The following is a 41,275-nucleotide window of genomic DNA, read 5'->3' as shown; positions in this document are numbered from 1 at the left end:
GGGCCCGCTCGAGCGTGGTGCCTGTTCACCCATCGGCAGGGACCCGTCAGGTGCGGCCCACTCCCCTGCCCGTCGAAGGGACGGTCGCATCCGGGCCGTGTGACATGGGTTCCCGCCACGGGACCATCCAAGGGCCGACGGTGCCGGATGAGGCGACGGTTACCGCAGGCCGGTGGCGCCCTTGGACCAGGTAGCGCCAGCCCGCCTGGCCTAAGGCGGAAACGCTGCACGGCGGGCGGGGCTGTCGCCAGGCGGCTGCGTGTCGCTGTCGTCGCAAAGAATCGGGAGGTGAAGCCTGATGTCGTTGCCGCCACCGCCGGTCGGCGTCATGCAGGCCATGCCGCTGCAAGGCGAGATGACCGCCTCGCGGCGCAGCTACGGTCAGGCCTGCACTGACCTACTCCGCGCCGTGATGGGGCAGCGCTTTCCCGAACTGGGCAGCGTGCGCTGGGGCAACCACGCCCGGGAAGCGAAGTGCTCGTCAACGGCCCAGCTATGGCCAGGCTGGCCGTCTTCCCGGGCTGCCGCAGGTGCCGCACGACCGGCTTCCCGCCCTGCGGTCGCCCGACGGCTACCTGCCGCGCATCACACGCATCTACCTGGCATGGGGCGCGCCCAGACGTCCGTGGATCACCCCAGGCGCGCTCGGCCCCGCAACGCTGTGCGTCGTGAGGAGAGCTCGATCCAAGGCCACGCCTGCACCCGCTGGTGCGGCAGCCAGCCAGCGTCTTCCCCACAGCTCCTCGGAGACGGAATCCTGTGAACAATTACCCGCCCCGCCACGCAGCAGGCGCTCCGGCCTGTGTCCGACTGGTGTCCCAGCCCGGGGCGCACGGTCGCACCCTGCGAGCCAGTGCCGCCGCCTTGGCACCGGTCCGCTGGGAGTCCACACTGTCCTACCTGACACGCCTGGCGGCAGCGCATCACTGGGAGTTGCCGGAGTTGCTCGCTCAACTGGGCATCCGGGTGGGGTACAGGGCACGGCTCCAGGCCGAAGGCGAGATCTACCTGTCGCCCGGCGCACAGGCGACGGTCGCTTCGTTGACAGGGATCCCCAGCAGCGTCTGCGGCGACTGCTGCCCGCTTGGACGCACACACCACCTAATACGCGGTGGTCGGAGGAGTCCGCAGCCACGGCTATGCGCGTGCCGTTCCGGCTGACCGCCCAGGGCTGCCCACGATGTCTCGCGGCCCGCGTGCACGGCCTTCGGCCTGCCCTGTACCTGCCGTTTCACCACCTCCTGTGCCGCGCACACGGGGTGTGGTCGCTGGGAAAACACACTCTGGCAGGGCAGCCGGTGCCCTACGCCCACGCTGATGTGCGGGCGTTGCGGAGGTAGCCGCCGCCAGCCGGGCGTACCGTCGGCTGCTGCGTCGGCACCCGGGCGACGCGGTGGCACGGCATTCAGCCGGGCCTACTCGGCAGTCGGGTACTGGTGGCTCGATCACGGCAGCTCGGATGCTGTGTGGCGGGCGCGCGCCCAATCTTTGGCTCACGGCCCCGTGAACGCGGAGATGTGGAGAATCCTGGCGCAGGCGGTGCTCATGTACCCCGAGACGGTGAACCTAACGCGTCTGCTGATCCGGCACCACTACGGCGAACCCACACTGCCCGGGGAAGATCCCAGAGCGCGACAGAGGTTGTTCGAGGACAGCGTGCTGGCGCGATGTGCCCGACCGTGGCTGACCCGCCGCTATCTGATACGGAGCAGCAACATCATCTTCCTCAGCCCCGGTATGAGCGTGGCCGCCGACCGTGCCGTCATCCGATCCACCAGCGGGTGCCACGCGATCTGGACGTGCCGGAACTGCAAGTCCTGGCTATGAGGGCCGCCCCGCCAAGGGGCTCATTCGGTGTTGTGGTCCGCCTATTCGCACCGCCTTGAGCAATGCCAGAACGAGCGTTCTCCATGGATGCGCCGATGACCCCGCACCGTGCGGGCCAGCCTCTCTTCCCGTGCGGACCCCGAGGGCACGGGACATGTCAGCTCCCCTCCTAGGCAGCAGCAGGACTGTTTCCGCACCTGTGGCGGATCACTATGCCGCTGCTGCGGCCGGTGCTCGCGCCGCCGAAGGGCGCGCAGGTCCGCTCCGCCGCTCTCCTGGTTATTGCTCGTATTGAGGCTTCGATCACCAGTCCTCTGCCAGGCCAGACCGGCAGTGGCCTTGTGAGCGTTGGCTGTCCGACGTTGCTGGACAACTCGGGAGCCGCGTCGTCAGGTGGTTCCGCGTCCGCTCGGGTAGTGAGCCTCGCGGACCTGCGGGGCGTTTGCCGGCTGGTTAGACGCGGCCTTGAGGAAGTCGTCCAGGGCGGTGGTGCCGAGGTTGAGGACGAAGACTCCGTTGCGGTAGTGCCTAAACCCGATCCGTTCCCACGCCTTGAGACGTGCAGTGATAGCCACGGGCTGGCCTTCCTCGTCGTCCGGATCGTCGGGGCTGGCGGTGAAGGAGGCGGGGTGGTAGGCGATGCCCGGCAGCCCGGCCTGAGGGTGCGGATCGCCCGCGCTGCCAGGACAGGGCCCAGGCCGTGCTTCTGCCAGAAGGGCTGCACTTGGGCACGGGTGAGGAACAGCAGCGCTGGCTCGATCGGCTCGGTGAACTTGTCGAGGTCGTCGCGCAGGTCGTCGGTTGCCGGGTCGATCACGGCTCGGGCCATCGCGCTGAGGAGGCACTGTGCCCGTCAAGAACGCCGAGCAGGTCGTCTGTCTCGAACGGCTCGACACGAGCGAACTCGAAGCTGGCGACATGCTCGACAGTCGCCCCGCTTTCCCGGTTCCAAATGTCAGCGGACACGTACCAGAGGTCCGGTGCGCCGTGCCCATCTTCGAACGCGTCCGCGTGGTGGGTGTGGGTGAGCCTGAGCCTGCTCAGCGCAGCCGGCAACGGTTGGCGGACGGCTCGGCAGTGGATGCCATCGGATTCACAAGGCTCCTGGTGTGCTGGATCAGTGGGCGCTCGTCACCCGGCCCGCAGCACGGGCGGCTGCCTGGCAGACAAGACTGCCAGGGCAGTATCGCCACCGGCAGACCGGCGTGGGCCGATACGGTCACACGCACCCGCTACCTAAGCGGCGCGTCCGCCGCTCAGCGAGCGAGAGGGTGCCCCAGCCCTAGGCCACAGTCCGCAGCGCCCTCAACGGTACGCACATCCCTTCGAAGGAGCTCACGTGATCCTCTCCGAGGACATATCGCCTTCCCCGAGCGTGGTGCGCATCTGTCCCTTCCGGGGCGAGACGACCTGGTCCTTTCTCACTCGGCTGGCCGAGGCCCATCGGCTCAAACCGGCTCTCTTGCTGAAGTCCTTGGGTGTTGAGCACTCAGCTGTCCCACGCACCGGACAGACCCGGGAAGTCTCGCTGTCGGCCGGAGCTAGGCAGTTTCGTTTGGATCAGTCGGTCGTTGGTTCGGGTGTGCCGTTGACTGATGCGCAGTGGGCGCGGATTGAGCCGTTGCTCCCGGACCGGACGCCGAGGCGAGGTGGTCGCTGGCGAGACCATCGAGAGGTGATCGACGCGATCGCCTACAAGTTCCAGACCGGCACGCAGTGGGTTCACCTGCCGGAGAAGTACGGCAACTGGCGAGGGGTCTACAACCGGCTGCGGATGTGGGCCGTCGACGGCACCTGGGAGCGAGTCTTCACCGCCCTGGTCGCCCAGGCAGACGCGGACGAGGACCTCAACTGGCCGTCTCGGTCGACTCCACCATCGTGCGGGCCCACCAGCACGCGGCCGGAGCCCGCAAAAGGGGGCCCCGGCCGGCGAGCCGACCGACCATGCCATCGGCCGGTCCCGCGGCGGACTGACCACGAAGATCCACCTCGCTGCGACGCCCGCTGCCGGCCCCTGGCGTTCGTTCTCACCGCAGGCCAGGCCGGTGACGCACCCGCGTTCACCGACGTCATGGCCCGCCTGCGCGTTCCCCGCCGACGAGGACGACCCCGCACCAGGCCGGACCTGGTCCTGGCCGACAAGGCGTACTCCTCCCGCGCGATCCGCGAGCACCTGCGCAAGCGCGGCATCCGGGCAGTGATCCCCGTCCCCGCAGACCAGCGCGCACACCGGCTACGTCGGGGCAGCCGGGCGGCAGGCCACCGGCCTTCGACCGCGAGACCTACAAGCAGCGCAACACCGTCGAGCGGTGCATCAACCGCCTGAAGCAGTGGCGTGGTATCGCCACCCGCTACGAAAAGACCGCCACCATCTACCTGGCCGGACTCCACATCGCGGGCATCTTCCTCTGGTCCGCCCGGTGATCCAAACGAAACTGCCTAAGTGGGCGATCGTCACCATGTGCGGCATACCTCATGAAAAGCTCACCGAGGCACTGCCCACGTGGCGGGAGGGAGAGCGGCCGCAGCGCAAAGGGCCCCGGCACGCCACGTTCCGGATTCCCTCCCACCTTCCATCGGCGCGCTGCTCCAGGTGTGTCGCCGGCCGTCAGGCCGGCAGCAAAGTCACCGCCTACGGCACATACTTCAGCCTGCTGTGCCCCAAACACCGCCGGTGGATGCTCGGCCCGCAGAGCGCCGACGGTACCGTCCTCGACTTCCAGCACGCCGACGTCAGCAACGCCCCTGAAGTCTTCGCCGCGTTCCGGCATTATCGGCCCAGCCGCGGATCCTATTCCGCCTACTGGCGCTACGCATCGGATTCACCGGTCAACTGTGCCTACACAGCGGTGAAGTACTGGTGGCTGGAACACCGGACCAGCGACGCTGTGTGGCGGGAGCGGGCCCGCCGGCTCACGCCTGCCGGAATCGACAGTGAGCTATGGGCTGTGGCGGCCAGGGAACCGATCACGTTCCCCGAGACTATCCGCGTCGCCAACATCATCCAGCGCTACCGGCAACGACTGCACCCCTACGGCACCATCCGAACTGGGAACGCAGGCTCGCAGCAGCGGAAACTGCACTCCGTCGCGACGTGGTGGACGCGCTTAGCCGGCCCTGGCTCACCCCGGCCGCCATGTCCCGGCTGGATCTGCTGAAGCGCTCCTACCAGCCGCTATTCCAGCGCGAGTGCACGAATTCACGTCACAAACGGGCCTCGGAGATCAGACCGACGGAGCTCACTGCGGTCGGTCTTGAGCCGATTGCCAGCGACGCCGCGGTAGCGCGGATGTGGAGCGGCTACTCTCACCTGCACTACCCCTGCGGCACCGACGACGTGCCCCTGCGCCCGAGAATTTTGTGACGGTGCAGATCCTGCCCACTGCCCGATGCCTGCCCATGTGTGAGAGTTGGTGCGCGCGGAGCGCAGTGGTGCCCTGCCTCCCACCGCCCGAAGCTGGAAACCATCGCCCCTGGTGAACCCACCCTGGCCCTACCACTGGCACTGCATGTACCACCAAGCCCAGTCCTGCCACTGCACCGGCCGCCCTACCCGCCACGGATCACCTCATGGATCCAGGTCAACGCCGCGACTGGCCAAGCCAGGCCCGCATCCCCAGCATGCATCTCCTCCCCACTATGGGCATCCACCCGGGATAGAGCCGACAACATCGCCGCCGTCATACTTGTGTTCGATTATTGTGATGTCCTGGACGGGCAACATCAGAATCGGGAGACTGTGGGCATGGCGTCCTCCGCGCATGAGGCATCTGCGTCAGCCCTGGGCTATATCTTCCAGGCGCAGCTCGCCCTCCTTGAGCTGCTACGGGGACAAGAGGATCGCCCGGACGGGGCGATCAGCCTGGAGCTCCACGACGATGTCGCGTGGGAAGAAGACGGTCGGCCCTTGGAACTCCTGCAGGTCAAGCACCACATCCGCAGTGTGCGGTCGCTCGGAGACAAGGACGATGACGTGTGGCGGACTATCCAGTCCTGGATGGACACCCACGCCCCTGGCGACGAGTACGGCCCCATGCTGACCCTGGTCACCACGCAGGAGGCCAGGCCGGGCACGGCTATGGCCGCGCTCAAGGCGCCCAATCCCGCACCCGCACAGGCCCTTGACCTACTCATCGCCGCCGCGCAGGAGTCGGAGGCCAGGGGAACGAAGGACGCACGAGCAGCTTTTCTGGCACTTCAGCCGGCGCAGCGTGCCGTCTTCGTACAGCGGATGAGGGTCATCGACGGTTCGCCGTCCATTGACGACCTCGACGCGCAGGTACGGGTGAAGCTCAGGGCCGCGCTCCCCGACGGGCACGCCGACTCCTTCATGCGGCAGCTGTGGGCGTGGTGGTACGAGCAGACCGTGGACATGCTGCAGAAGCGGCACACCAGCGTCTCCGTGACCCGGCTGATGCAGCGCATCAGCCGCATCCGCGACGACTACACCTCCGACAGACTGCCCACCCTGGTGGACCGTGAGGACTTTCCGCAGGAGGCCGAGACCGAGCTGGCCGATGCCTGCTTCGTCCACCAGTTGCGCTGGGTGGGCGCCGGCCGCCAGTTGAACAAGGCGATGGTGGACTACTACCGCGCCTACACCCAGACCGTGGCCTGGCTCGAAGACGACCTGGTGGACCTCGACGAGCTGGCACGGTTCGAGGACAACCTCGCCGACGAGTGGCAGCGGGAGTTCGACTGGATGCTTGACGACCTGGGTGAAGATGCCACCGACCGGGAGCAGGAACAGGCCGGCAAGGCGCTGCTACGCAAAACCCTGGACCAGACCCGGTACCGAATCCGTGAAGCGTACGACGAGGCGTTCTTCTCTCGGGGCAAGCACCACGAGCTGGCCGACCGCGGACGGGTCGGATGGCACCCCGACTTCGAGGCACGGGTGAAGAATCTGATCAGGGCCGCCCGTGCCTAGCTGGACACAGCGGCCGCAAGCCAGCGCCGCCTTCCTCAACCCTGCTCTCGTCGCGGCCGTCGCCGCCACTGCGGCACGCGATTATGAGCGGGAGGCCTCCGGCAGGCTGATGCCGTGGCCGATGGCCTTCGTCGTGGCCCCGCTGGTCCTGCACCGGCCCACGCGGCAAGCGCTGCCCACCTCGACGCGCACCCATCTCACGAACTGGGTGACGGACCACCCGGCACTCGTCGCAGGCCTTGCCGCGCGCAGCACCTCACTCGCGCCCTCCGTACGGGAAGGCCTGCGCTTCGGGCTGCGCCATCAGATGCTCACCATCGAGCAGGGGTCCCTCAGGGGCAGGATTCCGTCGACGTCCCGCATCGAGGGCGAACTTGCCGATCTGATCAAGGCCGCATCGTTGATAGGCCGCTGGACTGCCAAGTCCGACAACCCTTCCACCATCTTTGCGCTGCTGGGCGTGAGACCCTGAGCCGGTGCAGATCCGGTCGATCATCCTCTACAGCAAGAGCGGCGAAAAGCGCGTCCTGGACTTCCGGCTCGGTGAGCTCAACATCGTCACCGGCACCTCCCAGACAGGCAAGAGCGCGCTGCTCGACATCGTCGACTTCTGCCTCGGCAGGGACGAGGCCACGCTCCCGATCAGCCCGATCTTCAACACCGTCGCGTGGTATGCAGTCATCCTGCAACTGCCCGACACACGCATCCTCGCCGCACGGCCGGCGCCTCGCCCCGGCGCCAAATCCGTCACCAACGCCATGCTCGAAGTCGGCAACGACCTCGGTATCCCGGAACTGCCCGACCTCCGCGTCAACACCGACTCCACACAGCTGCGCCAGCAGCTCGGACGCCGGATCGGCATCGGAGATACCCGCAGCGAACCAGCGCCGGGAAGCCTGCTCTCCCCGCTCAGCGCCAACCTCGGCCACGCCGTCCTGCTCTGTCTCCAGAACCAGGACGAAGTCGCTTCCAAACGCGCCCTGTTCCACCGGCAGAACGAGCGCGGCATCCCCGAGAGCCTCAAGGCCACGATCCCCTACTTCCTCGGTGCGGTCCCCGAAGACCAGGCCACGCTCCAGCAGCAGCTCACCCAAGCCAAACGAGCCCTCCGCCGTGCCGAGAACGACCTCAAAGCCGCCCAGGAAGCAAACCAAGGCATCGAGGCCCGCCTTGAGTCCCTTCTCAGCGAAGCCCGCGTCCACGGCCTGCTCCCCGACAACAGCGTCGACACCTCCGACAGAGCAGCCGTCATCGAGGCCCTGCAACAGGCTGCCTCCTTCCGGCCCACCCCGACAACGCAGACGAGGAACAGCGGCGGCAGGAACTCCTCCTCACCGAACAGTCATCCGCTCTCCGACGGCAGCTGCGCTCCCTCGCAGAAGAACGCCAACTCCTAAACGACCTGGAGACACAGGCCGCCGGCTACACCGGCGCCGTCGCCCGCGGCATGTCACGTCTGTCGGCGCTCAGCCTCGTACCCGACCACTTTTCCGGCGAACACAGCTGCCCTCTGTGCGGAAACGAGCTCACCGAGCCCGACCCCACCGTCGCCGATATGCACACCACCCTCGCAGACCTCCGAGGGCAGCTCGACAGCGTCCAAACCGTCCAGCCCCGCCGTGAGCAGGCCCTCCGCGAGATCGAGCAGACGGCGACGCGTCTACGCGAACATCTCCGCGGCATCGAAGGCGCCCTGAGCATCATCGCCGAGCAGCGCAACCAGCAGGCCGGTCTCCTTGGACAGGCCGAAGCCCAGGCCTACACCCGCGGCAGGATCAGCGCCTACCTGGGCCAGATCAGCGCCGCCTCCGACAGCGGACACCTCCAGCGCCTGGAGTCAGACGTCGCCGTCGCCCAGCGGCTCGTCCAAGGCCTCGAAGAGCAGCTCGACACCGAGACCCTCGACGACAGACTCACCCACGGCCTCAGCTACCTCAGCGGCAAGATGACCAGCCACGCCCGAACCCTGAGACTCGAACACGGCGACCGCCTGGTCCGTCTGGACCTCAAAAATCTCACCGTCGTCGCCGACACCGACGAAGGCATCACCGAACTGCTCCGCATCGGCAGCGGCAAGAACCACGTCGGCTACCACGTGGCCACGCATCTCGCCCTCCACCAGTACTTCGTCACCAACAGCCGGCCCGTACCCCGCTTCCTCATGCTCGACCAACCCACCCAGCCCTACTACCCCTCCGACATGGCCAAACAGCGCGGACGCCTGGAGGACATCACCCTGGACGAAGACCGCGTGACCGTCACCCGCCTCTTCGAACTCATGCACCAGGTCGTCAGGGACCTGTCCCCGAACTTCCAGATGATCGTCAGCGACCACGCGGACCTGCCCCACGACTGGTACCAGGACTCCATCCGCTACAACTGGCGCAACGGCGACAAACTCATCCCCACCACCTGGCTCGACGACAACCCCACTCCGTAGCCAGGCACCCTCGGCACTCTCCACCGTCGATCCGCCCGGGCAGAACCGACAACAGCGGCACTGTCAGACCCGTGCGGAACAATGCCTTCATGGGCGAATCCCTCGCGACGCAGTTCCTCAGCGCGGACCTCGAGACGGCCTGCCCCAGCTGCCGCTACCTGATGTGGATCCGCTACTCGGAGGTCGTAGCTCAGACAGCCGTGATCTGTCCCTGCTGCTACGCCCAGATCTGGCTGGTCGACGAGACCGGCAGCGCGCAGAACGCGGGCGACGTCGTCCAGCAACAGATCTCCCAAGCTCTGAAAGGCCTCTTCCGGTGAAGTACCAGCAGCGCCTCCAGGTCGCCGTGCGCGAACGCCTGCGCAAACTCATGACCACGCCCTTCTCCAGCGCCGGCCACGAAGTCCACCTCGCCGTCACCTGGATCAAGAATCAGCCAGCCCTCAGAGGACTCCTCGAAGAGGCAGCCCGGAAGGAGCCGGACCTGGACCGGGAGAAGTTCCAGACCGGCTTGTCCCGTAGCGGGCGGTTCTTCTGGCCAAGCCGGACCGAGGAAGGGCGGGCCTCGCTCGTCTGGGAGCTGATGCAGGACATCGCCAAGGCGGAAGCAGAGGACCCAGAAGCCGGCTGGCGCGTCGCGAGCGACTACAGCCCCAAGAGCAGCCTCCAGGACAGCTGGCGGGAGTTCGCCGAGGACGTCCTGCAGCCCCTGTTCGACTTCCTCAGCGAACGCGTCGGCGCCGAAAGCAGCATCCTTCACACCCTCGAGCGCTACCGCACCCGCATCGAATGGTTCGACCGCGAAGAGCTGTACACCCGCTTCGAAGCCGACCGCGCCAACGGCGAGGAGGTCTACAACCTCGACCTGCAGCGCTTCCTCTTCCTCGAAGGCGACCACATCACCCACGCCAAGCCCCGCTCAGCCTCCGGCGAAGCCGACCTCATCGGCGACCTCGACGGCCGCGACCCCCTCGTCTGCGACGGCAAGATCTTCGACGGCAAAAGCCGCGGCAAGAGCTACCTCGTCAAAGGCATGCACCAGGTCGTCAAGTACGCCCACGATTACGGGCAACACACGGCCTACCTCGTCATCTACAACATCAGCGACAAGCTCCTCGAGTTGCCGACCGACGGCACCCCCGGAGCCTGGCCCCCATACACCGAACTCTCCGGCGTCCGCGTCTACTTCATCCACGTCCGCGTTCTGCCACCCACCACCACCGCCAGCAAAGCCGGCAAAGCCACCCGCGTCACCCTCACCCGAGACGACCTCACCAACCCCGACGCCTCCTGACGCCCGAGTGAGCAGGTACTTTCGGCAGGATCCATACCTCAAGGCGCCTGCCACCCAATAGGGAGCACTGTGAACAGCCGGGACCGCATCCCGTACTTCCGCTGGCAGCGCCACTTCCCGCGCCTCATACAGGACCGGAGCGCGGGCCTGATGATGGCCGGGGCGGCGGTCATCGCCCTGTCGTTCAGCGTCATCGGCGGTCTCTCTGAGCTGTCCGGACCCTCATCAGATCCGTGCCAGCGGGCACGCGACATCGCCGACGAAGCCCGCCCCGCTGACGGAAAAGTGGACTCCGGCATTGAACGCGAGCAGGCCATCGAACCAGCACGTGAATGGCTCGACGCTGCCACGGAATGCCAAAAGGCCAGCGGCGACCCAGGACCGGGGTTCTAGCCACCACACCGCAGAGCATCCCGCGCCACCCCAATGGCACCTCAAATAGCGACCCAGGAAAACTGCACTACGCTCGATCAACCTGCACACAGCGCATAAGCGCAGGTCAGACAGCTACTTCCGCGCTCATCCCCGCACGCCGAGGACCCCGCCCACCAGGAAGACCACCCACAAAACTGAGAAACCCCAGCTCGTAGCCACAGAAGCCACGCAGAACGACTGGGCGACGACACCTGCCCGCGAGCCCCAGCCGCTGTACGGAGCAGTGGACCGGGTCAGGGAGAGCTGGGTGACTCGATCCGGGACACGAGCTCTTCCAGCAATTCATGGAGCCGTGCCCGCTCCGCGGCACCGAGCGGCGCGAGGATCGACTCCTCGACGCCGTCCATGGCCTCTTCGAATCCTTGGATCAGCCCGGAGCCCGCCGGAGTGACACGCACCCGGCGGCTGCGTGTGTCACTCTCCTGCGCCTGACGCTCCACGAGTCCGCGCCGCTCGAGTCCGGCGAGGAGTCGCGAGACGCTCGGCGCACTGGTGCGCATGGCCCGCGCGACGTCACGCTGAATGGCGTCCGGGTTCTTCGAGAGGTATGCCAACACGGCACTCTGCTCGTGCGTGAGACCGCGTTCCCGTATCCACTCTTCAGCGACGCGCCGCTGCCCCCACACGACCCACCGCATCAGCTCCAGCGTGCTCTCTCTGCTCGATCCATTCATAGTTAGCACGCTAACTGTTGCCAGGTTAACTATCAAGCCTTTGGGCTTTGTCTCACTACGTGGACAAACGCTGCCGCGCCGGACCTCCGCGCGCTGAACCCGTCCGCCACCGCTACGGCCGCAGCGGCGGTTCCACGCCGGTGACGCGGAGCGCACCTACTGCTGCCCGGGCCGGAACTTGTTGCTGGCCCAAGCCCAGAACCGGGAGGCCGCAGTCCGACTTCCGTGGATGTCACCGACCGCGAGCACACGGACAGGCAATGACCGACGTATGTGTCGTCCACGGCCCGGTCACCTGGTCGATGGGCGGGCAAGGGCGGCCCCGCCCGGTTCGCGACGCAGCCCTTCCAGCACGACTCCCGTGTGGCGTTGGCCAGCCACTGGCCGTCCGCCCAGCGCGTCGAGTTGCCGAGGCGCGAAGCGCTCACTCCGAGTGGGCGTATCCGGTGAAGGCCTCTCCCTCGGCGGCGCGGGGGGTGGCGGCTTCAGTGGCCGAACGCTTCGATCCACGGGTCACCTCATTCCAAAGGGAAGTTCATGCCGACGCAAAGACGAACACTGCGGACACTGGTCACGCTTTGCGTGGCATCAGGACTGCTGGCGTTACCCGCCGGCCTGGCCCATCGGCGCACGCGGCAACTTCGTCCGATGTCGTGCGCAATGAGGACGGTCAGTTCCTGGCGAAGGCGGAGTTCAACTCGGGGCTGCACTACTACCACCACAACGGCAAGCCCGGTCCCGGAGTGAACTCCTTTCGGGTTCTGGACCGTTGTGGGGACGGGCTGACCCCCAAAGTCACCTGGACGGAGAACACGAGGACCCGCGTCGCGACACTGACGGACGAGTGCCTGCTGCCCGGTTTCCCCTATCGCACCCACACGGTGAAGACCGGCTACGCCCCCGAGATCATGGAGGAGACGACCTGGTACGTGTCCCTGTTGGACGCGATGGGACGAGCTCCTGGAAACGCACACCGCTGCCCCGGGCATCACCGCAGACCAGAACGAGTCGATGCTCAAGCAACTGGCCTGCCATCTGCTGTACGCCATACCGGGGCAGACAGGCGGCCCCACGTGGGATCTGGAGGCCGAGCACCCGAACATCCCGTGGGAGGAGGTGCTCGACCCGAGCAAGGTCCTGGACCACGAATGCAACTGGGGCTTCACCGGGGACCGATTGCCCACCATCCCTCCCGTGAACGGCGACCCTGACGACGCATCCCCGATGATCCACGCCGGACCTGACACCGCCGGGGACGAGGGCTCACAGGTACGGCCCGACGGGCCTCCGACGACGGCGGCCGTCCGGAAACCGAGTGGTCCTACACCGCGGGCGACGATGCGGACGCGGGAACCACCTGCGCCTTCACGGACACGTCGAGCGCGGACACCGGGTTCCTGCACCGACGACGGCACGTTCACCGTCACACTGACCGCTGACGACGGCGTGAACCCTCCCGTCAGCGACAGTGCGCAGGTCACCGTGAAGAACGTCGCCCCCGTGATCAAAGTGACTGGCCCGGAGGACTGGTCGGTGCACCGGGTGAAGAACGAGGCGTCGGTCCGGGCGACGTTCACCGATCCCGGCTCCAACGACACCCACACGTGCAAGGTCACCTGGGACAACGGGCAGATGTCCACCTCCAGCGCGACAGACGGTGCCTGCGAAGCCGGGCACCGCTTCAACCATGCCGGAACGAGAACGATCAAGGTGGAGGCAGCGGACGACGACAACGGCTCTGACAACGGACAGACCATGGCCGTTGCCCACGACCCCAGGGCCGGGCTGCTGACCGGACTCGGCACTGTCGACGGCAGCGCCTTCACTGTGGCCGGCAAGTACCCGTCCGCAGGTTCCACCGTGCCGGCGAGGACCGCCGTACCGAGCGTTCCCACGCAGGACGGACGCCTGAAAGTCGTGCCCACGAAGCTGGAGTGGCTGATGATCACGCCGGACGGCAAGGCCGCAGTGAAGGGCGAGTCCGCCCGCCACAGCTTCCTCGGCTACGCGGAGGCAGGCAAGTTCCAGGGGGTGGTCTGGCCCCTCTCCGCGGGAAACGTCCCGCCTGAGCAGCCGTTGTACGACACCAGCCCGGGAGCGAGCTGGGACATCGACCGGGCCGAACCAAAAGGGTGACGGCGGGAGCAATGATCATCGACTCGCGTTGGATTCCAGGGCTTCCGCAACTGCCGTGCACCGGCGGCCTGCTGGACGACACGCTGCGAACCCCGCCGCGAACCTGACTCGACGTGAACCGCTGACAACCACTGAGTCCGCGGACGAGGATGGCTCATACTCGCCGTCCACTGGACCGCCCTCGTCCCCCGGAGCAAGGCCGCCGGCCAGGCAGCACACGGCTTCCTCCGCCTCCGGGTGCATCTCCCAGTAATCGGTGTGAACGTCGGCGTCGGTCTCCACGTGGAACGTGGCGATCTGCCAGGCGCCGGAGTCGCTGCTCGTCATCTGCCGTTCGACGGCTCGGACGTCGCCGGCGGGGCGGAAGTGCAGCGCCGAGGCGAACAGGTCGACGGTGGTGGTCTTCATGACGGTGTTCCTTCCAGCTCGTTCTCTTCAGAAGCGGTGGATTGCGGGACGGGTGCGACGGGCCGGCGGCGGCGCGGCAGCACACCGATCGCCACGACCGCCGCGAGCACGAAGACGGCGGCGGCGACGGCCAGCCCCAGGCCGTAGCCGTCGTTGAGCGCGGCGGGGTCGGTTGCTGTGCCGGTGTGGTGCGCGGCAAGGGTGGCCAGGACGGCCAGCCCGATGGAGCCGCCGAGTTGGCGTGAGCTGTTCATGAGGCCGGAGGCCATTCCGGCCTCCCGCGCGGCGACTCCGGTGGTCGCGGCGGCGGCGACGATCGGCCTGAGCGTCCGCTCCCCCGAAGTGCTCGGCAACGTGCTGCTGATGGCACTGCTGCCGCTGACCTTCGTGTCCAACGCCTTCGTGCCCAGCGACGAACTGCCCGGCCCGATGCGCGTGATCGCGGAGTGGAACCCGGTCTCCACGGTCGTCGCGGCATGCCGCGAACTCTTCGGCAACATCCCGCCCGGCTGGCCCGAGCCGGACGCGTGGCCGCTGCAGCACCCGGTTGCGGCGTCCTTCCTGTGGGTGGCGGTCATCCTGCTGGTCTTCGTGCCGCTGGCCATCCGCCGCTACCAACGGGCCGTCAGTCAGTAGACGGGCCGCGGGCGCGGGTCCTGCCGCGGCCGCCGGTCCGGACTTCCCCTGGAGGAGGAGCCATGCGATTCCTGTTCGTCACCGGTGGCGGATCCGCGCCCGTCCACGCCGGCATTCCCCTGGCCTGGGCGGCCCGCAGCGCCGGACACGAGGTGCTGGTGGCCTGTCCGCGCGAGAACGCGGACCTGGTCGCCGGGCTTGATCTCGGCCTGCACCTCGTCGAGCCGGCTGTTGTGCCCCGGGGTCTGCACAACGTAGTACCGCTCGGCCATGCCGTAGTACCGCAGCCGGCGCAGCCGGGCGTCGGTCTCCGCCGAGTCGGTGAGGACCGCGCCGGCGTCGCCGTAGGCGCCGAGCACCTTGGTCGGGTAGAAGGAGAACGCGGCGGCGTCCCCCATGGTGCCGGCGAGCCGGCCGTGGTGCCGGGCGCCGTGGGCCTGGGCGCAGTCCTCCAGGATCACCAGGTCGTGGCGGCGGGCGAGCTCGCGCAGCGGCGCCATGTCGACGCACTGGCCGTACAGGTGCACGGGCAGCAGGGCACGGGTGCGGGGCGTGACGGCGGCCGCCACCTGGTCGGTGTCCATCAGGAAGTCGTCCTCGCGGACGTCGACGAAGACAGGGGTCGCGCCGGCGCCGTCGATGGCGACCACGGTGGGGGCCGCCGTGTTGGACACCGTGATCACCTCGTCGCCGGGTCCGACGCCCAGGGCTTCGAGACCGAGCTTGACGGCGTTGGTGCCGTTGTCGACGCCGGTGCAGTGGGCCAGTCCGTGGTAGGCGGCGAACTCCGTCTCGAAGCCGCTGACGGCGTCCCCCAGGATCAGCCGGCCGGATCGGAAGACGGTGTCGACGGCGTCGAGCAGGTCTTCCCGTTCGGCCTCGTACTCGGGCAGGTAGTCCCAGACGTGGACGGTCATGTCAGTGTGCGCTCCGTTTCTGGTCGGTCGTGTGGTGTCGCCGTAGGAAGTCGTGCCAGAAGTCCTCCACCGCCTCCGCGAGGGAGCGCCGCGGCCGCCAGCCGAGCAGCCGCGCGGCCGGAGCGATGTCCACCCGGGACCACTCCTCGGTGGAGTGCCGGATGCCGGCGCCCGGCCGTTCGACGACGCGGGCGGGCACCCCGCTGCGGGCGATGAGCAGGTCCACGAGCGTGCGCACGGGCACGCTCTCTCCTCTGCCGATGTCGACCAGCTCGCCGGAGAGCGAGGTGGTGGCGGCGGCCACCACCGCGTCGGCGACGTCCCGCACGTCGACGTAGTCCCGGCGGGCCAGCAGCGGGTCCAGCTCCACCCGGGCCACGCCGTCCGGGCCGGCCTGCGCCAGCCGGGTGGCCACCCGGCCGAGCAGGCTCACGTCCGGGCTGCCCGGACCGGCCAGGTTCGCTGCCCGCAGCACCATGCCGTCGAACCGGCCGGCGCGCACCCGGTCCAGGACGGCTCGGGTCGCCGCCAGCTTGGCGCGCCCGTACGCACTGGTCGGACGGGCGGCAGTGGCGGCGCCCACGGTGGTGCCGGCCTCGACCCGCCCGTACTCCAGGACCGATCCGAGGTGGATCACACGGGGCCGTGCGCCGGACAGCGCGAGTGCGTCGAGGAGCCGCAGGGTCGGCGCCGCGGCCGCGTCCCACATCTCCGGGTCGCTGTGTCCCCAGATGCTGCCGACCGCGTTGACGACCACCGCGGGGGAGGTCTCGGCCAGCACGGCGGCCACCTCCCCGACCGGCTGCCGGCCGAGGTCGAGGGGACGGAACCGGCCGCCCACGGAATCGGCGGGCGGTCTGCGGGCCACGGCGACGACGTCGAAACCGCTCCTGTCGAGTCCCTCGCACACGTGCCGTCCCACGAAGCCTGTGCCGCCGAGTACCAGAGCGCTGGGCTGAGCAGGCATTGCGTCCTTCTTCCGCGCGATGGGGCACTCCTGCCGCCCACCGTGCCGGACTTCGGTCGGGCCTCGCTAGAGCCGCCCGGCCGCTCCAGCGGTCCTCGACGCGCGGGCGGGAAGCTGACCGCGGTGTCCGCGGCCCGGCCGCGGCCGGCACCCGCCGGATCCCGCTCGGCCCGTGGCCGGCCGGAGCCGGCCCCGACCATGGGCAGAAGGGCGGTATCGCATGTACGGCGCCGACTCGGCACGGTTCTACGAGGCGTAGCACACCGCGCGGGGCAAGGACTACCGGGCCGAGGCCGAGGTGGTCGCGGAGCATGTCCTGCGCCTGCGTCCCGGTGCTTCCTCGGTCCTCGACGTGGCCTGCGGAACGGGCGGGCACCTGGATCCGTTCGGCGAGCTGATCGGGCACGTGGAGGGCGTCGATCTGTCCGAGCCGATGCTGGCGATCGCCCGGCACAAGCATCCCGGCGTGGCGCTGCACCTCGGCGACATGCGCGACTTCCGGCTGGGTCGGGTCTTCGACGTGGTCACCTGCCTGTTCGCCTCCATCGGCTACGTGCGGTCCGCCGCCGAACTGGACCGGACGCTGGCCTGCCTCGCCCGGCACACGGCGGAGGGCGGAGTGGTGGCGGTCGAGCCGTGGTGGTTCCCGCAGACGTATCTGGACCGGTGGGTCAGCGCGGACACGGTGAAGTGGGAGGACACCACCGTGGCCCGGGTGGCGCACACCGTGCGCGACGGCGACGCCTCGCGCATGGAGGTGCACTACCTGGAGGCCACTCCCGAGGGCGGGGTGCGGCATCTCACCGAGGTGCACCGGGCGATGCTGTTCACCCGGGAACGCTACGAAGAGGGCTTCCGCCGGGCCGGGCTGGAGCCGCGGTACGTCCCGGAGGTGCTGTCGGGGCGGGGGCTGTTCCTGGGGGTGCGCCCCGGGCGGTGACGGCCCACGAGTGACGCTCTGTCCTGTTTCGAGCGGCCCGCGCGAGCGTGACGACCCACATCCCGGGTGCCGTGCGGCACCCCCGCCCGAAGCTGGAGAGCTCCCCCATGGCCCGACTGCTGCACATCGACTCGTCCTCCGCCCGGGACTCCGTCTCCCGCGCGCTCGCCGTCCGCTTCCGTGAGGTGTGGGACAAGGAACACGGGCCCGACTCCGTGACCTACCGCGACCTGGTCGCCGACCCCGTCCCGCACCTCGACGGGGACGCGGTCGTCACCCTGTGGTCCGAGCCGTACACCGAGGCCCAGCGGGCGACGGCGACGCTGCAGAACCGGCTGGTGGAGGAGATCCTGGCCGCGGACGCGCTGCTGGTCAGCGTGCCGATGTACAACTGGACCGTGCCCTCGGGGCTCAAGGCGTGGCTGGACCAGTCGCTGATCCTGGGCCGCACCCTGCCCTACGACCCGGGCCACAAGCCGCTGGGCGGGCGCCCGGCGACCGTGCTGACGGCCTGCGGCGGCTACTACGGCGCGGACGTGCCGGAGGCGTCCATGGACCACTGCCGTCCCTACCTCGCCACCGTGCTGGGTCAGGTGCTCGGCTACGACCTGGAGACGATCACGGTGTGGCGCACCCTGGCCACCGCAGGCCAGGGCGACGCGCAGGAGCGCCGGGCGGCCGAGGAGTCGCTGCGCGCCGGCCAGGAGGCGGCTCAGGCCCGGGCCCGCGCGGTGGCGGCCTCGTTCGGCGAGGTCTGACCGCGGTCGGCGCGTCCCGCCGGCGCCCGGCCCGGGCCGGCGGCGCTCGCGTCGGCCGCCCGGCTCAGCCGGGCGGTCAGGGTGCGCAGGTGGGCGACGAGTTCCGGTGGCTCGTGGACCTCGAAGTCGAAGCCGAACGCGGCCACCCACACCGCGAGCTGGTCGAGGCTGTCGGACCCGATCCGCAGGGTGCAGGTGTGCTCGTCGACCGGTTCCACCAGGCCCAGCGAGGCGGGGACCTCGTCGGCCACGTCGCGGGCGTTGCCGTGCATGGTGAGGACGGCGTGGTAGCGGTGGCGGGTGGTCGTCATGCTCAGCGTGACGTACTCGGCGACGCCCTCCCCGGGCAGTGGCCGGGGACGGAACCGGGGCCCGTTGGGGATGCGCAGCCGCATCCGGTCCACCCGGAAGGTCCGCCAGCCGGCCCGCGCGGTGTCCCAGGCGAACAGGTACCAGCGGCGCTCGTTGTGCACGAGCCGGTACGGTTCGGCGTCGCGCTCCTCGGACACGCCGCGGCCGTCCCGGTAGTCGAAGCGCAGCCGCTCGTGGGTCCGGATCGCCGTGGCGATCGCGGTCAGCGCGCCCGGGTCGACGGTGGAGCCGAGCATGGGCAGGGTGACCAGGGCGGAGCTGATGGCGTTGACGCGGGCCCGCAGCCGCGAGGGCAGCACCTGGTCGAGCTTGGCCAGCGCCCGCGTCGAGGTCTCGGCTATGCCGGTCACCGTGCCGGCGGCGGCGGTGCGCAGACCCACGGCCACCGCGACGGCCTCCTCGTCGTCGAGGAGGAGCGGTGGCAGCGAGGCGCCCGCCGCCAACTGGTACCCGCCGCCCACGCCGCCGATGGACTGGATCGGATAGCCGAGGGCGCGCAGCTTGTCGACGTCCCGGCGCACCGTGCGGGGGCTCACCGACAGGCGTTCGGCCAGTTCGGCGCCTCCCCACTCGTGGCGCGCCTGGAGCAGGGCCAGTAGTCGCAGCAGCCGTGCCGAGGTCTCCAGCATGCCCACCAGTGTTCCAGGTTTCGCGGACGCGACCTGGCCGCGATTGCTCCTAACTTGGGCGTCACGCCGACAAACGGAAGGAGACCTCTCATGACCATCTTCGTCTCCGGCGCCACCGGCAACGTGGGCCGCCCTCTCGTCAACCAGCTACTGGCCGCCGGACACCCGGTCCGGGCCCTGACCCGCGACCCCGCCAAGGCGAACCTCCCGGAGGGCGCGGAGGTGGTGGCCGGCAACCTGGCCGTCACGTCGACGCTGCCGGACGCCTTCGAAGGAGTGACCGCGGCGCACCTGATCAGTTTCGGGGACGACTACGCGCCCCTGTCCAACGGTCCGGAGATCGCCGGGACCGCGGTGAAGGCCGGGGTGCGCAAGGTGACCGTCCTGAAGGGCGACACGGAGCGGACCGGGCTGGACGAAGCGGTGGAGGCGAGCGGTCTGGAGTACACCTACCTCGCCCCGGTGGAGTTCATGTCGAACACCCTGGAATGGGCGGACAGCGTGCGCTCCGAGGGGGTGGTGCGGGAGGGCTTCCCGGACATCCCCAGCTCGATGGTGCACGACGCGGACATCGCTTCGGTCGCGGCCACGGTGCTGACCGGCGAGGGGCACGCCGGCAAGGAGTACTGGTTGACCGGTCCCCAGGCCCTGACCGCCCCGCAGAAGGTGGCCGTGCTCAGCGAGGTGCTGGGCCGGGAGATCCGGTTCGTGGAGCTGAGCAAGGACGAGATGGTCGCGGCCTGGCGCGAGCAGGGCTACTCGGACGAGGACATCGAGTTCTTCGTGACGATGCGCACCGATCCCCCGGAGGCGGGCCGCACCGTGCTGCCGACGGTGGAGCAGGTCACCGGACAGCCCGCGCGCACCTTCGCCCAGTGGGTCCGGGAGAACGCGGCCGCCTTCGGATCCTGAGCCGGCGAACGCCCGCGGGAGGAGGCCCGCCCGGGTCGCGCCGGTTCGAGTTGGGCTGCACGGACGTTCTAGCCCGCGCGCCCAGCATGACGGACCGGTGCGGCCCGGCCTCCGGTACGGGCCGCCGACGCCCGCGCAGCATCCCGCCACCGCACCAGGCATCCCCAGGGAGGTCCGCCGTGACGACCCATCGCCGGAAAGCCGGAACCCGGACGCCGGCCGAGACGGCCGCGTCGCTCGCCAAGTCGGCGGCCGTGCGGTCCGGACCATCGGTCGGCGGCCGGGAAGCCAGGCGCTGGCTGGCCGAGCAGCGCCGGCGCACGGTGATGGACGTCCGGCAGATACCGCTGGACAGGCTGACGGGCTGGCACACCGATCCGGCAACCGGTGACCTCGTGCACGCGTCGGGGAGGTTCTTCGCGATCGCCGGGCTCGACGTGCAGCGGCCCGGCACTCCCGTGCCGTCCTGGCAGCAGCCGGTCATCGAGCAGCCCGAGGTGGGTGTGCTGGGCATCCTGGTGCGGGAGTTCGACGGTGTCCTGCACTGCCTGATGCAGGCCAAGGCGGAGCCCGGCAACTGCAACCGCGTGCAGCTGTCGCCGACGGTCCAGGCCACCCGCAGCAACTACACGCGGGTGCACGAGGGGGCTTCGGTGCCGTACCTGGAGTTCTTCCGGCGGCCGTCCCGGCACGGGGTGCTCGCCGACGTGCGGCAGTCGGAGCAGGGCTCGTGGTTCCACGGCAAGCGCAACCGCAACATGGTGGTACAGGTGGACGAGGACGTGGCGGTCCTCGACGGTTTCCGCTGGTTCACCCTTCGCGAGATCCACGAGCTGTTCGCCGTCGACGACGCCGTCAACATGGACACCCGCACGGTCCTGTCCTGCCTGCCCTACGTCGGTCCGCGGCTGCCGGAGGTCCTGGGAACGGGCCGGGACCCGTTCACCTCCGCTCTGTTGCGGTCCTGCTCCGGCCTGGAGGGGGGCCGGCACGGCATGACCGAGATCCTGAGCTGGATCACGGACGAGCGGACCCGCACGGTCAACGAGGCGCGGCGCGTCCCGCTGAAGGAGGTGGCGCACTGGCAGCGCCGGGACGGCCGCATCACCCATGCCAGCGGGCTGTTCTTCAACGTGATCGGGGTCAGCGTGACCGCCGACGGCCGGGAGGTCGCCGCCTGGTCGCAACCGCTGCTGGAGCCCTGCGACGAGGGGGTCGCGGCCTTCCTCGCCAAGCCGGTGGACGGGGTGCTGCACGTGCTGGTGCAGGCTCGCGCCGAACCCGGTTTCACGGACGTCGTGGAGCTGGGTCCGACCGTGCAGTGCACTCCGTCGAACTACGCCGTGCTGCCCCCGGCCGCCCGTCCGCCGTTCCTGGACGAGGTGCTGCACGCGGAGGCCGGGCGGGTCAGGTTCGACGCGGTGCACTCCGAGGAGGGCGGCCGCTTGTACCACGCCCGCAACCGCTACGTGGTCGTGGAGACCCCCGAGGACTTCGAACCCGACCGCTGCGGATACCGCTGGCTGACCCTGGCCCAGCTCTCCCGGCTGCTGCGCCACAGCAACTACGTCAACGTGCAGGCCCGCAGCCTGGTGGCCTGCCTGTACAGCATGACCGCTTGAGAACACGCACAGAACACGACGAGAGGACAGACAGACCATGGACCGCAACGGCCCGCCGCCCGGCGCCGTCACCTTCATCAACCGGTTCACCGTGACCGGCGACCCCGAGGAGTTCGAAGCCGCCTTCGCCAAGGTGGCCGCCTTCATGACGGCCCGTCCGGGGATCCTCGGCCACACGCTCTCCCGGCACCTCGACGAGCCCGGCCAGTACGTCAACGTCGCCGTGTGGCGCGACGCCGGCTCCCTGCGGGCGGCCGTGGCCCATCCCGACTTCGGCGCCCACGCCGGCGAACTCCGCCGACTGGCCACCAGTGAGTCCGACGTGTACGTGGAACGGCAGCGCCACCTCGGCGGGGCCGGCGGCCGGCAGGGCGAGGCGGTGTGACGACAATGCCGGACACGGGTTCCGACGACGGCGTCAGGATCGTCGGAGCCCGTGAGAACAACCTTAAGGACGTGTCGCTGACGATCCCGAGGAACCGGATCACCGTGTTCACCGGGGTGTCCGGCTCGGGCAAGTCGTCGCTGGTGTTCGACACCCTGGCGGTGGAGTCCCAACGGCAGTTGTACGCCACCTTCAACTGGTTCATCCGCAACCAGCTTCCCCGCTACGGCCGCCCGCACGTGACCGCGGTGGAGAACCTGACCGCTCCCGTCGTGGTCGACCAGAAGCCGCTCGGCGGCAACGCGCGCTCCACCGTCGGCACTCTGACGGACCTGTCGTCGACGCTGCGCGTGTTGTTCTCCCACTGCGCCGAGCCGGCCCTGCCGCCCGGTGCGTACTCCTTCAACGACCCGCAGGGCATGTGCCCGCAGTGCGAGGGCCTGGGGCAGGAGCGCCAGGTGGACGTGGAGCGGATGCTGGACCGCTCCAAGTCCCTGGACGAGGGTGCCATCCTGCTGCCCACCCACAAGGTGGGCAGCATGGACTGGCAGCAGTACGCCAATTCCGGCCACTTCGACACCTCCAAGCGGCTGTGCGACTACACCGAGCAGGAGTGGCACACCCTGCTGCACGGCAGCGGCGGCACGGTGACCGTGCGCACGGCGAACACCACGACCACCCTCGCCTACGAGGGCGTCGTCGCCCGTTTCGCCCGTACCAACCTCAAGCGCGACCTGAGCACCCTCGGCGAGCGCGCCCGGGCCAACGTGGAGCGGTTCGTCTCCCTCGGCCCGTGCACGTCCTGCGGCGGCGCCCGGCTGGCTCCGCCGACCCTGGCGTCGACGATCGAGGGGCGCACCATCGCCGACCTCTCCCGGATGGAGGTCGGCGAACTCGTCCCGTTCCTGGAGACGATCACGGACCCGGTGGGGGCGCAGATCGCGGCCGACCTGCGCGAAGGGCTGAGCCGGGTGGTGGCGATCGGTCTGGGCTACCTGTCCCTGGACCGCTCCTCCACCTCACTGTCCGGCGGCGAGGCGCAGCGGCTGAAGATGGTGCGGCACCTCAGCAGCAGCCTGACGGGCATGACGTACGTCTTCGACGAACCCAGCACCGGTCTGCACCCGCAGGACGTGGGCAGGCTCGGCGAGTTGATGCGGGCCCTGTGCGACCGGGGCAACACCCTGGTCGTCGTCGAGCACGACCCGGACGTCATCGCCCTGGCCGACCATGTCGTCGACCTCGGTCCGGGGGCCGGCCCGCACGGCGGCGAGGTCGTGTACACGGGACCCTTCGGGGGGCTGCTCGGGGCGGACACCGTCACCGGCCGGGCCCTGCGGCGCCGGGGCACGGTCAAGTCGGAGGCCCGGCGGCCCACCGGGAAGCTGTCCGTGGAGGGAGCGGACCTGAACAACCTCCGGAACGTGTCCGTCGCCTTCCCGACCGGGGTGCTGACGGCGGTGACCGGGGTCGCGGGGTCCGGCAAGAGCTCCCTGGTCACCGGGGCGTTCCGCCAGGCGCACCCGGACGCGGTCTTCGTCGACCAGTCCCCGGTTCGGGCCTCCGCGCGGTCCACGCCGGTGAGCTTCCTCCAGGCGATGGATCCGCTGCGCAAGCTGTTCGCCAGGGCCACCGGCGCTCCGGCCGGTCTGTTCAGCTTCAACTCCGCCGGGGCCTGCGGCACGTGCCAGGGCCGGGGCGAGATCGTCACGGAGCTGGCCTATATGGACCCGGTGCGGCTGCCCTGCGAGGGGTGCGGGGGCCGCCGGTTCCAGGAGCAGGTGCTCCGGCACCGGCTGCGCGGCCGGTCCGTCGCGGACGTGCTGGAGATGACCGCGCAGGACGCCCTGGACTTCTTCACCGAGCCGGAGATCACCGGCCGGATCAGCCGTCTCGTCGACGTCGGGCTGCCGTACCTCACCCTCGGCAGGTCGCTGAGCACCCTGTCCGGGGGCGAGCGGCAACGGCTGAAACTGGCGGGCCAGCTGGAGCGCTCGCACGGCGTGTACGTGCTCGACGAACCGACCACCGGCCTGCACCGGGCGGACGTGGACGGCCTGGTCGCGCTGCTGGACCGCCTGGTCGACCGGGGCAACACCGTGATCGTCGTGGAACACGACCTGGAGGTGGTGCGGCGCGCGGACTGGGTGGTCGATCTCGGTCCCGGCGGCGGCCGGCACGGCGGCGAGGTGGTGTTCACCGGCACACCGGCGGCGCTGCTGGCCGCCGAGGGGTCGGTCACGGGCGAGCATCTGCGGCGGTTCTGCGCGGGCGGCTGACCCCCCTTCGGCCGCGACGCTCAAGTCGCCTTCCAGCCATGGCCGAGAGAGCAGACGAAGACTCGGTGGCAGCTCACGGGGCCGCGACGTCCGACCGGCGTCGCGGCCCCGTCCCGCTGCCACGACGCTTCCGTCTGGGGGACCAATGACCACGGCCGACATCAGCACCGAGTCCACGGGGCAGCCCGCCCAGGAGACCTTTCCCTACGAGCGGGCCTGCCCGTTCTCCCCGCCCCGGCAGTACGCGGAGCTGATCGACCGGCGGCCGGTGGCCAAGGTGCGGCTCGCCACGGGCCGCGAGGCATGGGTGGTGAGCGGTCTGCGCGAGGCCCGGCAGATCCTCACCACCGACAAGGTCAGCTCCTCGCGCACACACGCCAACTACCCGTTCTACTTCGACGCGCCGCCGCAGATGCGCACCGACAGCTCCTTCATCGCCTACGACCCGCCCCGGCACACCGAGGCCCGGCGCAAGGTCGCCGCGTCCTTCACGCACCGGAACGTCCAGCGGCTGCGCGCGAGCATGGAGCGCACCACCGACGCCTGCATCGACGCCCTGCTGGCCGCGGGGCCGCCGGCCGACCTGCACCGGCTGGTTTCCCTGCCCGCCCCGATGGCGATGATCTGCGACCTGCTCGGCGTGCCGGCCGAGGACCGGGGGTTCCTCCAGCAGCACGGCGAACGGCTGTTCGGCGGCACCAGTTCGCAGGCCGAGCGCGAGGCGGCGGTGGTGGAGGTGGGCGCGTACCTGGAAGACCTGGTGCGCCGCAAGGAACGTGAGCCCGGCGACGACCTGATCAGCAGGACGGTGGCCGCGTACCGCGCCGAGGACGGCGACTACGACGTCCGGGACGTGGTGAACACCTGCCGGATGCTGATCAACGGCGGACACGAGACGACCGCCAACCACATCACGCTGGGCGTCGCCGCGCTCCTGGAGCACCCCGAGCAGATGGCCGCTCTCGTCGCCGACCCGTCCCTGATCCACGCGGCGGTGGAGGAGCTGGTGCGCTGGCTCGGTCTCGGCGACCTCGCGGTGCCCCGCGTGGCTCTGGAGGACATCGAGATCGGCGGTGAGGTCATCCCCGAGGGCGCCGGCATCCTGGTCCTGCTCCAGGGGGCCAACCGCGATCCGCGCGCCTTCGACCGGCCCGACCGGTTGGTCCTCGCCCGCGGCAGCAGGCGGCACATCGGGTTCGGTCACGGTGCCCATCTGTGCATCGGCGCCGACCTGGCCCGCCTCGAGCTGGAGATCGTGCTCACCAGGCTCCTCCAGCGCGTCCCCGCCCTGCGCCTGGCCACGCCGGTCGGCGAACTGCGCACCAAGGAACGGGCGATCGTCTACGGCGTGTGGGGACTGGACGTCGCCTGGTGAACCGGGCCCGGCCGGCTCTCGGACCGCCCCCTTCCCCTCCCCCGCCGCACGAGTCCGCCGTTCCAGGAGGCTGATGTGAGGTTCGAAGACATCCATGTGCGGGCCACCGCCACCTGGCTGCCGCCCCGCCGCTCGCTCGCCGACGCCGTCGCGGCGGGCGACTGCCCGCCCGTGGTGGCCGCCCGCACCGGCATGGAGTCCGTGACGGTCTCCGACGACGCCGCGGCGCCCGAGATGGCCGTCCGGGCGGCGCGGACCGCGCTGGCCCGGGCCGGGTCCACATCCGCCGACGTCGATCTGATCCTGCACGCCGACACCTGGTTCCAGGGGCACGACGCCTGGGCCGTGGCCTCGTACGTGCAGCGCGAGACCTTGGCCAACCAGTGCCCGGCCGTGGAGATCCGGCAGATGTCCAACGGCGGCATGGCCGCGCTGGATCTGGCGGCTTCCTATCTGGCGGGCGCCCCGGAACGGCGGGACGCGCTGCTGACCACCGGAGACCGGTACTGCATGCCCGGCTTCGACCGCTGGCGCACGGACCCGGGCACGCCGTACGCCGACGGCGGGACCGCGCTCGTCCTCTCCCGCCGCGAGGGCTTCGCCCGGCTGACGTCCCTGGTGATGTCCGCGGACCCCGAGCTGGAGCCGCTGCACCGCGGCGACGACCCGTTCGCGGCGGCGCCGCTCAGCCATCGCACGCCGCTGTCCTTCGAGGACACGACCCGGGTCTTCAACCGGCGGCACGGCCTGTCGTTCGCGCTGCGCCGGCTCGCCGAGGGTCAGACCACGGTGATCAAGCACGCACTGTCCGACGCGGGACTCGCACTGCCGGAGATCGACTGGGTGGTGCTGCCGCACTTCGGCCGACTGCGCCTGGAGTCCCTGTACTACGAACGGTTCGGGATCGACCCGGCGCGCACCGCCTGGGAGTGGAGCCGCACCGTCGGTCACCTCGGCGCCGGGGACCAGTTCGCGAGCCTGGACCACCTGGCCGGCTCGGGCAGGGCAGTGCCGGGCGACCGCTGTCTGCTGGTCGGCGCCGGCGCGGGCTACAGCTGGGGCTGCGCGGTACTGGAGATCACACGGCGACCGGACTGGGCCTCGCCGCACGCCGCCCGCTGAACGCGCTCCTTCCCTTCTTTCCTCTCCCCTCCCGTCATGTCTTGGAGTCGCTCGGATGTCTGGCACTTCCTCCTCTCCATCCCTTCCCCACGGCGGTACGGCTCCCGTCGGGCCGATCGCCGTCGTCGGCATCGCGTGCCGCTTCCCCGACGCACCCAACCCGCAGGCATTCTGGCGGCTGCTGCGCGAGGGCGGGCACACGGTGCGCCGGGCGCCCGAGAACCGCAGAGGCGGTGACGGCACCGCGGAGTGGGGTTCCTTCCTCGACGGGGTGGACCGTTTCGACGCGGGCTTCTTCCGGATCTCCCCGCGCGAGGCCGCTGCCATGGACCCCCGTCAGCGGCTGGTCCTGGAACTGGGCTGGGAGGTCCTCGAAGACGCCGGCATCGTGCCCGCCGGGATCGCCGGCAGCCGGCTCGGCGTGTTCGTCGGCACGATCTGGGACGACTACGCGTACCTCGCCTACCGCACCGCGCGCGACTCGGCGGCGCAGCACACCCAGACCGGCATCCACCGGGGCATCATCGCCAACCGGCTCTCGCACTTCCTGCGGGTCCAGGGTCCGAGCATGACCGTGGACACCGGGCAGTCCTCGTCCCTGGTCGCGGTGCACCTCGCCTGCGAGAGCCTGCACCGCGGGGAGTCCGAGGCGGCCGTCGCCGCCGGCGTGAACCTCGCGCTGCTCGCCGAGTCCTCCCTGATCTCCTCCCGCTGGGGCGGGCTCTCCCCCGACGGCCGCTGCTACACCTTCGACGCCCGCGCCAACGGCTACGTCCGCGGGGAGGGCGGCGGCGCCGTCCTGCTCAAGCCCCTGCACCGGGCCGTGGCGGACGGAGACCACGTGTACGGCGTCATCGCGGGGAGCGCGGTGAACAACGGCTGGGGCGACAGCCTCACCCGGCCCAGCGCCGAGGCGCAGTCCCAGGTGGTGCGCGCCGCGTGCGCGCGGGCGCGGGTGCAGCCGACCCAGGTGCAGTACGTCGAGCTGCACGGCACCGGTACCCGGGCCGGCGACCCGGTCGAGGCGGCCGCGCTGGGGGAAGCCCTGGGCAGCGCGCGCGAGCCGGGCCACCCGGTGCACGTCGGGTCGGTGAAGACCAACATCGGCCACCTCGAAGGCGCGGCAGGCATCGCCGGGCTCATCAAGACGCTGCTGTGCCTGGAGCACCGGAGCCTGCCGGCCAGCCTCAACTTCACAGCCCCGCCCCCGGACATCGACCCGGAACGGCTGAACCTGACGGTGCGGCAGCGGTTCGGCCCGTGGCCGGAGCCGGAGCAGCCGCTGGTGGCGGGGGTCAGCGCGTTCGGTATGGGCGGCGCCAACTGCCACGTGGTGGTCGCGGAGGCGGCGCCGTACGCCGCCCCGGCCGCCGGTCCGCACCGGGACGACGGTCCGGACGAGGACCGCCGGGTGCTGCCCTGGGTGGTGTCCGGACGCGGCGGGGCGGCGCTGCGGGCGCAGGCCCGCCGGCTGGCCGCCTTCCTCGAGGCCGACGCCTCCGTCACCGCCGGGGACACCGCCCGGGCGCTGGTCACCACCCGCGCCCTCTTCGAGGACCGGGCCGTGGTGGTGGGCCGCGACCGCGAGACCCTGCTGGCCGGGCTGACCGCGGTGGCGGACGGGCGGGCGGCGCCGGGCACGGTGACGGGACGGGCCCGCGACGGCGCGGCGGCCGTGCTGTTCACCGGTCAGGGCGGGCTGCGACCGGGCGTGGGCCGGGAGCTGTACGCGTCCTTCGGCGTGTTCGCCGGCGCCTTCGACGAGGTGTGCGCCGAGCTCGATCCGCTGCTCGGCGTCCGCCTCGCGGACGAGGTCTTCGCCGAGGAGGGCGGCACGCTCGCGCGGACGGATCTGGGCCAGGCCGCGCTGTTCGCCCTGGAGACCGCGCTGTACCGCCTCGTGTGCTCGCTCGGGGTGCGGCCGGCCCTGGTGGCCGGTCACTCGGTCGGCGAGGTGGCGGCCGCCCACGCGGCCGGCGTGCTCTCGCTGCCCGACGCCTGCGCGCTGATCGCGGCCCGCGGCCGGCTGATGGCAGCGCTGCCGCCGGGCGGCGCCATGACGGCCGTCTTCGCCCCGGAGGCGGAGGTGGCGCCGCTGCTGGCGGGCCGGGAAGGGGGCGTGACGCTGGCGGCGGTCAACGGTCCCCGGCACGTGGTCGTCTCGGGCGCCGGGCCGGCGGTCGAGGAGGTCACCTCGCTGCTGCGCGAGGGGGGAGTGCGCACCCGACCGCTGGCGGTCACGCACGCCTTTCACTCCCCGCTCATGGAGCCGGTCCTGCGGGAGTTCGGGCGGGTGTGCGCCGGGCTGTCGTACCGGCCGCCCCGGGTCCCGGTCGTGTCCACGGTGACCGGGCGGATCGCGGCCGGGACGGAGCTGTGCTCCCCGGAGTACTGGGTGAGCCATGTCCGCAGGCCCGTCCGGTTCCTGGACGCCGTCCGCGCCCTTCGTGAACGGGGGGCGGACACCTTCCTCGAGCTGGGGCCGGACGCGGTGCTGTCCGCTCTCGTGCCGCGCTGCGTCCCGGACCCCTCCCCCGGCATGGCCGCAGCCGTGCTGCGCGCCGGACGGCCCGAGGAGGAGACACTGCTGACCGCCCTGGGCGCCGTCCACGTGCGCGGCACCGAGGTGGACTGGGCGGAGCTGACCCCGCGCCGCGGTCCGAGGGTGAAGCTGCCCACGTACGCCTTCCGGCGCCGCAGCCACTGGCTGGAGACCCCGGACCGGCCTTCCGCCGCCGGCACCGCCCCGGCGCGTCCCCCGGCGGAGGAGGAGCCGGACCGCTTCCCCTCCGTCGTGCGGGGCCCGTCCCCGCTGCCGGAGCGGGAACGGCGACGGGCCGTACTGGACCTGGTGGTCGAGCACCTGGCGGCCGTGCTCGGCAGCACGGACGCAGAGCCCGTCGACGCCTCCGCGCCCTTCACCGACCTGGGCATGGACTCGATGTCGGCGCTCGCGCTCAGCGAGGACCTGTCGACGGCGACCGGCCTGGACCTGTCGGCGGGCGTGATCTTCGAGCATCCGACGCCGCGGGCGCTGGCCGACCACCTCGCGGAACTGCTGCACCCCGCAGACCGGGACCGGCCCGCCGCCCCCGCACTCCTCACCTCACCCCCGGCGCCCTCCGACACCACCGACCCCGACAACGACGCCATCGCGATCATCGGCATCGGCTGCCGCTTCCCCGGCGGCATCACCACCCCCGAACAACTCTGGCAACTCCTCACCGAAGAACGCCACGCCATCACCGACTTCCCCACCAACCGCGGCTGGCCCGACAACCTCCACCACCCCGACCCCACCCACCCCGGCACCACCTACACCCGCAAAGGCGGCTTCCTCCACGACGCCGACCAGTTCGACGCCCACTTCTTCGGCATCTCCCCCCGCGAAGCCCTCGCCATGGACCCCCAGCAACGCAGCCTCCTCGAAACCGCCTGGCACACCCTCGAACACGCCGGCATCGACCCCACCACCCTCCACGGCACCGACACCGGCGTCTTCGTGGGCATGATGTACCACGACTACGCGCCGGCCGCGGGGCAGATGCCCAGGGACCTGGAGGGGCTGCTGCTGACCGGGAACCTCGGCAGTGTGCTCTCGGGGCGGCTGGCGTACCAGTTCGGGTTCACCGGCCCCGCGCTCACCCTCGACACCGCCTGCTCCTCCTCCCTCGTCGCCCTCCACACCGCCACCCAAGCCCTCCGCAACAACGAATGCACCCTCGCCCTCGCCGGCGGCACCACCATCATGGCCACCCCCGGCACCTTCATCGAATTCAGCCGCCTCCAAGGACTCTCCCCCGACGGACACTGCCGCTCCTTCTCCGCCCACGCCAACGGCACCGGCTGGTCCGAAGGAACAGCCCTCCTCCTCGAACCCCTCACCCAAGCACAACGCAACAACCACACCGTCCACGCCGTCATCCGCGCCACCGCCACCAACCAGGACGGCCCCTCCAACGGCCTCACCGCCCCCAACGGCCAAGCCCAACAACGCCTCATCCACCACACCCTCACCACCGCCCACCTCACCCCCCACGACATCGACGCCATCGAAGCCCACGGCACCGCCACCCCCCTCGGCGACCCCATCGAAGTCCAGGCACTCCACACCGTCTACGGCCAAGACCGCACCCGCCCCCTGTGGCTCGGCTCCCTCAAGTCCAACCTCGGGCACACCCAAGCCGCCGCCGGAGCCGCCGGCGTCATCAAAATGATCCAAGCCCTCCACCACAACCTCCTCCCCAAAACCCTCCACACCGACCAACCCACCCCCCACATCGACTGGAACAACACCCCCCTCCAACTCCTCACCCAACCCCAACCCTGGCCCCACAACCCCCACCGACCCCGCCGCGCAGCCATCTCCTCCTTCGGCATCAGCGGCACCAACGCCCACCTCATCCTCGAAGAACCCCCCACCACCCCCACCCCCCAACAACCCACCACCCTCCCCATCACCCCCTACATCCTCACCGCCAAAACCCCCACCGCCCTCCACACCCACGCACACCACCTCACCCAACACCCCACCCACCACCACCCCACCCACACCGCCCACACCCTCGCCACCCGCACCCACCACCCCACCGCGCCGTCATCCTCACCCCCGACCCCACCACCCTCACCACCACCCTCCACCACCTCACCACCAACCAACCCCACCCCCACCTCACCACCGGCGAGGGGGGCGCCCCGCGCCGCAAACCGGTCTTCGTCTTCCCCGGCCAGGGTTCGCAGTGGATCGGCATGGCGCGTGAACTGCTCGACTCCTCACCGGTGTTCGCGCAGCGCATGGCCGACTGCGCACGGGCGCTCGCGCCGCACGTCGACTGGGACCTGACGGCCGTGGTGAGCGGCGCCGAAGGGGCGGCCGAGCAGGACCGGGTGGACGTGGTGCAGCCCGCTCTGTTCGCGGTCATGGTGTCCCTGGCGGCCGTCTGGCGCTCGTACGGTGTGGAGCCTGCGGCCGTGGTGGGTCACTCGCAGGGCGAGATCGCGGCCGCCTGCGTCGCGGGGATCCTCTCCCTGGAGGACGCGGCCCGCGTCGTGGCGCTGCGCAGCCGGGCCCTGCTGCGGCTGACGGGCGGGGGCGGCATGATGTCCGTCCCCCTGCCTCGGACGGAGGTCGACCGGTGGCTCACCCGGTGGAAGGGGACGTTGTCGGTGGCGGCCGTGAACGGACCGCTGTCCACCGTGGTGTCCGGCGCGTCGGACGCGCTCGGCGCACTGCACGGGGAGCTGACCGAGGCGGGCGTGAAGGCGCGGACCATCCCGGTCGACTACGCCTCCCACTCGGCGCAGGTCGAACAGGTGCGGGACGAACTGGCGCGGCTCCTGGGCGAGATCGAACCGCGCCCGGCCGAGGTACCGCTGTTGTCCACCGTCACCGGCGACTGGCTCACCGACGGCGGGGCGGACGCGGAGTACTGGTACCGCAACCTGCGCGAGACCGTCCGGCTGGAAGACGCCGTGCGAACGCTGCTGCGGGAGCGGTACGACGCCTTCCTGGAGATGAGCCCGCACCCGGTCCTCGCCGTGGCCATCGAGGAGACGGCCGAGGCCGCCGGTGCGGACGCCGTGGTCGTGGGGTCGCTGCGCCGGGACCAGGGCGGCCTCGCCCACCTGCTGTCGTCGGTGGCGCGGGCCTTCGTCCGGGGGGTCGACGTGGACTGGGCGCGTCTGTTCGACGGCACCGGCGCCCGCCACGTCGACCTGCCCCTCTACCCCTTCGAACGACAGCGGTACTGGATCGACCCGCCCCGGGCCGCCACGGCGGCCGGGCCCGGCCCCGGCGCACACCCCGTCCTGACCGGGACCACCGAGCTGGCCGCCGACCACGCGACGCTCTTCACCGGGAGCCTCGCCGTCGAGGACCACCCGTGGCTCGCCGACCACCGCGTACAGGGGACGATCCTGGCTCCGGGCACGCTCTTCGTCTCACTCGCCCTCCACGCCGGACGGCACACCGGCTGCCCGCACGTCGAGGAGCTGACCCTCACCGCCCCCCTGCCCCTGGCCGAGGGCTCCCGCCACGACGTGCAGTTGCTGGTCGGCGAGCCGGACGCCGCCGGGCGCCGTACCGTCACCGTGCACAGCCGGCCCTCGGACGACGCAGGGGCCTGGGTCACGCACGCCACCGGCACGCTCGGCACGCACCGTCCGGCCGCGCCCAACGCTCCGGGCGTCCCGGAAACCGCGGCCCCGCTCGATCTGGACGCCTTCTACGAGCGCTGCGCCGACGCCGGATACCGCTACGGGCCCGCCTTCCGGCCGGCCCGCCGGCTCCACCGGGCCGACGGCGACTTCCACCTCGACCTCGACGCGCCCTCCGACGGCGGCTTTCACCTGCATCCGGCGCTGCTGGACGGGGCGCTCCACCCGCTCCTGCTGTCCTCCCTCGACGACCCTGGAGCCACGCGGCTGCCGTTCTCCTTCAGCGGCGTCACCCTGTACGGCGAACCGGTGAGCGGCCCCGTCCGGGCCCGTCTGACGGGGGCGACGGGCGGCGTCACCCTGTACGACCAGGAGGGCGTCCCCTTCGCCCGGGTGGACGGCGTAGATCTGCGCCGCGCCGGACTGCGGCCGCCCGCGCTGCACACCGTTGCCTGGACCCCGGTCACCGCCGAGCCGGCAGCGGGAGACCTTCCCCCTTTGACGCTCGTCACCGACGACGGCGACGGGACGGCCGGGTCCGCCCTCCCCCACCCGCACACCGTCCACACCGGCGGCCTCGCGGCCCTCCCCGCGGCCGAGCCGGTCACCGCCGTGCTGCCCCTGGCCACTCCACCCCTCGACGCCCTCCCCTCCCCGCGCCACCTCCACGAGCTGCTCGGCACACTCCGGGCCTGGCTCACCCGGTCCTCCCACCCGGACAGCCGCCTGGTCCTGCTGACGCGGGGCGCCGTGGCCGCCGACGAGGCGGAGCCGGTGGATCCGGCCCTCGCCGCGGCCTGGGGCCTGGTCCGCAGCGCGCAGACCGAGAACCCCGACCGGGTCGTGCTGGTCGACACGGACGGGCGCGAGTCCTCCCTCGCGGCGCTGCCTGCGGCGCTGGCGGCACGGGAGCCCGAAGTGGCCCTGCGGGACGGCACGGTCCTGGCGCCCAGGATCGAGCGGGCGGCCGCGGAACTGGCGCCGCCGGAAGCGCCGTCCTGGCGGCTGGCGCCCGTCTCCCATCGCGCGGCCGACGACCTGGCGCTGGTGCCCTGGCCGCAGGGGACCGCGCCGCTCGCCGAAGGGCAGGTCCGGGTCGCGGTACGCGCCTCGGGCGTGAACTTCCGGGACGTGCTGATCGCGCTCGGCATGGTGCCCGAACGGAACGTCACCATGGGGGCCGAGGGCGCCGGCGTGGTCGTCGAGACCGGTCCGGGCGTCACGGACCTCGCCGTCGGCGACCGGGTCATGGGGTACTTCGACGGAGCGTTCGGGCCACTCGCCGTCGCCGACCGCCGGCTGGTGGCGCAGATGCCGAAGGACTGGACGTTCGCCCGGGCCGCCTCCGTACCGGTCGTCTTCCTCACCGCGTACTACGGGCTGATGGACCTCGCACGGGTCCGGCCGGGCGAGTCGGTGCTCATCCACGCGGCGGCGGGCGGCGTGGGACTGGCCGCCCTCCAGCTGGCCCGGCACCTGGGCGCGGAGGTGTACGCGACCGCCAGTCCGGGCAAGTGGGACGTGCTCCGCGCGATGGGCGTGCCCGAGGACCGGATCGCGCACTCGCGGACCCTGGACTTCGCCGACCGGTTCCTGGAGGCCACGGACGGGCGGGGCGTGGACGTCGTCCTGAACTCGCTGGCGGGCGAGTTCGTCGACGCCTCGCTGCGGCTGCTGCCGCGCGGCGGCCGCTTCCTGGAGATGGGCAAGACGGACATCCGTGACGCCGCCGAGGTGGCGGACGGTCATCCGGGAGTGGACTACCGGGCGTACGACCTGACCACGCTCGCGCATACGGAGCCGGGCACTCCCGGAGCGGCCCCCGAACGGTTGCGGGACATCCTCGCCGAGGTACTGGACCTGTTCGAGCGAGGGGTTCTGACGCCGCTGCCCGTGACCGTGTGGGACGTCCGGCGCGCCAAGGACGCCTTCCGCTTCCTGGCGCAGGCCAGGAACGTGGGCAAGATCGTCCTGACGGTACCCGCTCCCCTCTCTCCCGAGGGGACGGTCCTGATCACCGGCGGCACGGGCGCCCTCGGCGCCGAGGCGGCCCGGCACCTGGTCCGGGTGCACGGGGCGCGGCATCTGATCCTGGCCGGCAGGCGCGGGGCGCGGGCACCGGGTGCGCGGGAGCTGTCGGAGGAACTGCGGGCGCTGGGGGCGCAGGTGACCCTCGCCGCGTGCGACACGGCCGACCGCGGGCAGCTCGCCGCGCTCGTGGCGTCCGTGCCGCAGGAACGGCCGCTGACCGCCGTGGTGCACGCCGCCGGCGTACTCGACGACGCGACCGTCACCACGCTGACGTCCGAGCAGTTGGACCGGGTGCTGCGGCCCAAGCTGGCCGCCGCGTGGCACCTGCACGAGCTGACCGGGGACCAGGACCTGGCCGCGTTCGTTCTGTACTCCTCCTACGCGGGCGTCACCGGTGCGCCGGGGCAGGCCAACTACGCCGCGGCGAACTCCTTCCTCGATGCCCTGGCCCGCCACCGCCGGGGGCTCGGTCTTCCGGCCGTGTCGCTGGCCTGGGGGCTGTGGGGGCAGAAGAGCGGCATGACCGGCGGTCTCGGGGCGACGGATCTGCGGCGCATGGCCGAGGGCGGGCTGGTGCCGATCTCCACCGAGCACGGTATGGAACTCTTCGACCAGGCACAGGACCTGGGTGCTCCCGTGGTGGTCGTGACGCCGTTCGACGAGCGCGCGCTGCGCGAGCGGGGAGAGCGGCTGCCCGCCGTGCTGCGGTCCCTCGTGGCAGCGGTGGAGCGGCCGGGCCCCGCCGGGCCCGCGCCGGAGGCCGGACCCGCGGGGCTGCGCGAACGGCTGGCCACGCTGTCGGAGGAGGCGCAGACCCGGACCCTGACGGATCTGGTGCGCATGCACCTGGGCTCGGTGCTCGGGCACGAGGACGCGCAGGGCGTCGCCGAGGACCGTGCCTTCGAGCAGCTCGGACTGGACTCCCTCATGGGCGTCGAACTGCGCAACCGGCTCAACGCGGCGACGGGGCTGCGGCTGCCGTCGACAGCGGTGTTCGAGCATCCGACGGCGACGGAGCTGGCCCGGCGGCTGCGCGACGACCTCGTGGCGCGGCCGGAGCCCGCGGAAGAGGCCGCGCAGGCCCCCTCTCGGGACTGAACGCAGGCCGGCGCCCGGCCCTCTCCCCTCCGGCGGCCGTGGGGGCGGGGGCCGGGCGCCGGCGCGCGCTACGGCGGTCCGGGTCAGGCCGCGATCTCCTCGGCGATGGTCATGACGTAGCGGCCGTAGGCGGAGTGCGCGATCCGGCTGCCGAGCCGGTGGCAGGCGTCGGCCGTGATGAAGCCCATCCGCAGGGCGATCTCCTCCAGGCACGCGATGCGCACCCCTTGCCGCTCCTGCAGCGTGCACACGTAGTGTCCGGCCTGGAGCAGCGACTCCGGCGTGCCGGCGTCCAGCCAGGCGAAGCCGCGACCGAGGTGGACGAGCCGGGCGCTTCCGCGGGACATGTACACGCGGTTGACGTCGGTGATCTCCAGCTCGCCCCGGGCGGACGGGCGGAGGTTCTTGGCGATGTCGACGACGGTGTTGTCGTAGAGGTAGAGCCCGGTGACGGCGTGGTTGGAGCGCGGCCGGGCCGGCTTCTCCTCCAGCGAGAGCAGCGCGCCGTCGCCGTCCACCTCGGCGACGGCGTAGGGGCGGGGGTCGCTCACCCGGTGGCCGAACAGGACGCAGCCGTCGAGCGCGGCGCGGCTGTCGGCGAGCACGGAGTAGAAGGCGGGGCCGTGGAAGATGTTGTCGCCCAGAACGAGGGCGACCGGCTCGTCGCCGATGTGGGAGGCTCCGATCAGGAACGCCTCCGGGATGCCGTTGGGTTCGGGCTGCTCGCGGTAGCCGAGCCGCAGCCCGAGGTGGGATCCGTCGCCGAGGAGCCGCTGGAACTGGGGGAGGTCGGTCGGGGTGGAGATGACGAGGATGTCCCGGACGCCCGCGAGCATGAGAACGCTCAGCGGGTAGTAGATCATCGGTTTGTCGCCGACCGGCAGCAGTTGCTTCGACACGGCGAGAGTGATCGGGTGGAGTCTGGTTCCCGACCCGCCCGCCAGAACGATGCCTTTCACAAGCGGTCTCCTGCTCTCGTCTCGGGAGTGGCACACAGCGGTGGAAATTAATCCGGGCCGCCGTCGACCCCGGCTCGACAGCGAGTGGATCCCGTGGGCCGCCGCGCCTGTCCAGTCGCGTTCTAGGCAGTTTCGTTTGGATCACCGGGCGGACCAGAGGAAGATGCCCGCGATGTGGAGTCCGGCCAGGTAGATGGTGGCGGTCTTTTCGTAGCGGGTGGCGATACCACGCCACTGCTTCAGGCGGTTGATGCACCGCTCGACGGTGTTGCGCTGCTTGTAGGTCTCGCGGTCGAAGGCCGGTGGCCTGCCGCCCCGGCTGCCCCGACGTAGCCGGTGTGCGCGCTGGTCTGCGGGGACGGGGATCACTGCCCGGATGCCGCGCTTGCGCAGGTGCTCGCGGATCGCGCGGGAGGAGTACGCCTTGTCGGCCAGGACCAGGTCCGGCCTGGTGCGGGGTCGTCCTCGTCGGCGGGGAACGCGCAGGCGGGCCATGACGTCGGTGAACGCGGGTGCGTCACCGGCCTGGCCTGCGGTGAGAACGAACGCCAGGGGCCGGCAGCGGGCGTCGGCAGCGAGGTGGATCTTCGTGGTCAGTCCGCCGCGGGACCGGCCGATGGCATGGTCGGTCGGCTCGCCGGCCGGGGCCCCCTTTTGCGGGCTCCGGCCGCGTGCTGGTGGGCCCGCACGATGGTGGAGTCGACCGAGACGGCCCAGTTGAGGTCCTCGTCCGCGTCTGCCTGGGCGACCAGGGCGGTGAAGACTCGCTCCCAGGTGCCGTCGACGGCCCACATCCGCAGCCGGTTGTAGACCCCTCGCCAGTTGCCGTACTTCTCCGGCAGGTGAACCCACTGCGTGCCGGTCTGGAACTTGTAGGCGATCGCGTCGATCACCTCTCGATGGTCTCGCCAGCGACCACCTCGCCTCGGCGTCCGGTCCGGGAGCAACGGCTCAATCCGCGCCCACTGCGCATCAGTCAACGGCACACCCGAACCAACGACCGACTGATCCAAACGAAACTGCCTAGTTCCCTTCGAGAGCGGGCGGCCACCGTGTACGTCATGACTGCATGCCGCATCTGTCAGGGCTCGGTGCACCAGTTCTTCGACTTCGGCCGCCAGCCCCTCTCCGACGGTTTCCTCCGGCCCGGGAAGACGTCGGGCGAGTTCTTCTACCGGCTCGCGGTGGGGGTGTGCCGCTCCTGCACGATGGTGCAGCTCATGGAAGAGGTGCCGCGCGAGCGCATGTTCCGCGCGGACTACCCGTACCACTCCTCCATGTCCGTGGTGATGCGGGAGCACTTCACCGGCACCGCGCGGCACCTGCTGGAGACCGAGTGCCGCGACGGCGACCCGCTCGTGGTGGAGATCGGGTGCAACGACGGCGTCATGCTGCGCACGGTCGCCCAGGCGGGAGTCCGGCACCTGGGGGTGGACCCCTCCCGTGACGTCGCCGAGCTGGCCGCCGCCAAGGGCGTGCGGGTGCGGATCGACTTCTTCGAGGAGTCGCTGGCCCGGGAGGTGGCCGCGGCCGAGGGGCCGGCGCAGGTGATCTACGCCGCGAACACCATGTGCCACATCCCGTACCTGGACTCGGTGTTCCGGGGCGTGGACGCGCTCCTCGCGCCCGACGGCGTCTTCTGCTTCGAGGACCCCTACCTCGGCGACGTGGTGGAGCGCACGAGCTTCGACCAGATCTACGACGAGCACTTCTACCTCTTCTCGGCGACATCGGTACGGGCCGTCGCCGGCCGGTTCGGTTTCGACCTCGTCGACGTCGAGCGGCTCCCCGTGCACGGCGGGGAGGTCCGCTACACCCTCGCCCGCAGCGGCGCGCGCCGGCCGTCGCAGCGGGTGGAAGCGCTGGTGCGGGAGGAGACGGAGCGGCGGATCGCCGAGATCTCCACCCTGGAGCAGTTCGCGACCCAGGTGAAGCGGAACGTCGAGGACCTGGCATCGCTGCTGCGTCGGCTGCAGGAGGACGGCGCGCGCGTGGCCGCGTACGGCGCCACGGCGAAGAGCGCGACCGTCACCAACTACGGCGGCCTCGGCCCGGACCTCATCCCGGTGGTCTACGACTCGACACCGGCGAAGCAGGGTCTGCTCACGCCGGGTTCGCACATCCCCGTCCGGCCCCTGGAGGAGTTCTCCCGCGACTATCCCGACTACGCGCTGCTCTTCGCGTGGAACCACGCGGGCGAGATCGTCGAGAAGGAACGGGAGTTCCGCGAGCAGGGCGGGAAGTGGATCCTGTACGTCCCCGACCTCCACGTCCTGTGACGGCCATGCCGACGCGACTGCTCGTAACAGGCGGAGCGGGTTTCATCGGTTCGCACTACGTGCGCACGGTGCTCGGCCGGGAGTCCGGCGGCGCGGCGCCCGGTGTACGGGTGACCGTCCTCGACAAGTTGACGTACGCGGGAAACCTGGCCAATCTCCGGCCGGTCACGGACGACTCCCGGTTGCGGTTCGTGGCGGGCGACGTCTGCGACCCGGACGTGGTGGACCGCGTCGTCCGGGACGCCGACGAGATCGTCCACTTCGCCGCCGAGTCGCACGTCGACAGGTCGCTGGTCGAGGGCGACGCGTTCGTGCGCACCAATGTGCTCGGCACCCAGGTGCTGCTCGACGCGGCGCTGCGCCACGGGGTCGAGCGGTTCGTCCACGTCTCCACCGACGAGGTGTACGGAACGATTTCGGAGGGGTCCTGGGCCGAGGGGCAGCCGCTGAGCCCGCGGTCGCCGTACGCGGCGTCCAAGGCAGGGGCGGACCTGGTGGCGCTGGCCTACCACCGCACCCACGGGCTGGATGTACGGGTCACCCGTTGCAGCAACAACTACGGCCCCTACCAGTACCCGGAGAAGATCGTTCCGCTGTTCGTCACCCGGCTGCTGAACGGCCTGACGGTGCCCCTGTACGGCGACGGTTCCCAGGTGCGGGAATGGCTGCACGTCGACGACCACGTGCGGGGCGTGGAGCTGGTGCGCACCCGCGGTGCGGCCGGCGAGGTGTATCACATCGGCGGCGGTGCCGAGCTCACCAACCGGGAGCTGACCGGCCTGCTCCTGGAGGCGTGCGGCGCCGGCTGGGACCGGGTCGAGCAGGTCGCCGACCGGCCGGGTCACGACCAGCGCTACGCGCTCGACTGGACGAAGGCCCGCAGCCTGCTCGGCTACCGTCCCCGGCGTGCTTTCGCGTCGGCGCTGACGCAGACGGTGCTCTGGTACCGGGACCACCGCGCGTGGTGGGACGCCGACGCCCGGGTGGCGAACCCGGTCCAGTGAATGAACGACCGGATCAACGGATTGGTGTCCCGTTCATTGCACACCGCCACCACTCGGCTGGGCCCCATGTCGATCAGCGGCACCGCGGTGAACTCGACGGGCAGGTCGTGCCCGAGCGGGGCCAGGCCGACCGTGCCGTTCCACAGCACGGCCTGCAGGCATTCCTGGACGGCACGCACCACTGGTCCCCCGCGCGGCCTCCCATCGTTCCAGTACGACTGCCAGACCGGGTCGGTGCCCTGCGGGAACTGGAACCGGCGGCGGTCACGCAGCTCGGCCAGCCGCAGTCCGTCGCGGCCGGCCAGTGGGTCGTCGGCGCGCAGGACTACGCCGACGGGATCGCGCCGCAGCTCTCGCACTGTCAGGGCGGTCTCGTCGAACGGCGCCCGGGTGAGGGCGACGTCGACCAGTCCGGCGCGCAGTCCACACGTCGGGTCGGCCAGGTCGGTGTCGCGGACACGGATCTCGACTCCGGGGTGGTTACGGCGGTAGGCGGCGGCCGGCCCGGCCACTCCCGGGTCGGTGCCGTCGCCCAGGATGCCCACGGTGACGGTCGCGACGCCGGCTGCCGCTCGCACGGGTACCCGGACGCGGTCGGCATGGTCGAGCAGTGCCCGCGCCCCGTCGAGCAGCACCGTGCCCACCGGAGTGAGCGTGATGCCGGCCGTCGAGGGGGCGAAGAGCAGAGCC

At 70.9% G+C, this 41,275-nt stretch carries 30 protein-coding genes and 3 pseudogenes (1 of these 33 only partly in view); 23 read left to right on the top strand and 10 right to left on the bottom strand.

The features are described 5' to 3' along the window. Nucleotides 1–2,216: 2,216 nt before the first annotated feature. Nucleotides 2,217–2,402, bottom strand: coding sequence for a hypothetical protein (locus tag D1J63_RS36620; RefSeq protein WP_125635063.1), 186 nt, complete (start codon nucleotides 2,400–2,402; stop codon nucleotides 2,217–2,219). A 980-nt stretch (nucleotides 2,403–3,382) separates the two neighbouring features. On the opposite strand from D1J63_RS36620, the pseudogene D1J63_RS36615 reads away from it, so the two are divergent. The 9 genes and pseudogenes from D1J63_RS36615 to D1J63_RS36575 all read left to right on the top strand — a co-directional run bounded on the left by D1J63_RS36615 (nucleotide 3,383) and on the right by D1J63_RS36575 (nucleotide 10,884). Then, a pseudogene (locus D1J63_RS36615) lies at nucleotides 3,383–4,251 on the top strand (IS5 family transposase). Then, nucleotides 4,248–4,985, top strand: a complete 738-nt coding sequence (locus D1J63_RS36610) for a hypothetical protein (RefSeq protein WP_125635061.1) — start codon at nucleotides 4,248–4,250, stop codon at nucleotides 4,983–4,985. Before D1J63_RS36615 ends, D1J63_RS36610 begins: the two are co-directional and overlap by 4 nt. A gap of 749 nt (nucleotides 4,986–5,734) precedes the next feature. Continuing rightward, nucleotides 5,735–6,757, top strand: coding sequence for an ABC-three component system protein (locus D1J63_RS36605; protein WP_241235488.1), 1,023 nt, complete (start codon nucleotides 5,735–5,737; stop codon nucleotides 6,755–6,757). Next, on the top strand, nucleotides 6,750–7,229 hold the full coding sequence (locus D1J63_RS36600; RefSeq protein ID WP_125627166.1) for a three component ABC system middle component: 480 nt from the start codon (nucleotides 6,750–6,752) through the stop codon (nucleotides 7,227–7,229). Before D1J63_RS36605 ends, D1J63_RS36600 begins: the two co-directional genes overlap by 8 nt. A gap of 4 nt (nucleotides 7,230–7,233) precedes the next feature. Continuing rightward, nucleotides 7,234–8,154: a hypothetical protein gene (locus D1J63_RS36595; RefSeq protein WP_125635059.1), complete on the top strand. Its 921-nt coding sequence runs from the start codon at nucleotides 7,234–7,236 to the stop codon at nucleotides 8,152–8,154. A gap of 158 nt (nucleotides 8,155–8,312) precedes the next feature. Beyond that, nucleotides 8,313–9,197, top strand: a complete 885-nt coding sequence (locus D1J63_RS36590; RefSeq protein WP_241235675.1) for a DUF3732 domain-containing protein — start codon at nucleotides 8,313–8,315, stop codon at nucleotides 9,195–9,197. 71 nt (nucleotides 9,198–9,268) lie between these two features. After that, complete coding sequence (locus D1J63_RS36585) at nucleotides 9,269–9,517, top strand: hypothetical protein (RefSeq protein WP_125627168.1); 249 nt, start codon at nucleotides 9,269–9,271, stop codon at nucleotides 9,515–9,517. Further along, nucleotides 9,514–10,491, top strand: a complete 978-nt coding sequence (locus D1J63_RS36580) for a hypothetical protein (RefSeq protein WP_125627169.1) — start codon at nucleotides 9,514–9,516, stop codon at nucleotides 10,489–10,491. The genes D1J63_RS36585 and D1J63_RS36580 overlap by 4 nt, the downstream gene beginning before the upstream one ends. 69 nt (nucleotides 10,492–10,560) lie before the next feature. Continuing rightward, entirely contained in the window at nucleotides 10,561–10,884 is a 324-nt protein-coding gene (locus D1J63_RS36575; RefSeq protein ID WP_125627170.1) for a hypothetical protein, read from the top strand. A 275-nt stretch (nucleotides 10,885–11,159) separates the two neighbouring features. On the opposite strand, the gene D1J63_RS36570 is transcribed toward D1J63_RS36575, so the two are convergent. Then, a complete protein-coding gene (locus D1J63_RS36570; protein ID WP_125627171.1) occupies nucleotides 11,160–11,600 on the bottom strand; it encodes a MarR family transcriptional regulator in 441 nt (146 codons plus the stop codon). Nucleotides 11,601–13,100: 1,500 nt separating this feature from the next. On the opposite strand from D1J63_RS36570, the gene D1J63_RS36565 reads away from it, so the two are divergent. Further along, complete coding sequence (locus D1J63_RS36565) at nucleotides 13,101–13,736, top strand: PKD domain-containing protein (protein ID WP_125627172.1); 636 nt, start codon at nucleotides 13,101–13,103, stop codon at nucleotides 13,734–13,736. A 15-nt stretch (nucleotides 13,737–13,751) separates the two neighbouring features. On the opposite strand, the gene D1J63_RS37510 is transcribed toward D1J63_RS36565, so the two are convergent. Together D1J63_RS37510 and D1J63_RS36555 are read right to left on the bottom strand one after the other, a co-directional pair. Then, nucleotides 13,752–14,144 carry a cupin gene (locus tag D1J63_RS37510; RefSeq protein WP_241235674.1) on the bottom strand — a complete coding sequence of 131 codons (393 nt, stop codon included), beginning with the start codon at nucleotides 14,142–14,144 and terminating at the stop codon, nucleotides 13,752–13,754. After that, nucleotides 14,141–14,458, bottom strand: a pseudogene (locus D1J63_RS36555) (MFS transporter); the annotation flags it as partial. The pseudogene D1J63_RS36555 and the gene D1J63_RS37510, both read right to left, overlap by 4 nt. On the opposite strand from D1J63_RS36555, the gene D1J63_RS36550 reads away from it, so the two are divergent. Beyond that, on the top strand, nucleotides 14,367–14,780 hold the full coding sequence (locus D1J63_RS36550; RefSeq protein ID WP_125635057.1) for an ABC transporter permease: 414 nt from the start codon (nucleotides 14,367–14,369) through the stop codon (nucleotides 14,778–14,780). The pseudogene D1J63_RS36555 and the gene D1J63_RS36550 sit on opposite strands and share 92 nt — an antisense overlap. Here D1J63_RS36550 and D1J63_RS36545 read toward each other — a convergent pair. Further along, nucleotides 14,774–15,697, bottom strand: coding sequence for a DegT/DnrJ/EryC1/StrS family aminotransferase (locus tag D1J63_RS36545; RefSeq protein ID WP_241235673.1), 924 nt, complete (start codon nucleotides 15,695–15,697; stop codon nucleotides 14,774–14,776). The two genes, D1J63_RS36550 and D1J63_RS36545, sit on opposite strands and share 7 nt — an antisense overlap. A gap of 1 nt (nucleotide 15,698) precedes the next feature. Continuing rightward, nucleotides 15,699–16,664: an NAD-dependent epimerase/dehydratase family protein gene (locus tag D1J63_RS36540; protein ID WP_125635055.1), complete on the bottom strand. Its 966-nt coding sequence runs from the start codon at nucleotides 16,662–16,664 to the stop codon at nucleotides 15,699–15,701. A gap of 298 nt (nucleotides 16,665–16,962) precedes the next feature. On the opposite strand from D1J63_RS36540, the gene D1J63_RS36535 reads away from it, so the two are divergent. Next, nucleotides 16,963–17,604: a class I SAM-dependent methyltransferase gene (locus D1J63_RS36535; RefSeq protein ID WP_241235672.1), complete on the top strand. Its 642-nt coding sequence runs from the start codon at nucleotides 16,963–16,965 to the stop codon at nucleotides 17,602–17,604. A gap of 107 nt (nucleotides 17,605–17,711) precedes the next feature. After that, a complete protein-coding gene (locus tag D1J63_RS36530) occupies nucleotides 17,712–18,362 on the top strand; it encodes an NAD(P)H-dependent oxidoreductase (RefSeq protein WP_125635053.1) in 651 nt (216 codons plus the stop codon). Here D1J63_RS36530 and D1J63_RS36525 read toward each other — a convergent pair. Beyond that, nucleotides 18,317–19,363 carry a YafY family protein gene (locus D1J63_RS36525; protein WP_125635051.1) on the bottom strand — a complete coding sequence of 349 codons (1,047 nt, stop codon included), beginning with the start codon at nucleotides 19,361–19,363 and terminating at the stop codon, nucleotides 18,317–18,319. The genes D1J63_RS36530 and D1J63_RS36525 overlap by 46 nt on opposite strands. A 90-nt stretch (nucleotides 19,364–19,453) precedes the next feature. On the opposite strand from D1J63_RS36525, the gene D1J63_RS36520 reads away from it, so the two are divergent. The 8 genes from D1J63_RS36520 to D1J63_RS36485 all read left to right on the top strand — a co-directional run bounded on the left by D1J63_RS36520 (nucleotide 19,454) and on the right by D1J63_RS36485 (nucleotide 36,343). Beyond that, complete coding sequence (locus tag D1J63_RS36520; RefSeq protein ID WP_125635048.1) at nucleotides 19,454–20,275, top strand: NmrA family NAD(P)-binding protein; 822 nt, start codon at nucleotides 19,454–19,456, stop codon at nucleotides 20,273–20,275. 179 nt (nucleotides 20,276–20,454) lie between these two features. Beyond that, nucleotides 20,455–21,897, top strand: coding sequence for an NDP-hexose 2,3-dehydratase family protein (locus tag D1J63_RS36515; RefSeq protein WP_241235671.1), 1,443 nt, complete (start codon nucleotides 20,455–20,457; stop codon nucleotides 21,895–21,897). Nucleotides 21,898–21,934: 37 nt separating this feature from the next. Beyond that, a complete protein-coding gene (locus tag D1J63_RS36510; RefSeq protein ID WP_125635044.1) occupies nucleotides 21,935–22,282 on the top strand; it encodes an antibiotic biosynthesis monooxygenase family protein in 348 nt (115 codons plus the stop codon). Nucleotides 22,283–22,287: 5 nt separating this feature from the next. Continuing rightward, complete coding sequence (locus D1J63_RS36505; protein ID WP_125635042.1) at nucleotides 22,288–24,561, top strand: excinuclease ABC subunit UvrA; 2,274 nt, start codon at nucleotides 22,288–22,290, stop codon at nucleotides 24,559–24,561. Nucleotides 24,562–24,706: 145 nt separating this feature from the next. Next, nucleotides 24,707–25,936, top strand: a complete 1,230-nt coding sequence (locus D1J63_RS36500) for a cytochrome P450 (protein WP_125635040.1) — start codon at nucleotides 24,707–24,709, stop codon at nucleotides 25,934–25,936. A 75-nt stretch (nucleotides 25,937–26,011) separates the two neighbouring features. Then, nucleotides 26,012–27,058, top strand: coding sequence for a ketoacyl-ACP synthase III family protein (locus D1J63_RS36495; RefSeq protein ID WP_125635037.1), 1,047 nt, complete (start codon nucleotides 26,012–26,014; stop codon nucleotides 27,056–27,058). Between the two features lie 55 nt (nucleotides 27,059–27,113). After that, entirely contained in the window at nucleotides 27,114–31,901 is a 4,788-nt protein-coding gene (locus tag D1J63_RS36490; RefSeq protein ID WP_125635034.1) for a type I polyketide synthase, read from the top strand. After that, complete coding sequence (locus D1J63_RS36485; RefSeq protein ID WP_164713135.1) at nucleotides 31,808–36,343, top strand: SDR family NAD(P)-dependent oxidoreductase; 4,536 nt, start codon at nucleotides 31,808–31,810, stop codon at nucleotides 36,341–36,343. The genes D1J63_RS36490 and D1J63_RS36485 overlap by 94 nt, the downstream gene beginning before the upstream one ends. 83 nt (nucleotides 36,344–36,426) lie before the next feature. Here the strand turns inward: D1J63_RS36485 and rfbA are convergent, their stop codons facing one another. Both rfbA and D1J63_RS36475 read right to left on the bottom strand, forming a co-directional pair. Then, nucleotides 36,427–37,302: a glucose-1-phosphate thymidylyltransferase RfbA gene (rfbA, locus tag D1J63_RS36480; RefSeq protein WP_125635030.1), complete on the bottom strand. Its 876-nt coding sequence runs from the start codon at nucleotides 37,300–37,302 to the stop codon at nucleotides 36,427–36,429. Nucleotides 37,303–37,443: 141 nt separating this feature from the next. Beyond that, nucleotides 37,444–38,315, bottom strand: a protein-coding gene (locus D1J63_RS36475) for an IS5 family transposase (RefSeq protein WP_241235487.1) whose coding sequence is annotated in 2 segments (ribosomal slippage) — nucleotides 37,444–37,955 and nucleotides 37,955–38,315 — 873 coding nt in all. Because the reading frame shifts where the segments join, the coding sequence is not laid out codon by codon here. A 48-nt stretch (nucleotides 38,316–38,363) separates the two neighbouring features. On the opposite strand from D1J63_RS36475, the gene D1J63_RS36470 reads away from it, so the two are divergent. Together D1J63_RS36470 and rfbB are read left to right on the top strand one after the other, a co-directional pair. Further along, nucleotides 38,364–39,581 (top strand): class I SAM-dependent methyltransferase, encoded by a 1,218-nt coding sequence (locus D1J63_RS36470; RefSeq protein WP_125635028.1) that lies wholly within the window; start codon nucleotides 38,364–38,366, stop codon nucleotides 39,579–39,581. Between the two features lie 5 nt (nucleotides 39,582–39,586). Continuing rightward, nucleotides 39,587–40,585: a dTDP-glucose 4,6-dehydratase gene (gene rfbB / locus D1J63_RS36465; RefSeq protein ID WP_125635026.1), complete on the top strand. Its 999-nt coding sequence runs from the start codon at nucleotides 39,587–39,589 to the stop codon at nucleotides 40,583–40,585. On the opposite strand, the pseudogene D1J63_RS36460 reads toward rfbB, so the two are convergent. Then, a pseudogene (locus D1J63_RS36460) lies at nucleotides 40,474–41,275 on the bottom strand (LysR substrate-binding domain-containing protein) (its annotated part continues 86 nt past the right edge of the window); the annotation flags it as partial. The gene rfbB and the pseudogene D1J63_RS36460 sit on opposite strands and share 112 nt — an antisense overlap.

The organism is Streptomyces sp. KPB2 (assembly GCF_003950055.1).
Taxonomy (GTDB): Bacteria; Actinomycetota; Actinomycetes; order Streptomycetales; family Streptomycetaceae; genus Streptomyces; species Streptomyces salinarius.
This window is presented reverse-complemented; position numbering and strand designations above follow the sequence as displayed.

Bases quoted from the DNA above. Each gene is read 5' to 3' on its own strand.
- D1J63_RS36590 (WP_241235675.1), top strand. From the start codon at position 8,313: ATGCACACCACCCTCGCAGACCTCCGAGGGCAGCTCGACAGCGTCCAA.
- D1J63_RS36570 (WP_125627171.1), bottom strand. From the start codon at position 11,600: ATGAATGGATCGAGCAGAGAGAGCACGCTGGAGCTGATGCGGTGGGTC.
- D1J63_RS37510 (WP_241235674.1), bottom strand. From the start codon at position 14,144: ATGAAGACCACCACCGTCGACCTGTTCGCCTCGGCGCTGCACTTCCGC.
- D1J63_RS36550 (WP_125635057.1), top strand. From the start codon at position 14,367: ATGGAGCCGCCGAGTTGGCGTGAGCTGTTCATGAGGCCGGAGGCCATT.
- D1J63_RS36545 (WP_241235673.1), bottom strand. From the start codon at position 15,697: ATGACCGTCCACGTCTGGGACTACCTGCCCGAGTACGAGGCCGAACGG.
- D1J63_RS36540 (WP_125635055.1), bottom strand. From the start codon at position 16,664: ATGCCTGCTCAGCCCAGCGCTCTGGTACTCGGCGGCACAGGCTTCGTG.
- D1J63_RS36530 (WP_125635053.1), top strand. From the start codon at position 17,712: ATGGCCCGACTGCTGCACATCGACTCGTCCTCCGCCCGGGACTCCGTC.
- D1J63_RS36525 (WP_125635051.1), bottom strand. From the start codon at position 19,363: ATGCTGGAGACCTCGGCACGGCTGCTGCGACTACTGGCCCTGCTCCAG.
- D1J63_RS36520 (WP_125635048.1), top strand. From the start codon at position 19,454: ATGACCATCTTCGTCTCCGGCGCCACCGGCAACGTGGGCCGCCCTCTC.
- D1J63_RS36510 (WP_125635044.1), top strand. From the start codon at position 21,935: ATGGACCGCAACGGCCCGCCGCCCGGCGCCGTCACCTTCATCAACCGG.
- D1J63_RS36505 (WP_125635042.1), top strand. From the start codon at position 22,288: ATGCCGGACACGGGTTCCGACGACGGCGTCAGGATCGTCGGAGCCCGT.
- D1J63_RS36500 (WP_125635040.1), top strand. From the start codon at position 24,707: ATGACCACGGCCGACATCAGCACCGAGTCCACGGGGCAGCCCGCCCAG.
- D1J63_RS36490 (WP_125635034.1), top strand. From the start codon at position 27,114: ATGTCTGGCACTTCCTCCTCTCCATCCCTTCCCCACGGCGGTACGGCT.
- D1J63_RS36485 (WP_164713135.1), top strand. From the start codon at position 31,808: ATGGCGCGTGAACTGCTCGACTCCTCACCGGTGTTCGCGCAGCGCATG.
- D1J63_RS36470 (WP_125635028.1), top strand. From the start codon at position 38,364: ATGACTGCATGCCGCATCTGTCAGGGCTCGGTGCACCAGTTCTTCGAC.
- rfbB (WP_125635026.1), top strand. From the start codon at position 39,587: ATGCCGACGCGACTGCTCGTAACAGGCGGAGCGGGTTTCATCGGTTCG.